Consider the following 55161-nt stretch of genomic DNA (forward strand, 5'->3'; position numbering starts at 1 on the left):
TTTCGCTTCCCTTCACTCACCACCTGCCGCTCTTGCGAGCCGCTGTGATCAGCGAAGCCCACGACTGTAGCACAAGAAATTCGGGCTGCAAACAAGAAGGCGCGGATTTTTTCCGCGCGCCCCGTTTTGTCGGGTCGACTTACTGGCCGACGTATTCCGACACCACCTTCCAGCGCCCATCCTGGATCTGCGACAGCCGCGAGGCATTGCTGCCCAGGCGTTTGGTAGCGCTATAGCTGGCCTCCGCGCTGCCGAAGATATCCGGCGGGAAGTTCATGCCGTCCATGGCCTTGATGAAGCTGTCGGTCGTCAGGTTCGGGCCGACCTTCTGCGCCACACGGATGAAGCCGTCGATGATGGCGTAGCCATAGGCGGAGAACACGGTTGGGTCCTCATTGAACTTGGTCTTGTACTTGGTGGCCCAGAAGCGGATCGGCTGCGAGGCCTCGTCCAGGTAGGGATGCTGGGTGGCCATCGCCGCATAGAAGCCATCCATCGGCTTGCCGCCCAGCTTGTGGATCAGGTCGGTATAGGCCGCGCTGGAGCCCAGAAAAACCGGATTGAAGCCGGTCTTGCGCGCCTCACCGATACTGCCGATGGTTTCGCGGATGATGGTGCCCAGCACAACCAGGTCGCAGTTCGCGGCCTTCAACCGCGCCACCTGCGAGGAAAACTCGGTGGCGCCGCGCTTGAAGCTGGTCTTCTCGGCCAGTTCCATATTGATGCCCTTGAGCCCGGCCTCGGCGCCCTTCAGCACCTCCAGGCCGAAGTCGTCGTCCTGGTAATGGGCGCAGACCTTCTTGGCGCCCTTCTCCTTCACCAGCCGCGGCAGCATCACGCGGATCTGCTCGTAATAGGGCACGGCGAACGAATACTTGAGCTTGTGGAAGGGCTCGTACATCTCGCGCGCCGCGGTCAGCGGCCAGAAGTTGATCACGTTCTTCTCGAACTGCACCGGCATCGCCGCCAGGTTCTGCGCCGTGCCGATATGGCCGGCCATGATGAAGATCTTGTCCTGGTTGACGAGCTTCTGCGCCGCCAGCACCGCGCGCTTGGGGTCGTAGCCGGAATCCTCGAACTTCAGCGCGATGCGCCGCCCCTGCACGCCGCCCTGCTCGTTGAGCTCGTCGACGCGCAATTGCATGCCGAAGCGCACCTGCTTGCCATAGCCCGCCAGCGGCCCGGAGAAATCCTGGATCGAGCCGACGACGATCTCGGTCTTCGTCACCCCCTGGGCGGACTGGGCCTGGGCGCCCAGGCCCGTCAACAAGGCCAATGCAATGAGGCTGTGCTTCATGGTTGTCTCCTTGGTTTGCCGGTGTCAGCCGCCGGTGCGGTACATGGATTCGATCAGTTCGGCATATTTCTTCTGCACAAAGGAACGCTTGAGCTTCATGGTCGGCGTCAGCTCCTCGTCCTCGGCGCCCAGCTGGGTTTCGAGCAGGCGGAACTGCTTGATCTGCTCGACCCGGGCGAATTTCTTGTTGACCCGCTCGACCTCGCCGCCGATCAGCTCCTGCACCGCGCGCGCCCGGGTCAGGCTGGCGTAGTTGGAGAAGGGCACGTCATTGTCCTGCGCGAATTTCTCGACGTTCTCCTGGTCGATCATCACCAGCGCGGTCAGGTAGGGCCGGCGGTCGCCGATCACCACCGCATCGGTGATGTAGGGCGAGAACTTCAGCTCGTTCTCCAGTTCGCTGGGCGTGACGTTCTTGCCACCGGCCGTGATGATGATGTCCTTCATTCGGTCGGTGATGCGGAAATAGCCGTCGGCATCCACCGAGCCCACGTCGCCGGTGCGCAGCCAGCCCTCGCTCGTGATGGTCTCGGCCGTCTTCTCCGGCTGGTTCAGATAGCCCATGAAGACATTGCGCCCGCGCAGCAGCAGCTCGCCGGTGCCGGGATCGACCTTGACCTCGACGCCATCGGCCGCCACGCCAATCGTGCCCGGCCGCATCGCGTCGGCCCGCGTAATCGTGCCCAGCGCGCAGCTCTCGGTCTGTGCCCAGCCCTCCAGCATCGGCACGCCCAGCGACAAATACCAGCGGATCAGCTCCGGCGAGATCGGCGCCGCGCCGGTCAGCAGCGCCCGGCAGCGGTGGATGCCGATCAGCTTGCGCACATTGTCCAGCGCCAGCCGGCGCGCCAGCGCGAAGCGCAGCTTCAGGCCCGCGTCCACCGGCTCGCGCGCCAGCACCCTGTCCACCACCCGGCCGCCGACGCCCAGGGCCCAGCGGTAGACGAACTGCTGCAGCGGCGAGGCCTCCTTGATCGCGATCGCCACCGCCGAATAGAACTTCTCCCAGACGCGCGGCACCGCGAAGAAGATGGTCGGCGCGATCTCGCGCACGTTCTCGGCCACCGTGTCGGGGTTTTCGACGAAATTCAGCACCGCCCCCGCATACAGCGAGGCATAGGCGCCCACCATGCGCTCGGCGATATGGCACAGCGGCAGAAAGCACATGCGTTCGTCGCGCTCGTCCTGCGGCAGCCCGGCCACCGCCTGGCGCATGCTGTAGACCAGCCCGGCATGGCTGTGCATCGCGCCCTTCGGCTTGCCGGTCGTGCCCGAGGTATAGACCAGGATGGCCAGATCGCCCGGCTGGCGGCTGCAGACGCGCTGCTCGAACAGGCCCGCATGCGCCGCGTCATGCGCCCGCCCCCGCTCGCGCAGCGCGTCCAGGCTCAGCACCATCGGATCGTCGAAACGCTGCAGCCCGGCCATGTCGAACACGACGATATGGCGCAGCAGCGGCAGCGCGGCGCGCACCTCCAGCGCCTTGTCGAGCTGCTCCTCGTCCTCGACGAACAGCAGCCGCGTCGACGAATCGGCGCTCAGGTACTGCAGCTGCTCGGCCGAATCGGTCGGGTAGACGCCATTGGTCACGCCGCCGGCGCTCAGGATCGCCAGATCGGCCAGCACCCATTCCAGCCGCGTGTTGGACAGGATGGCCGCGCAGTCGCCCGGCGCCAGCCCCAGGGCCGCCAGCCCCATCGCGATCTCGCGCACCGCCGCGCCGGTCTCGCTCCAGCTCCAGCTGCGCCACAGGCCCAGCTTCTTCTCGCGCAGAAAGACCTTGTCGCCGCGCCGCTCGCAGGCGTTCCAGAACACCGCCGGCAGGGTCTCGCCCGGGATGTCCGTCGGATTCGGCGGCACCGCGGTCTGGGCATCCCACAGATTGCTCATCGCCAGGTCTTCTTTTTCTTCCAGCGCCGCTCGCCGCGCGCGCCCGAGGCCTGCATGCCCAGGTAGAACTCCTTGATGTCCTCCTTCTCGCGCAGGCGCTCGCAAGCATCCTCCATCACGACGCGGCCGTTCTCCAGCACATAGCCGTAGTCGGCGGCGTTCAGCGCCATGTTCGCGTTCTGCTCCACCAGCAGGATGGTGGTGCCGCGCTCGCGGTTGATGCGCACGACGATCTCGAAGATCTCCTTGGTCAGCTTCGGCGAGAGGCCCAGGCTGGGCTCGTCCAGCAGGATCAGCGCCGGCGCCGCCATCAGCGCGCGGGAAATCGCCAGCATCTGCTGCTGCCCGCCCGACAGCAGCCCCGCCGGCTGCAGCGCGCGCTCGCGCAGGATCGGGAAATAGCCGAACACCCCCTCGACATCGCGCGCCACGCCGTCGCGGTCGTGCCGCGTGTAGGCGCCCATCAGCAGGTTGTCGCGCACCGACAGCAGCGGGAACACCTCGCGCCCCTCGGGCACATGGCTCAGCCCGCGCTGCACGATCAGCGCCGGGTCCAGGGCCGTGATGTCCTCGCCCCGGAACTCCACCGCGCCGCGGCGCGGGTCCAGGATGCCCGAGATGGTCTTCAGGATCGTCGTCTTGCCCGCGCCGTTGGAGCCCAGCACGGTGGCGATCTCGCCCTGTCGCACCGTCAGGCTGATGCCGCGTATGGCCTTGATCGGGCCATAGGCGCTCTCGACATTGCTGAGCTTCAGCACCGCCTCGGCGCTCATGCCCGCGCCCTCCGCAGCGAGGAGGCGTCGTCGGCGCTGCCAAGATAGGCCTCGATCACGCCCGGATGCGCCTGCACCTCGGCCGGCGTGCCCAGGGCAAGCACCTCGCCCTGGTTCATCGCCAGCACCCGGTCCGACACCTTGCTGACCAGGCTCATGTCGTGCTCCACCATCAGCACCGTGATGCCCAGATCGTTCTTGATGTCCTGGATCCAGAAGGCCATGTCGCCGGTCTCCTCGACGTTCAGCCCCGACGAGGGCTCGTCCAGCAGCAAGAGCCGGGGCTCCATCGCCAGCGCCCGCGCCAGCTCGACGACCTTGCGCACGCCATAGGGCAGGCCCGCCACCATGGTGTCGCGGTAATGCTGCAGGTCCAGGAAGTCGATCACCTCCTCCACCTTGTGCCGCGTGCGGCGCTCGGCCTCGCGCACCGCGGGCAGGAACATCAGCTCGGACCAGAGCCGGCGCGGATGGCGGATATGGCGGCCGATCAGGAGGTTCTGCAGCACCGTCGCATGCTCGAACAGCTCGATGTTCTGGAAGGTGCGCGCGATCCCCAGGCCGGCGACGCGGTGCGGCGCCACGCTGCTCAGCGGCTGGCCCAGATAGGCGATGTGGCCGCTGGTCGGCGTATAGATGCGGCTGATCAGGTTGAACACCGTGGTCTTGCCGGCGCCGTTCGGGCCGATCAGCGTGAACACCTCGCCGCGGCGCACGTCGAACGACACCTCGTTGACCGCCAGCACGCCGCCGAAGCGCACGCTCAGGTTCCGGGCCGACAGCAGGATCTCGCCGCTCATTTCAGCCGGTCCGACTTCTGGAAGGCCTTCTGCCGCTTGAACAGGCCGCGGCGGTAGAAGGGAAACAGCTGCAGCCAGGTGCGCGCCTTCAGCCAGCGGCCGTACAGGCCCAGCGGTTCGAACAGCACGAAGGCGATCAGGACCAGGCCGTAGACCGCGCCCTGCAGCCCCGGCGCCTGGCCGATCGCCGGCGGCAGGCCGTCCTTCACCAGCGCGATCAGCTGCGGCATCGTGATCAGGAAGATCGCGCCCAGGAAGGCACCGTGCACCGAACCCAGGCCGCCGATCACCACCATCAGCAGCAGGTCGATGCTCTGCAGGATGCCGAACTGGTCCGGCGACAGGAAGCGGATCTTGTGCGCATACAGGGCCCCGCCGATGCCGGCCAGCGCGGCCGACAGCGCGAAGCTCAGCGTCTTGTAATAGGCCAGGTGGATGCCCATGCTCTGCGCCGAGATCTCCGAATCGCGGATCGCGACAAAGGCCCGCCCGGTCGGCGCGCGCAGCAGGTTCAGCACCGCCAAGGTGCAGCCCACGGTGATCACCAGGCAGACGAAATAGAAGCCCTCGGCGCTCTCGATCGTCCAGTCGAAGGCCTGCAGCTGAGCGACCATCTTGCCGGCATTGCCGCCGGTCACGCTCTCCCAGCGCGCCAGCCCCTCCTCGACGATGAAGCCGAAGGACAGCGTCGCGATGCCCAGATAGATGCCCTTGACCCGCAGCGCCGGCAGCCCCACCACCGCACCGACCAGGGCCGACAGCAGCGCCGCCGCCGCGATCGACAGCGGAAACGGCCAGCCATGGCCCGCCAGCACCGCCTGCGTGTAGGCGCCGACGCCCAGGAAGGCCGCATGGCCGATCGAGAACAGGCCGGTGAAGCCGGCCAGCAGCATCAGCCCCAGGCCGACCACGCCGTAGATCAGCACGAAGGTCAGCTGGGCCAGCCAGTACTCGTCCAGCAGCCGGGGCGCCGCGGCCAGCGCCAGCAGCAGCAGGCCATACCAGAAGCGCTGCCCGCCATGCTTGGCGAGATCGATGTCCTGGTCGTAGCTGGTCTTGAAGATGAAGCGCATCGCGGCCGGCCCGTCAGACTTTCTTGCGCAGCTGCTCGCCGAACAGCCCGTTGGGCCTGAGCATCAGCATCAGCAGCACCGCCACATAGGGCGTCACGTCCTTGACGCCCTCGGGCAGGTAGAAGCCCGCCAGCGCCTCGACCACGCCGATCAGCACCCCGCCGACGATCGCGCCGGGCAGGCTGCCGAAGCCGCCCACCACCGCGGCCGGAAAGGCCTTCAGGCCGATCAGGCCCATGTTCGCGTGCACGAAGGTGATCGGCGCCAGCAAGAAGCCGGCGATCGCTGCCACCGCCGCGGCCAGGCCCCACACCAGGCCGTTGAGCCGCTTGACCGGAATGCCCATGTAATAGGCCGCCAGCTGGTTCTGCGAGCTGGCCTGCATCGCGATGCCCACCTTGCTGTAGCGGAACAGCAGGTAGAGCAGCCCGCACAAGAGCCCCGTCACCGCGATCACCACCAGTTGCTCCACCGCCAGCACCACGCCGCCTAGCTGCAGCAGCGCGCCGCGATACGGCAGCTCCAGCGCATGGGTCTCGGTGCCGATGCCGGGGATCATCGTGATCGCGCCGCGCGCCACATAGCCGATGCCGATCGTGAGCATCACGATCGCGAAGGCCGGCTGGCCCAGGATCGGGCCGATCACGACGCGCTCCAGCCCCATGCCGAAGGCCGCCATCGCCAGGATCACGCAGGGAATCGTCAGCCAGAACGGCAGGCCCGCGGCACTCAGGAGCGCCAGGCCCAGGAAGGCGCCCAGCATCATCAGATCACCCTGGGCGAAGCTGACCGTCTCGGTGGCCTTGTAGATCAGCACGAAGCCCAGCGCGATCAGGCCATAGATACAGCCTTGGGCCACCCCGCCAATCAGGACCTGCAGTACCTGCATCGCGCGCTTGTCTCCGCCAGACGCTTGGATGCGCCGTGTTGTCGGTGAGGCTTGTGCGATCTACGGACGCGACACCCCCTGCCCGCTTTGTACACAAAGCATCCGACACCGCAGGCCCGAGGAAACCCCAGCGCGAGGCCGCGAAACAGCAAGAAAAAACCCGCAGACCTTGCGGGCTGCGGGCTGGTTCGGCGAGGCCACGGGAAGGACTAGTCTTCCTCTTTGAACGCCTCTGCGCGTTTGCTCTTGATCGAGGGCAGCATCACGATCACCACCATCAGCGCGGCGGCGATCAGCAGACCGGCCGACAGCGGGCGCGTCATGAAGGTGGTCCAGTCGCCGCGCGACAGCAGCAGCGCGCGGCGCAGGTTCTCCTCCATCATCGGGCCCAGGATGAAGCCCAGCAGCAGCGGCGCCGGTTCGCAGCTCAGCTTGTAGAACAGATAGCCGATCACCGCGAACACGGCCGTCATGTAGACGTCGAAGCTGTTGTTGTTCAGCGTGTAGCTGCCGATGCAGCAGAAGGTCACGATGGCCGGGAACAGGAAGCGGTAGGGCACGGTCAGCAGCTTGATCCAGATGCCGATCAGCGGCAGGTTCAGGATCACCAGCATCAGGTTGCCGATCCACATCGACGCGATCAGGCCCCAGAACAGCTCGGGGTTGCTGGTCATCACCTGCGGGCCGGGCTGGATGCCCTTGATCGTCATCGCGCCGACCATCAGCGCCATCACCGCGTTCGGCGGGATGCCCAGGGTCAGCATCGGGATGAAGCTGGTCTGCGCGCCGGCGTTGTTGGCCGACTCGGGACCGGCCACGCCCTGGATCGCGCCCTTGCCGAACTGGCTGGGGTCCTTTGCGACCTTCTTCTCCAGCGTGTAGGCCGCGAACGAGGCCAGCAGCGCGCCGCCGCCAGGCAGCACGCCCAGGATCGAACCCAGCGAGGTGCCGCGCAGCACGGCCGGCCAGGCGTCATGGAAGTCCTGCTTGGTGGGCCACAGGCCCTTGACGTCCTTGGTGAAGACCTCGCGGTGCTCGGCCGGCTTGCCCAGGTTGGCGATGATCTCGCCGAAGCCGAACACGCCCATCGCGATCACGACGAAGCCCAGGCCGTCGGTCAGCTCCGGGATCTCGAACGAGAAGCGCGGCGTGCCCGAGATCACGTCGGTGTTGATCTGGCCGATCAGCAGGCCCAGCACGATCATCCCGATCGCCTTCAAGAGCGAACCCGAGGCCAGCACCACGGCGCCGATCAGGCCCAGCACCATCAGCGAGAAATACTCGGCCGGGCCAAACTTGAAGGCCAGCTCGGTCAGCGGCGGCGCGAAGGCCGCGATGATCACGGTGCCGACGCAGCCGGCGAAGAAGGAGCCCAGACCGGCGGCCGCGAGCGCGGCGCCGGCACGGCCCTTGCGCGCCATCTGGTAGCCGTCGATCGCGGTCACGACCGAGCTCGACTCGCCCGGCACATTGATCAGGATGGCCGTGGTCGAGCCGCCGTACTGCGCGCCGTAGTAGATGCCGGCCAGCATGATCAGCGCCGGCGTCGCGTCCAGCGCATAGATCGAGGGCAGCAGCATCGCGATCGTCGCGACCGGGCCCAGGCCCGGCAGCACGCCGATCAAGGTGCCCAGCATCGCGCCGCCGAAGGCGTACAGCAGGTTGGTCAGGGTCAGCGCGGTCTGGAAACCGAGCGCCAGGTTGTTCAGCAGATCCATCGATGACTCCTCAGGCAGCGCCCATGAACGCAGGCCAGACCGGAATCACCAGCTTCAGACCCCAGATAAAAATCACCCAGCTGAACACCGTCAGCAGCACGGCGTTGAGCAGGGCCTCGTGCCACTTGAACTCGTCGCCGGCCAGCGCCGCGACGATCACCAGCAGCGGCAGCGTGATCGCCATGCCCAAGCGCGGCAGCGCCAGGCCGAACAGCACCACGGCGACCACGATGATGATCAGCGGCCGCCAGGCGATCGCGCCCACCGGATCGCCGCCCTCGGATTCGATGCTCAGCGCCTTGAACAGCACCGCACCGCCCAGGATGGCCAGCAGGACGCCCAGGCCGAAGGGGAAGTAGCCGGGACCGGGCCGGGCGGACGAGCCGAAGCTGTATTCGGTGGCACCCCAGGCAAAGCCCAGGCCGACCACCAAGAACATCAGCCCCGACCAGAAGTCTCGTTGACTCTTGATCTTCATGTGAGGAACCCTTAAAGCTCTAATGAACCGGCTGCATTCTAGGCAGCACCCTGCGGGCTAAGCTGTGTGGTTTCCACGTAAGTTCGGGCCTATGTCGCTGCCGCGACAGGCCGGCCGGGAGCTGCCGGTTCGGCGCCGCTCAGGCCTCCCACTGCGGGGTGCTGCGCAACACCTCTTCCAGCGTCGTCAGCCCTTCGGCCACCTTCATCGCGCCGGCCAGGCGCAGCGGCCGCAGCCCTTCCTGCATGGCCTGGCGGCGCAGCGCCGAGATGTCGGGCGTCGGGTGGATCGCGGCCTTGACCGCCTCGCTGACGGTCAGCAGCTCGAACAGGCCGGCGCGGCCGCGGTAGCCGGTGTTGCGGCAGTCCAGACAGCCGACCGGCTTGCAGGGCTTGACCCCGCCGTTCATGCGCCAATGCTTGAGCATGTCGTTGAGCGAATCACGCGTGACCGCGGGGTCGGGCTGCTTGCAGGCCGGGCACAAGGTGCGCACCAGGCGCTGGGCCAGCACGCCGATCACGGTGGCCGTGATCAGGTAGGGCGGCACGCCCAGATCGGTCAGGCGCGTGATCGCCGAGGCCGCGTCGTTGGTGTGCAGCGTGGAGAACACCAGGTGGCCGGTCAGCGCCGCCTGGATCGCCATCTCGGCGGTCTCCAGGTCGCGGATCTCACCCACCATGATGATGTCCGGGTCCTGGCGCATCAGCGCGCGCAGGCCCTCGGCGAAACCGAGGTCGAGCGCCGCCTGCACCTGGGTCTGGTTGAAGGCCGGCTCGATCATCTCGATCGGGTCCTCGATCGTCGTGACGTTGACCTCGTCGGTGGCCAGGCGCTTCAGGGTCGAATACAGCGTCGAGGTCTTGCCGCTGCCGGTCGGGCCGGTCACCAGGATGATGCCGTGCGGCTGCGCGGTCAGCCGGGTCCAGCGCTCGGCGTCATGGCCGGAGAAGCCCAGCTGGTCGAGATTCTTGACCGCGGTGTCGGGGTCGAAGATGCGCATCACCATCTTCTCGCCGAAGGCGGTGGGCAGGGTCGACAGGCGCATTTCCACCTCGTCGCCGGCCGGGTTGCGCGTCTTGATGCGGCCGTCCAGCGGCCGGCGCCGCTCCACCACGTCCATGCGCCCGAGCAGCTTGATGCGCGAGGTCATCGCGCTCATCACCGGAGGAGGCAGTTGGTAGACGGTGTGCAGCACGCCGTCGATGCGGAAACGGATCACGCCCATGTCGCGGCGCGGCTCGAGGTGGATGTCCGAGGCGCGCTGGTCGAAGGCGTATTGCCATAGCCAGTCCACCACCTGCACCACGCCCTGATCGTTCGCGTCCAGCTGCTTGTTGTTCTTGCCCAGTTCGACCAGCTGCTCGAAGCTGGCCACCTGGGTCACCTCGCCGGCCTTGGCGGCGGCGCGCACCGAGCGCGCCAGGGTGAAGAACTCGGTGGTGTAGCGCGCGATCTCCAACGGATTGGCCACCACCAGCTTGATCGGCTTGCGGGTGTGCGACTCGATCTGCGCCACCCAGCTGCGGTCGAAGGGCTCGGAGGTGGCGATCGTCACGTCGGTCAGCCCCACCTGCACCGGCAGGCAGCGCTTGGCCTCGGCATAGCCCACCGACATGATGTCCGACACCCGACCCACATCGACCTTCAGCGGATCGATGCGCAGATAGGGCAGCTTGGCGCGCGCGGCCAGCCATTCGGTCAGCTGGTCCAGGTCCAGCGGCTTGTTGCTGCCGGCGCGGGTCAGGCCCGCATGGCCCAGGCGCACCAGCGGATGCAGGGCCGAATCGCCGGCGGCGAAGCGCGTCTCCATGCGCTGCACCTGCTCGGCATCGAGCAGCCCGTCCTCCTGCATCCAGCGCAGCAGGCGGCGCCATTCGAGCCGGCCCTCGGGCTGCCGGCCCGCGCCGGCCGCCTCGCCGGGGACGGGACTCTTGGTCTTGCTGCTGGCGCTCATCGGGCACCCTCCATGCTGCGCAATGCGGAATTCGCCTCGGGAACGGCCCGACGGCTCATGGCTGGGACTCGCCGAGAAGCTGGTTGATCACGCTCATCGGCAGCGGCCGCACCAGGCGCAGCCATTTGCGCGCCGGCAGACCGTGGCCCAGGTACTGCGACTCGATATTAGCCGCCCGGCGCTCCAACTCCTCGCGCTCCGGCACCTGCACGCCGCGCGCCGCGACGACGATGGTGTTGCCCTCCTTGGTCGGCGCCAGGCTCCAGACCTGATCGCTGCCGAACACCCGGGCAATGCGGGCGGCGCTGCGTGCGAAGCTCGCGGCGCGGCCGAACAGGTTGACGGTCATCAGCCCGCCCTCCTCCAGCACGCCGCGGCAGGCCGCGTAGAAGGCCTCATCGTCCAGCACCGGCGAGGCCGCGTCATGGTCGTAGAGGTCGACATTCAGCACCGCGACGCTCTGCAGCCTGGCCGGATCGGCCACCCAGGCGCCGGCATCGGCATTCACGACGCTCAGCCGCGCATCGTCCTGCGGCAGGTGGAACCAGCTGTGGCAGGCCGCGATCACGGTCGGGTTGATCTCGACCGCCGTGGTGCGCATCTTCAGCACCTTGTGGCAGAAGCGCGTCAGCGAAGCCGCGCCCAGGCCCAGTTGCACCGCCTGGCCTTCGCGCAGCGCGGCGCTCTCGCGCCACAGCATCCAGGCCATCATGCGCTGCACATATTCCAGCTCCAGCTGCTGGGGCTTCCTGATGCGCATCGCGCCCTGCACCCAGATCGAGTCCAGGTGCAGGAAACGCACGCCGTCGTATTCGCTCAGGGTGGCCGGGATCCAGTCGGGCTTCCTGGACTGTTCTTTTCTCTTGCTCATGGATCAAGTAGACCATGGCGCGCGAACACCTCGCGCCAGGCCGCCAGCTTGCGCTCGAAGGACCAGGCCGCGTTGGCCGGGCTGCTGGACGGCAGGCGGTAGACCGGCAGCCCGAGCCGCTGCGTCACCTTGATGTGGCGCGCCGATTCGCCGCCGTTATGCGCCACCGCTTGCAGCGCCGGCAGCTGCGCCGCCAGGCCCAGCAGGTCGTTCGGTTCGGCCGCGCGGATCGCACTGTCCAGGCTGCCTTCGCGCTCGCAGGCGGCGTAGACATCCCAGATCGCCAGTCCGCGCGAGCGTGCGAAGTCCAGCCGGTCCTCGTAGGCCAGGGCCCGCAAGTCCTGACCCCAGAGTCTAGACAGCAGCGGCCAGAACTGGTTGCGCGGGTGGCCGTAGTACTGCTGCGCGGCCAGCGAGGCCGCGCTCGGGAAGCTGCCCAGCAGCAGCAGCCGGGCAGCGGGCGAGCACACCGGGGCCAGGCCTTGCCATTTGGGGGGATGGGCAAGCGGCACCGGCTTTGCGATGATCGCCGCGGTTTTGGGATTGAAACGATCGGGCACAGGAGGACTGTCAATGAACACCGAAGCAATCTGGCTTTTCTTGAGCACCCAGGGCATGGATTTCGGCCTCAAGGTGCTGGCCGCGCTGGCGGCCTGGATCATCGGCCGCTGGATTATCAATCTGGCCGTCGGCCTGTTCACGCGCGCGCTGGAGGCCGGCAAGAAGGTCGATTCGACCCTCTCCAACTACCTGCGCTCCATCCTCACGGTGCTGCTGAACATCGTGCTGGTGCTGGCGATCCTGGACATCTTCGGCATCAAGACCACCTCCTTCGCCGCGCTGCTGGCCGGCGCCGGCCTGGCGATCGGCACCGCCTGGGGCGGCCTGCTGACGCATTTCGCGGCCGGTGTATTCATGCAGGTGCTGCGGCCCTTCAAGGTGGGCGACTTCGTGCAGGTCGGCGGCGTCACCGGCACGGTGCACGAGATCGGCCTGTTCGGCACCACGCTGATCACGCCGGACAATGTGCAGACCATCATCGGCAACAACAAGATCTTCTCGGACACGATCCAGAACTACTCGACCCTGCCGCACCGCCGCGTCGACTGCGTCGCCAAGGTGGCCAACACGGTGGACCCGCTGGACGCGATCGCGCGGCTGAAGCCGGTGGTCGCCGCGATCCCGAACGTCGTGGCCGCGCCGGCACCGGACATCGAGATCATGAGTTTCACGCCGGAAGGCCCGATGCTGTGCGTGCGGCCCTACTGCCACACCGACCATTACTGGCAGGTCTATTTCGACACCCACAAGGCCATCGTCGCGACCTTCGGCGCGGCCGGCTACCCGGTGCCGGAGACGCCGCTCGCGCCGCGCAATCGCTGAGCGACGCGGGCACGGGCGGCCCCCCCGTGCAAGTCCCCCCAAGTTCCTGGGGGTGGCGGATCGGCACTTTCAGGCGCAGGCTACCGGCTGCTCAGCGGCCGTGGCGATCCTTCCCCGCGCCACGGGTTGGTCAACAACCGACAAGGGCTTGAGTGCCCGCGAAAGGAGCGCCATGAAGCTTTCCGTCCTGAAGCGCGGCGCGCCGCGCTCGACCGGCCTGTCGGCGTTGGCGCTTGGCGCCGCGTTCTTCCTCGCCTCGTGCGGCGGCGGCGACGACGCCGGCGATGCGCGCACGGACCCGCTCGACGCCAGCGTGCGTGCGCTCGGCGCCGACAACGCAGCTTGCGACAACCGCGTCAACGACACCCACGCGAAGCTGCTGCAATGCGTCACGCTCGAAGGCGTGCGCCGTCACCAGGCAGCGCTGCAGGCCTTCGCCGATGCGAACAACGGCACCCGCGTCTCCGGCTCGCCCGGCTACGACGCATCGGCGGCGTACGCCGCTCAGGTGTTGCGCGATGCCGGCTACGTCGTCACGATCCAGGAGTTCCAGTTCCAGACCTTCATCTCGCTCGCGCCCAGCTTGCTCGAGCAGCTCTCGCCGCCGCCGGCCGGGCCGATCGAGAACCGCATCATGTCCTACTCGGGCAGCGGCGACGTCAGCGCGGCGGTGAGCACGGTGAACGATGTCCGCGGCTGCAATGCTGCCGACTTCGCCGGCTTCCCGGCCGGCCATATCGCGCTGATCTCGCGCGGCTCCTGCAGCTTCGCCATCAAGGCGACCAATGCCTACAACGCCGGTGCCAGTGCGGTCGTCATCTACAACAACGAGCCGGGCGGGCTCAACGGCACCCTGGGCGCCGGCTTCGCGCTGAACATTCCGGTCACCTCGGTGACGCAGGCGACGGGCCAGCAGCTGGCGACGACGCCGGGCCTGGTGATGCGGCTCAGGACCTCGACCTTCCGCGGCCTCGCGACCACCAGCAACGTGATCGCCGAGTCGATCGCAGGCGACGCGAACAACGTCGTGATGGTCGGCGCCCACCTCGACTCGGTGAACGCCGGGCCGGGCATCAACGACAACGGCTCGGGCAGCGCCGCTGTCCTGGAAACCGCGCGCATGATGGCCAAGGTGAAGCCGCGCAACAAGCTGCGCTTCGCACTCTGGGGCGCCGAGGAGTCAGGACTGATCGGCTCGACCTACTATGTCAACAACCTGACGCAAGCGCAGAGGGAGCAGATCGCGCTGTACCTCAACTTCGACATGATCGGCTCGCCGAACCATGTGTTCTTCATCTACGACGGCGACGACTCCGACGGCGTCGGCGCAGGCGCCGGCCCCGGCGGCTCGGCAGAGATCGAGAAGATCTTCGAGCTGTACTTCAATGAGCGCGGCATCCCGTTCAAGGGCGCCGACTTCACCGGCCGCTCGGACTACGGCCCCTTCATCAATGCCGGCATCCCGGCGGGCGGTCTGTTCACCGGCGCCGAAGGCATCAAGACGGCCGCCGAGGCGGCCCTGTGGGGCGGCACCGCCGGCCAGCCCTACGACCCCTGCTACCACCAGGCCTGCGATGGCTACGCCAACAACAACGCTCAGGCGCTCGACCTGAACAGCGATGCGGTCGCCTACGCGACGCTGCAGTTCGCCATGAGCACCGAGGCCGTGAACGGGCAGCGCGGCAAGGGCAACTTCAAGCTCCGCGACCTGAGCCAGATCGATCCGGACCACAAGCCGGTGAGCGAGTAAGCGGCGCCCCGATCCCGGCTGCCAAACGCACGGGGCGGTCAGCCGCCCTGTGCAGATGCCCCCGGGGCGACAAGTCCCGCCAGCCGCGGCAGCGCCGCCCGCACATTCGCGCCGGTGACTGCCGCGGTCTCGTCAAGGCTCCAGCCGCGCAGCGCGGCCAGGCTCGCGGCAATGCGCGGCAGTTCCGCCGGCTCGTTGCGCCCCTGCGCCCTTCCGGCCACGCGCTCGTCCGCCGTCGCATAGAGCCAATGCGGCGGGATGTCCGGCGCATCGGTCTCCAGCACCAAGCTCTCGGCCGGCAGCTCGGCCGCCAGGCGACGGATCTGCAGCGAGCGCTCGTAGGTCAAGGTGCCGCCAAAGCCCAGCTTGAAACCCATGCCGACGAAGGTATCCGCCTGCTGCCGGCTGCCATTGAACGCATGCGCGATGCCGCCCGCCACCTCGACACGGCGCAGCCCGCGCAGCAGCTGGTCGGCGCTCTTGCGCACATGCAGGATCACCGGCAGGCCGAAGCGCTTGGCCAGCTTCAGTTGCTCCAGGTAGAAGAACTCCTGCCGCGCCACGTCCAGACCGGAGACGAAGAAATCCAGCCCGATCTCGCCGATCGCCACCAGCCGCGGGTCCTCGCGATGCCGCGCCAGCAGGCCGGCCAGGATCTCCAGGTCCGTTTCCTGCGCCCGCATCACATAGAGCGGATGGATGCCCAGCGCGTAGGCAAAGCCATGCTCATGCGCTAGCGCGCGCACCGCCTCGAAGTCGAAGGCGCCGACCGCCGGAATCACGATCTGCGTCACGCCCGCCGCGCGGGCCCGCGCCACCACCGCGTCCCGGTCCGCGTCGAACTCCGGCGCGTCCAGGTGGCAGTGGCTGTCAACCCACATGATCGGCTAGCGGAACACCACCGTCCGGTGCCCGTTCAGCAGCACGCGGTGCTCGGCATGCCACTGGATCGCGCGCGCCAGGGTCACGCATTCGACATCGCGGCCGATCGCCACCAGTTGCTCGGGCGGCAGGCTGTGATCGATGCGCGCCACCTCCTGCTCGATGATCGGGCCCTCGTCCAGGTCCGAGGTCACGTAATGGGCCGTCGCGCCGATCAGCTTGACGCCGCGCTCATAGGCCTGGTGGTAGGGCTTGGCGCCCTTGAAGCTGGGCAGGAAGCTGTGGTGGATGTTGATCGCGCGGCCCGACAGATAGGCGCAGAACTCGGGGCTGAGGATCTGCATATAGCGCGCCAGCACCACCAGGTCGATCCGGTTCTCCTCCACCACTTCGCGGATCTTGCGCTCCTGCGCGGCCTTCTGCTCGGCCGAGCTGTTCAGCAGCGGGAAATGGTGGAAGGGAATGTTGTGCGAGGCGGCCAGCTGGTAGAAGTCGCGGTGGTTCGAGACGATGGCCGGGATCTCGATCGGCAGATGCCCGGTCTGCACGCGGAACAGCAGGTCGTTCAGGCAATGGCCCAGCTTCGAGACCAGCAGCAGCACGCGGGTCTTGGCCGCCCCGGCCACCAGCTCCCAGTCCATCTGCAGCCGCGCGGCCAGCGGCGCAAAGGCCGCGCGCAGCGCGGCGGCCTCGGCACCGGCCGCGCACTCGAACTCCAGGCGCATGAAGAAGCGCTGGTGGTCGGCATCGCCATGCTGGGCCGAGGTCAGGATGTTGCCGCCCTGCTCCAGCAGAAATCCGGTCACGGCATGGACGATGCCCGCGCGGTCGGGGCAGCTGAGCTTGAGGATGAATCGGGAGGAGAGGTGGCTCATACAAGAATCTTTCGGGGCCCGCGATCCTACTGCAGCACGCTACTGCAGCGCCCCGCCCACCAGCCGCAGCTGTGCCTCGCAGCGCGCCGCCAGGCCCTGGTCGTGGGTCACCAGCACGAAGGCCGTGCCCTGCTCGCGCGCGGTGTCCAGCATCAGCGCGAACACGGCGTCGGCGGTGTCGCGGTCCAGATTGCCGGTCGGCTCGTCGGCCAGCACGCAGGCCGGACGCGTCACCAGCGCGCGCGCGATCGCCACCCGCTGGCGCTCGCCGCCGGACAACTCGGACGGCCGATGCGCCAGGCGCTGGCCAAGACCCAGCTTGCTCAGCATCGCGGCCGCCTGCGCACGCGCCTCGGGCTTGGGGCTGCGCCGCACGCGCAGCGGCATCGCCACATTGTCCAGCGCGCTGAACTCCGGCAACAGGTGGTGGAACTGGTAGACGAAGCCCAGATGCTGGTTGCGCCATTGGCCCAGCGCCGGCTCGCCCAGGGCCGCCAGATCCTGCCCCATCAGCGCGACCTTGCCGGCCGAGGGCTTGTCCAGCCCGCCCAGCAGATGCAGCAAGGTGGACTTGCCCGAGCCCGAGGCGCCCAGCACGGCCAGGGTCTGGCCGCGGCCGACGCGGATGTCCACGCCCTTCAGCACCTGCACGTCCAGCCCGCCCTCGCGGAAGCGCCGCGACAGCGCCATGCCCTCCAACACGACATCACTCATAGCGCAGGGCCTCGGCCGGTTGCACGCGGCTGGCGCGCCAGCTCGGATACAGGGTGGCCACGAAGGCCAGGATCAGCGAGGTCACCGCGATCGGCAGGACGTCGGTGCTCTGCGGGTCGCTGGGCATGCGGCTGATCAGGTAGATGCTGCCGGGCAGGAAGCTGACGTTCAGCAGCCGCTCGATGGCCGGCACGATCACGTCGATGTTGTAGGCCACCAGCAGCCCGAGACCCACGCCCGAGAGCGTGCCGATCACCCCCGAAGCCGCGCCCTGCACCATGAAGATGCCCATGATGGAGCGCGGGCTGGCGCCGAAGGTGCGCAGGATCGCGATGTCGGACTGCTTGTCGGTCACCGTCATCACCAGGGTCGAGACCAGGTTGAAGGCCGCCACCGCGACGATCAGGGTCAGGATGATGCTCATCAGCCGCTTCTCGACCTGCACCGCGTCGTACCAGTTGGCATTGGTGCGGGTCCAGTCGCGCACCCGGATCTCGGGACCCAGGCTCCGCGCCAGCTGCTCGCCGATGCGACGCGCCTCGTGCACATCGGCCAGCTTCAGCTGCACGCCGGTGGGCCCGGCGACGCGGAACAGCTTGGCCGCATCGTCCACATGGATCAGGGCCAGGCCGCTATCGTATTCGTAGTGGCCGGCATTGAAGACCCCCACCACCGTGAAGCTTTTCAGGCGCGGCTGGGTGCCGGCCGGCGTCACCTGGCCACCGGGCGTCACCAGGGTCAGCTTGTCGCCCTCGCGCACGCCCAGTTGGCGCGCCAGTTCGCCGCCCAGCACCATGCCCCATTCGCCGGCCTTCAGCCGGGCCAGCGGCCCGTCCTTCAGCTGCGCGGCCAGCGGCGTGACCAGCGGCTCCAGCTGCGGGTCGATGCCGCGCACGATGGTGCCGCGCATGTCCTCGCCGCGCGCGATCAGGGCCTGGGCCGCGACGAAGGGGGCGGCGCCCTGCACCGCCGGGTTCTGCTTGGCGCGGGCCACCGTCGCCTGCCAGTCGGGCAGCGCCTGGCCATCGTAGGACATCAGCTCCACATGGGCGATCACGCTGAGCATGCGGTCGCGCACCTCCTTCTGGAAGCCGTTCATCACCGACAGCACGATGATCAGCGCGGCCACGCCCAGGGCGATGCCCAGCACCGAGACGCCGGAGATGAAGGAAATGAAGCGGTTGCGCCGCCCGCCGCGGCCGGCGCGGGTGTAGCGCCAGCCGATCTGCAACTCATAGGGCCAATTCATGGGCGGGGATGCTAACCGAGAGCCAGGCGGCAGCGCCCGCACCGCAGTCCCGAGCGGGCAGCGCCGACCCGGCTTTGCCGGTCGGCCGGTGGCCAAGGCCTCCGGCCGTGGCGCGCGCAGCGCATAGGGGGTGGGCCGTCAATGCGCCTCGTCCCAGTTCGCGCCGACGCCCACCTCGGCCAGCAGCGGCACCTTCAGATCGGCCACGCCGGCCATCAGCCGCGGCACCTCGGCCTTGATCCAGTCCAGCTCGGCCGCGGGCACCTCGAACACCAGTTCGTCGTGCACCTGCATGATGATCTTGGTGGCCTTGGCGCTTTCGTCCAAGGCCCGCTGCACCGCCACCATCGCCAGCTTGATCAGGTCGGCGGCCGTGCCCTGCATCGGCGCATTGATCGCCTGGCGCTCGGCGCCGCTCTTGCGCGGGCCGTTGCCGCCGTTGATCTCGGGCAGGTAGATGCGCCGGCCGAAGAAGGTCTCGACATAGCCCTTGGCCTTGGCCGATTCGCGCGTCTCGTCCATATAGCGCTTCACGCCGGCGAAGCGGGTGAAATAGCGGTCGATGTAGTCCTTGGCCGCTTTCGTCTCGATGCTCAAGGACTGCGCCAGGCCGAAGGCGCCCATGCCGTAGATCAGGCCGAAGTTGATGGTCTTGGCATAGCGGCGCTGCTCGCTCGTCACCTCGTCGACCGCGACGCCGAACACCTCGCTGGCGGTCGCACGGTGCACGTCGATGCCCTCGCCAAAGGCGCGCAGCAGGCCCGGGTCCTCGCTGATATGCGCCATGATGCGCAGCTCGATCTGCGAGTAGTCGGCGCTGACGATCACATGCCCCGGCGGCGCGACAAAGGCCTCGCGCACCTTGCGCCCTTCCGCGGTGCGGATCGGGATGTTCTGCAGGTTCGGGTCGTTGCTGGCCAGGCGGCCGGTCACGGCCACCGCCTGCGCATAGGTGGTGTGCACGCGGCCGGTCCGCGCGTTCACCATCTGCGGCAGCTTGTCGGTGTAAGTGCTCTTGAGCTTGGCCAGGCCGCGGTACTCGAGGATCTTGGCCGGCAGCGGGTAGTCCTGGGCCAGCTTGTCCAGCACCTCCTCGTCGGTCGAGGGCGCGCCGGTGGCGGTCTTCTTGACGACCGGCAGGCCGAGCTTGTTGAACAGGATCTCGCCGATCTGCTTGGGGCTGCCCATATTGAAGGGCTGGCCGGCGATCGCATAGGCCTCCTGCTCGATCACGACCAGGCGCTGCGCCAGCTCGTGGCTCTGCGCCTGCAGCCGCGCCGCGTCGATCAGCACGCCGTTGCGCTCGATGCGCGCCAAGGTGTGCGAGGCCGGCAGCTCGATCTGCTGGTAGACGAACTTCAGGCCGGCCTCCGCCTCGATGCGCGGCAGCAGCAGCTCGTGCACCTGCACGCACATCTCCGAATCCTCGCCCGAGTATTCGGTGGCGCGCGCCACGTCCACCTGGGCAAAGGGAATCTGGTGCACGCCCTTGCCGCACAGGTCCTCGTAGGAAATGCCCGCCCGGCCCAGATAGCGCTCGCCCAGCGCCCCCAGGCCATGGGTCTTGTGCGCCTCCAGCACATAGCTTTGCAGCATGGTGTCGTGCGCATAGCCGGCGACCTGAATGCCATGGTTGGCGAACACATGGGTGTCGTACTTGATGTTCTGGCCCAGCTTCTGCTTGGTCGGGTCCTCCAGCCAGGGCCTGAGCCGGGCCAGCACCTCGTCCAGCGGCAGTTGCTCGGGCGCGTCCGGCCCGGCATGGCGCAGCGGGATATAGGCCGCCTTGCCCGGCTCCACCGCGAAGGAGATGCCGACGATGCGGGCCTGCATGCCGTCCAGCGAATCGGTCTCGGTGTCCAGCGCGGTCAGCGGCGCGGCCGCCAGCTTGGCCAGCCAGGCCTCGAACCGGTCCCAGCTCAGCAGCGCTTCGTAGTGACGCTCGATCGCCGCGGCCGGCGCCGCCGGCTCGGCGAACAGCTCGCCATTGCCGGACGCCCGAGCGGCCGCGGCCTTGGGCTTGCCGGCCGGCGCCGCCGGGACCGCCTCGCCGCTCAGCTCCTTCAGCCAGGTCTTGAAGCCGTTGCGGCCGTAGAAGTCGATCAGGCCGGCCTGGTCCACCGCTTTCAGCTGCAGCGACGCCAGCGCCGGCCAGCCGGGCATCTGCTCGGCCAGGTCGCAGTCGCTCTTGATCGTCACCAGCCTGCGGCCCAGCGGCAGCCAGTCCAGGGCCTTGCGCAGGTTTTCGCCGGCGACGCCCTTGATCTGGTCGGCATTGGCGATCACGCCGTCCAGCGAGCCATGCTCGGCGATCCACTTGGCCGCGGTCTTCGGGCCGACCTTCTCGACGCCGGGCACGTTGTCAACCGCGTCGCCCATCAGGGTCAGGTAATCGACGATGCGCTCGGGCGGCACGCCGAACTTGGCCAGCACGCCGGCGCCGTCCAGGGTCTCGTTGCTCATCGTGTTGATCAGGGTCACCTCTTGCGTGACCAGCTGGGCCATGTCCTTGTCACCGGTGGAGATCACCACCTGGTAGCCGGCGCGCTCGCCGACGCAGGCCAGCGTGCCGATCGCGTCGTCGGCCTCGATGCCGGGCACCTCCAGGATCGGCCAGCCGAGCAGGCGCACCACCTCGTGGATCGGCGCGATCTGCTCGCGCAGCGCATCGGGCATCGGCGCGCGCTGCGCCTTGTACTCGGGGTACCAGTCGTCGCGGAAGGTCGGCCCCTTGGCATCGAAGACGCAGGCCGCATGCTCGGCGCCGATCTGCTCGCGCAGCTTTTTCAGCATCGCGACCATGCCGTGCAGGGCCCCGGTCGGCTGGCCCTCGGGCCCGCGCAGATCGGGCAGGGCATGGTAGGCGCGGTAGAGGTAGCTGGAGCCGTCGACCAGCAGCAGAATCGGTTTGCTCATGGGGGGCGATTGTCGTCCAAGCGCCGCGGCCGGCCCCGCTTAGAATGGCAACATCATGCTGATGCGCCCCTCCCTCCCCCTGCTGCTGCTCGCCATGCTGGCCTGTGCCGCGTCCGCGGCCCGCGCCCTGGACGTGCCCGAGCCGCAGGTCAAGCAGATCGTGCTGGAGGACGACCATACCCGCGTCGAGGAACTGCGCGTGCGCGGCCAGACCCAGAAGGTCACGGTCCAGCCCAAGAACAGCAGGGCACCCGCCTACGAGATCATCGTCGGCGACGCCAGCCGCGACCTGTCCGCCGGTCCCGGCTCCTCCCGCGGCGCCGCCGGCCAGCGGGTCTGGCGCCTGCTGGATTTCTGAAGCGCAAGGGGCCCAGGTGCCCTGGCACCCCTGCTTTCCGCCCCGGCACGACCTTCCTCCGCAATGGCCGTCTTCACCGAAATTTCCCAGGCCCAGGCCCAAGCCCTGGCCGAGCGACTGAATCTGGGCCGGGTCACCGGCCTGCGCGGCATCAAGGCCGGCATCGAGAACACCAACTACTTCCTCAGCAGCACGCGGGGCGAGTATGTGCTGACGGTGTTCGAGCGACTGACGTTCGAGCAGCTGCCCTTCTACCTGCGCCTGATGCAGCACCTGGCGCGGCGCGGCGTGGCGGTGCCCGAGCCGCATGCCGACGCCGACGGCGAGCTGCTGTTCGAGCTGGCGGGCAAGCCCGCCGCCGTGGTGGACAAGCTGGCCGGCGGCCATCAGCTGGCGCCCGCCCTGTTCCACTGCCAGCAGGTGGGCGCCCAGCTGGCGCAGATGCATCTGGCCGGCCAGGACTTCCCGCTGCACCAGCCGAATCTGCGCGGCCTGGCCTGGTGGAGCGAGACCGTGCCGGTCGTGCTGCCCCATCTGACGCCGGCCCAAGCCCAGCTGATCGGCGCCGAGCTGGCCTTCCAGCAGCAGCTGGCCGTCTCCCACACCTATGCCGAGCTGCCGCGCGGGCCCATCCATGCCGACCTGTTCCGCGACAATGTGATGTTCGCGCCCGTCGAGGGCCAGCCCGGTCGCGAACGGCTGTCCGGCTTCTTCGACTTCTATTTCGCCGGCGTCGACACCTGGCTGTTCGATCTGGCCGTATGCCTGAACGACTGGTGCATCGATCTCGACGGCGGCCGGCTGGATGCGCCGCGCGCCCAGGCCTTCGTCGACGCCTACGAGAGCGTGCGGCCGCTCAGCGGCGCCGAACACCGCCTGCTGCCGGCGCTGATGCGTGCCGCGGCGCTGCGCTTCTGGATCTCGCGGCTGTGGGACTTCCACCTGCCGCGCGACGCCGCCCTGCTCAAGCCCCATGACCCCGGCCATTTCGAGCGCGTGCTGCGCGAGCGCGTGGCCGAGCCCTGGCATGCCCTGAAAGACTGATGTGACAATGCAACTGCATTTGCAGACCGTGCCCGCGCGCAACGGCGTGCTGTGGGTACGCCATGGCTTCAAGGTATTCCAGCGCCGGCCGCTGGCGATCACCGGCCTGTTCGCGCTGTTCCTGTTCGCCGGCCTGCTGCTGCTGCTGTTGCCGGTGCTGGGCTCGGTGCTGCTGCTGATGTCCCTGCCGCTGCTGAGCCTCGGCTTCATGCTGGCCACCCATCTGGTGCTGCAGAACCAGACGCCCACCGCCGCCGTGTTTCTGGCGCCGCTGAAGCTCACGCCGCAGCGCCGCAACACCCAGCTGGCGCTGTGCGGCGCCTATGCGCTGGCGACGGTGCTGGTGATGGTGTTGAGCAACTGGGTCGACGGCGGCAGCTTCGAGGCCTTCCAGAACCTGCTGGCCAAGCCCGAGTCCGACAGCCCGGCCTACGAGGCCGCGGTGCAGGCCGCGCTGGCCGACCCGCGTCTGCTCTGGGGCATGATCTGCCGGGTGTCGCTGGCGGCCCTGCTCTCGGTGCCCTTCTGGCATGCGCCGGCCCTGGTGCATTGGGGCGGCCAGGGCGCGCTGCAGGCGCTGTTCTCCAGCACCCTGGGCGTCTGGCGCAACCGCGGCGCCTTCCTGCTCAACGCGCTGTGCTGGCTGGCGCTGCTGCTGGGCCTGTCGCTGCTGCTGAGCCTGCTGATGAGCCTGCTGGGCCTGGTCCAGTTGCTGCCGATGCTGGCGCTGCCGCTGGGCCTGCTGCTGTCCAGCGTGTTCTACGCCTCGCTGTACTTCACCTTCGTCGACTGCTTCATGTTCGGCGCGCCGCGCGAGCTGCCCGGCGAGCATGCCCCGCGGGCCTGAGCGCGGGATCGCCCGGGGCCTGCTACCGAGCCGCCAGGTACTGGTGGAGCATCGCCACCACCGCCGCGCCCTCGCCGATCGCGGCGCCGACGCGCTTGACCGATCCGGCACGCACATCGCCGACCGCGAACACCCCCGGCACATTGGTTTCCAGGGCCCGCGGCGGCGGCTCGCCGGGCGTGGCGGCATCCGACCCGGTCAGCACGAAGCCGTGCCGGTCGACCCCCACGCCGCAGCCCTCCAGCCACCCGGTTTCCGGATCCGCACCGATGAACAGGAACAGGTTGCGGATGTCGCAGTCCCGCAGCTGGCCGTCGCGCCCGTCGCGCCAGCTGACGCCGGTCAGGCCGTTGGCCCGGTCGCCGCGCAGCGCGCACAGCTCCGTCTGCGTCAGCAGCTTGATATTGGGCGTGTTGGCGATGCGGTCGATCAGGTATTGCGACATGCTGGCCGACAGGTCCGGCCCGCGCACCAGCATATAGACCCGCTGCGCATGCTGGGCCAGATAGACCGCCGCCTGGCCCGCCGAATTGCCCCCGCCGACCAGCGCCACCTCGGATTGCGCGCATAGCGCGGCCTCGGAGGCCGAGGCCCAGTACCAGACGCCGCGCCCCTCCAGCTCGGCCAGGCGCGGCACCGCCGGCCGCCGGTAGCGGGCCCCGCTGGCGATGACGATGGCGCGGCCGCGCAGCCAGCGGCCGTCGCCGAGCTGCACGCGCAGCGGGCGATCGGGTTCGGCACGGCTGCAATCGAGGGTGCAGGCCTCGATCGGAATCATGACATCGGCGCCGAACTTCTGCGCCTGCACAAAGGCGCGGCCGGTCAGGGCCGTGCCGGAGATGCCGGTGGGAAAGCCGAGATAGTTCTCGATCCGGGCGCTGGCGCCCGCCTGCCCGCCGAAATGGCGGCCATCCACCACCGCCACCTGCAGGCCCTCCGACGCGGCATACACCGCCACCGCCAGGCCTGCCGGCCCCGCACCGACGACGAGGACGTCGTAGCACTCGGTGCGCTCGCGCGCATCCAGCATGCCCAGGCAGCGCGCCAGCTGGGCCTCGCTGGGATTGACCAGCACCACGCCGTTCGGGCAGACGGCCATCACGTCGTCGGCGGTGGCGCCGTACTGCTCCAGCATGGCCGAGGTGGCATCGCGCTCGCTGGGCGTCAGCTGCTGGTAGGGCTGGGCATTGCGGCGCAGAAAGCCCTGCAGCCGCAGCACCTGCGGCGACTGGGGACGTCCGATCAGCACCGGCCCGCTGGACTCGGCCTCGATCAGCAGCATCCGGCGCAGGATCAGCGCGCGCACGATGCGTTCGCCCAGATCGGCCTCGCCGATCAGCAGCGCATGCAGGCGAGAGGTCGGCACCAGCAGCACCTCGACCTCGTCCAGCGCCTCGGCGTCCGTCAGCGAAGCCGCACCGCCCAGCTGGCCGATCTCGCCCATGAACTCGCCGGGGCCATGTTCGACGATCGGTATCACCTGGCCCAGCCCGCTGCGCTGCTTGACCAGCACATGCCCCGAGAGCAGCACGAACAGACCCGGGGCCCGCTGCCCCGCGGTCTTCAGCAGCTCGCCGGGGCGGAAGCTGCGGCGTTCCCCGAAATGGGCCATCCGCTCGATCTCCTCCGGCCGCAACGGCGGAAACATCTGATGGCGGCGCTCGGCCGCCATCTGCTGCGCGGACTCGTGACTCATGTCGCCGATTGTTAGCCCAATCGGCCCGTCGCGGAAGCCGTCGAAGGCATCGCGGCCGGGCGCCGCGCAAGGACACGCCCGCTGCAGCGCGGACGCCCGGGAAACCGGGCTCGCCGCGGGCGCTGCCGACGCAGCCTCCGGACCGGCGAGCCCCGGGCAGGGCCTCAGCTGCCGATCACGCCGCCATCGTTCTTGGTGATCACGATGGTGGCCGAGCGCGGCCGGGCCGTGGCGCCGCCGGCGCCGTAGCCGGCATTGCCGGGCCAGTGGCTCAGGTATTTGCTCGGGTCGGTCACCGTGGCCGAGCTGATGGTCTCGCCCGGATGCTGGATGTTGATGAACAGGGTCTTGCCATCGGGCGTCTCGGCGCAGCCGGTGATCTCGCAGTCCGCCGGGCCGACCAGGAAGCGCTTCAGCGTGTCGGCCGTCGGCGCCTTGCCGACATAGGTGTCCACGCTCTTGCCGGTGTAGGCCAGGGTTTTCTTGGCGCCGTCGCCCACCGTGCCGGGGATACCGGCCAGCATCATGCAGTTCGTCTTGTCGGTGAAGGCACCGTCGTCGGTCTGGATCCAGCACAGGCCGGTGGCGCGGCTGAACCACAGGCCGTCGGGGCTGGACATGTCCTGGTCCTCGGTCAGCGAGGACAGGTTGACCAGGCCCTTGTCGGCGCCGGCCTCGGCGCCGAACAGGTAGACGTCCCACTTGAAGCCGCTGGCCGCGGCCTCGCCGGCAAGCTCGGCCACGCGGATGATGTGGCCGTTGACATTGCCGCTCTGCACCGTGGACGCGCCCTTGGTGTCCTGGTAGTAGCGCGGGTTGGCGGCGTCCACCGTGGCCAGCGTGCGGTTGGAGTTGTTGGTCAGCGTGAAGTAGACCTCGCCGGTGACCGGATGGCTGGCGCACCACTCGGGGCGGTCCATCTTGGTGGCGCCCACCGCGTCGGCGGCCAGGCGGGCGTTGACCAGCACATCGGCCTGGTCGGCGAACGCGTAGTTGGTCGCGGCCTTGATCGTGGCGTTGTTGATCGACAGCTCGATCCATTCGCCCGTGCCGTCGGCATTGAACTTGGCGGCGAACAGCTTGCCGGCATCCAGGTACTTGTCGCCGGTGGCGATGCGGTCGCTCGGGTTGGCATCGGCGGCGGCCCACAGGGCGGTGGACACCCACTTGTAGATGTATTCGCCGCGCGAATCGTCGCCCATATAGACGGCCAGGGGCTTGCCCTCGACCAGCTTGCTGAAGGCGGCGCTTTCATGCGCGAAGCGGCCCAGGCTGGTGCGCTTCTTGATGGCGCTGGTCTTGCTATAGGGATCGATCTCGACCAGGTAGCCGAAGGTGTTCAGCTCGTTGCGGTAGTCGTCCAGGCCGTCGGCCGAGGCGCCCTTCTTGGAGATGTCCCAGCGCGCGTACTTGTCGTCGCTGCCGCCGGTCTCCCAGCCATGGCGGCTGGCAGCGCCCTGGGCGCGGCCGTAGCGGTTCAGCGAGGTGACGCTCTTGTCGTTGCCGCGCGCCGTGTTGTCGGCCGCGCCGCGGGTGAAGTAGCCGGCCCAGTTCTCTTCGCCGGTCAGCGTGGTGCCCCAGGGCGTCGAGCCGGTGCCGCAGTTGTTCAGGGTGCCGCGGCCGGTCTTGCCGTCGGCCGAGAACTTGGTCTTCATCAGGGCCGAGCCGGCGGCGGCGCCCGACAGGGTCACGGCGCTCAGCGGCGTGATGCGGCGGTTGAAGGCCGAGTCCTTCACATAGGCGAAGGCCGCGCCGTTCTTCTTGACCTCGACCACCGAGACGCCATGCAGCGGCACCTCGCGGTCCACCTCGGCGGCCGGGCGCGGCAGGGTGTTGGTGCCGCCGGTGGCATGCACGAAGGCGGAGGCGCGCTCGCTGCCGTTGTGGCTGGTGGCCTCATGGTTCATCACCAGCAGGCCGCGCTCCGAACCCTTGGCGTCGGGCTTGCCGTCGGCCGCCAGGCCGAAATATTCCATGCCGTCGTGGTGGTCTCCGGCGCGGTTCTCGAAGTCACCGTCCGTGCCGTCGTTCTTGTAGGCGCTGGTGGCGGCGCTCAGCGGATCGCCCAGCGCGTAGATCACGCTGGCGGTGTAGCCGGCCGGCACGACCACGGCGTCGGCCAGGCTCTTGGCCACGGCCGCGAAACCCAGCTTGTCCAGGGGCTTGACGGGGGTGCTCGTGTCGTCGTCATCGCCGCCACCGCAGGCCGACAGGCCGATGCCGCCGAACACGGCCGCAGCGGCGCTGCCGATGGCGCCGCGCAGGATCGAGCGGCGCGCCAGGCGGGCCTGCAGCACGCTCTGGAAGGTCTCGTTGGCGCTGTTGTTGTGGTCGATCTCGTCGGGGTCGATGTAGGGATTCTGTTGCGACATGGACTGCTTCCTCTGGCTGTTGCTGGAAGCAGCGCAGTCTGCGCATGGGCCATGAAACATCCATGACCGCCCCGTGACGGCGGCATGACAGCCGCACACCACTCAACAATCCCGCGGCCCCTGCAGCAGTTCGCACAAGCGCGGCAGGTCCACATTTCCGCCGCTCAGCAGCACGCCGACGCGCTGGCCGCGCAGTGCCTCCTTCATCGTCGCGGCGCCGGCGAAGCCCAGGCAGCCGGTCGGCTCCACCACCAGCTTCATGCGCGAGGCGAAGAAGCGCATGGCCTCGACCAGCTGGGCGTCGGACGCGGTCAGGAGCTCGTCGACCTCGCGCCGGATGATCGCGAAGTTGCGTTCGCCCAGATGCTGGGTCTGCGCGCCGTCGGCAATCGTCTGCGGCGTGTCGATGTGCACGATCCGCCCGGCCCGCAGCGACCGCTGGCCGTCGTTGCCGGCCTCGGGCTCGACGCCATAGAGCTTGCAGCCCGGCGCCAGCGCGCGGGTGGCCAGCGCCGTGCCGGCCAGCAGGCCGCCGCCGCCCAGCGGCACGAAGAGCGCGTCGAGCGCGCCCAGCTCCTCGAACAGCTCCAGCGCCGCCGTGCCCTGGCCGGCGATCACGTCGGCATGGTCGAAGGGCGGCACCAGGGTCAGGCCTTGCTCCTCGGCCAGCCGGCGGCCGATCTGCTCGCGGTCCTCCTTGAAGCGGTCATAGATCACCACCCGGCCGCCATAGCCGCGCGTGGCCTCGATCTTGGCGGCGGGCGCGTCCTGCGGCATCACGATGGTGGCCGGCATGCCCAGCAGCCGCGCCGACAGCGCGATCGCCTGCGCATGGTTGCCCGAGGAAAAAGCCACCACGCCGGCACGCCGCTGGGCGGCATCGAAGCGTGACAGCGCATTGAAGGCGCCGCGGAACTTGAAGGCGCCGATGCGCTGCAGGTTCTCGCATTTGAAGAACAGCTGGGCGCCGAAGGCCTCGTCGGCCTGGCGCGAGCGCAGCACTGGCGTGTGGTGGGCATGGCCGCGGATGCGTTCGGCGGCGGCCCGGACGTCCTGGAAGCTGGGGAGATCCGTCATGAACATCGCCCGAAGTTGAGCAGCGGCCATCCTAGCGCCGCACCCTGCCTCAGTCGATCGGCGTCAGCTTGGCCACGCTCAGCGCCAGCCACTTCATGCCATGGCGGCCGAAGTTCACCTGGGCGCGCGCATCCGCCCCGCTGCCCTCCAAGGTGACCAGCACGCCCTCGCCGAACTTGGTGTGGAACACGCCCTTGCCGACCCTCAGGCCGCCATGCTCCTCGTCGACCTTCTTGGTCATCGAGGGCGGCACCGGGGCGCTGACCCAGGCGGCCTTCTCGTTGCTCTGCGCGCGATGGCCCGCTCCCACCATGGACTTCAGCCCCGAGCCGCGCGACCAGGCGTCCTGGTACTCCTTCGCGAAGCCCGAGCCGAAGCCCTGGTTGCGCGGCGTCAGCCATTTCAGCGCGGCCTCGGGCAGCTCGTCGAAGAAGCGGCTCTTGACGTTGTAGCGGGTCTGGCCATGCAGCATGCGGGTCTGGCAGAAGCTGATGTACAGGCGCTGGCGCGCCCGCGTGATCGCCACATACATCAGGCGCCGCTCCTCCTCCAGCCCGTCGGTGTCGGAGAGCGAGTTCTCGTGCGGGAACAGGCCCTCCTCCAGGCCGGTGATGAAGACCGCGTCGAACTCCAGGCCCTTGGCCGAGTGCACGGTCATCAGCTGCACCGCGTCCTGGCCGGCCTGGGCCTGGTTGTCGCCGGCCTCCAGCGAGGCATGGGTCAGGAAGGCGGCCAGCGGCGACATGATCTCGCCGGTCTCGGCGTCGGGCGTCACGGCGGCCGCCGCGATCGCGTTGGGCAGACCTTGCGCGATCTCACCGGGCGAATGTTCGTCCACCGGCAGCGCGATCGCGTCCTTGCCGAAGCCCTCCTGGGTGACGAAGGCCTCGGCGGCGTTCACCAGTTCGGCCAGGTTCTCAAGCCGCTCGGCGCCTTCCTTCTCGGTGCGGTAGAAGTCCGCCAGGCCCGAGCTCTCGACCACCTGCTCGATGATCTCGCGCAGGGTCAGGCCCTGCGTCAGATTGCGCATCGAGTCGACCAGGTTCAGGAAGGCGGCCAGCTTGGCGCCCGCCGCGCCCGTCACCGCACCGACGCTCTGGTAAAGGCTGCGGCCCGAGCTGCGCGCCGCGTCCTGCAGCTGCTCGATGGTGCGCGCGCCGATGCCGCGGGTCGGGAAGTTGACGACGCGCAGGAAGCTGGTGTCGTCGTTGGCGTTCTCGATCAGGCGCAGGTATGCCAGCGCATGCTTGACCTCGGCGCGCTCGAAGAAGCGCAGGCCGCCGTAGACGCGATACGGGATGCCGGCATTGAACAGCGCCGATTCGATCACGCGCGACTGCGCATTGCTGCGGTAAAGCACCGCGATCTCCTGGCGCGCCATGCCGGCCCGGTGCAGGGCCTGGGCCTCCTCGATCAGCCATTGCGCCTCGTTGAAGTCGCTGGCCGCCTCCTGCACGCGGATCGGCTCACCCGGGCCGGCCTCGGTGCGCAGGTTCTTGCCCAGGCGCCGGCTGTTGTTGCTGATCAGCGCATTCGCGGCGTCGAGGATATTGCCGAAGCTGCGATAGTTCTGCTCCAGCTTGATCACGCGCTTGACCTTGTACTCGCGCTCGAAGTCGGCCATATTGCCGACCCGCGCGCCGCGGAAGGCGTAGATGCTCTGGTCGTCGTCGCCCACCGCGAACACGGCCTGGCCGCGGCCCGCATGGGACGGCGGCGCGAACATCTTCAGCCAGGCGTATTGCAGCTTGTTGGTGTCCTGGAACTCGTCCACCAGCAGGTGCTGGAAGCGGTGCTGGTAATGCTCGCGCACCGCCTGGTTGTCGCGCATCAGCTCATAGGAGCGCAGCATCAGCTCGGCGAAATCCACCACGCCCTCGCGCGCGCATTGGTCCTCGTAGGCCTGGTAGATCTGCACCAGGGTCTTGGTCTGCTCGTCGCGCTGCTCGATGTCCTTGGGGCGCAGCCCGTCCTCCTTGGCGCCGGCGATGAACCAGCCCACCTGCTTGGGCACGAAGCGCTCCTCGTCGAGCTTCATCGCCTTGATGACGCGCTTGATGGCCGAGACCGTGTCGCCCGAGTCGAGGATCTGGAAGCCCTGCGGCAGGCCTGCCAGCTTCCAGTGCGCGCGCAGGAAGCGGTTGCACAGGCCGTGGAAGGTGCCGATCCACATGCCGCGCACGTTCACCGGCAGCAGGGTCGAGAGGCGCGTCACCATCTCCTTGGCGGCCTTGTTGGTGAAGGTCACGGCCATCACGCCGCCGGGCGAGACCTGGCCGGTCTGCATCAGCCAGGCGATGCGGGTCGTCAGCACCCGGGTCTTGCCCGAGCCGGCGCCGGCCAGGATCAGGCTCGGTTCGGCCGGCGCGGTGACGGCCGCGTACTGCTCGGGGTTCAGGTTCTTCAGCAGGCCGCCGGAGGCCGGGGTCGCCGCCGGCGCGGCCGGCTCGGCGAACATGTCTTCTTGGGGGGGCAGACTCATGCCCGCATTCTAAAGTCCGGCCCTCGGTCAATTACTTGCCAAAAGCAAGCATCTGCTCGATGATGGACGCATGGATGCACATGCCGAACCCGTCGCCGCCGTCCGGGCCTTCAACCGCTTCTACACCCGCCGCATCGGCGTGCTGGACGAGGGCCTGTCCCGGACCGAATTCAGCCTGGCCGAGGCGCGCCTGCTGTGGGAACTGGCGCATGCGAGCGCCCCCGTCGGCGCCAGCCAGCTGGCGCGCGAGCTGCGGCTGGACCTGGGCTATCTGAGCCGGCTGCTGAAGGGCCTGCGCGAGCGCGGCCTGATCAAGGCGCGCGCCAACCCGGCCGATGCGCGGCAAAGCCTCTTGAGCCTGACGGCCGCCGGCAAGCGCGCCTTCGCGCCGCTGGACCAGGGCAGCCAGGCCCAGACGGCCGAGATGCTCGCGCGGCTCAGCACACCACAGCAGGACAAGCTGCTGCGCTCGCTGTCTCGCGTGCGGCGCCTGCTGGGCGAGGAGCCGGCCGGCGAGCCGCGGCTGCGCCCGCTGCAAAGCGGCGATCTCGGCTGGGTGATCGGCCGCCACGGCGCACTCTATGCGCAGGAGTTCGGCTGGGACCTGCGCTTCGAGGCCTTGGTGGCACAGATCGCCGCGCAGTTCGTCGAGCGCTTCGACCCGGCGCGCGAGGCGGGCTGGATCGCCGAACGCCAATGGGAGGGAGACAGCGAACGCCTGGGCTGCGTCTTCCTGGTCCAGGCCCGCGACGAGGCCACGGGCCGGCCCGAAACCGGCGTGGCCCAGCTGCGCATGCTGTTGCTGGAGCCCGAGGCACGCGGCCTGGGCCTGGGCAAGCGCCTGGTGGCGAGCTGCACGGCCTTCGCGCGCCAGGCCGGCTACGCGCGTATCCGGCTCTGGACCAACAGCCTGCTCACGGCCGCCCGCGGCATCTACCAGGCCGAGGGCTACCGTCTGGTCGCCAGCGAGGCCCACCACAGCTTCGGGCATGATCTGGTCGGAGAGACCTGGGAACTGAAGCTGGATGAGGACAAGAACACCTGAGCCCTGCCCCTGCGGCCGGCCCGCGAGCTACGCGCAATGCTGCGGCCGCTGGCACCAGGCCTTCGCCGCCGGTCAGGGCCTGCTGGCCCCCGATGCCGAGGCGTTGATGCGTTCGCGCTACAGCGCCTTCGTACTGGGCCTGGGCGACTATCTGCTGGCCAGCTGGCATGCCAGCACGCGGCCGGCGAGCCTGGCACCCGACGAGCCGGGGCTGAAATGGCTGGGCCTGGAGGTCAAGCGGCACGAGCGCCAGGACGAGACGCATGCGACGGTCGCCTTCGTCACCCGCAGCAAGCTGGGCGGGCGCGCGCATCGGCTGGCGGAGACCAGCCGCTTCGTGCGCGAGGATGGGGGCTGGTATTACGTGGACGGGGATCTGGGCTGAGACGGAACCGAGGTCGGTCCCGAGGAGCGACCGACGCCCGTCGAAGGACCGGCCATGTCTTGCATGGCCGGGCTGGGTAGGCTCAGCCGAGCCGCTGGCGCGGCGGCCAAGCCGGCGTCTCGCGGCCCAGCAGCTTCAGCATCCAGGCCTGCACCGCGGCGAGAAGCGGTCGATGTCCGACGGTATAGGTCTTGGGCATGGTGTACTCCTGGGAGCCTGCGGCTGGAAGCAATGATGAGGCTTGGCGATGACAGAATTCTTTCGGGGCCTCATCCCCCTGTCACTCCCCCCTTATGGGGCTAACCCTGTAATGCGACCGCTTTTCGCCCGAATCCGGGCCTCGAGCCCCTGAAGCCGGGGACCGGCGCCAATTCCGTCACGCGATCGATGTTGCTAAAAATCCTCCACGCCGACGCGCACCTCGTCGCGATCGACAAGCCCGCCGGCCTGCTGGTGCACCGCACGGCGCTGGACGCGCACGAAGAGGTCTTCGCGCTGCAGTTGCTGCGCGACCAGCTGGGCCGGCCGGTCTGGCCGGCGCACCGGCTGGACAAGGGCACCTCGGGCCTGCTGCTGTTCGCCCTGTCGGCCGAGGTGGCCTCGCTGCTGGGACAGGCCTTCGAGAGCGGTGCCATGGCCAAGCGCTACCTGGCCCTGGTGCGCGGCTGGCCGGCCGCCAGCGAGGGGCTGATCGACCATGGGCTGGCGCGCGACCCCGAGCGTGCCTCGGCCGGCCAGGAGCTGCTGCCGGCACGCACCGCCTGGACGCGGCTCGCCCGCGTCGAATGGCCGCTGGCCAGCGATGCGCGTTTTCCCACCACCCGCGGTGCCTTGCTGGAATGCCGGCCCGAAAGCGGCCGGCGCCACCAGATCCGCCGTCACCTGAAGCACATCGCCCATCCGATCATCGGCGACGCCACCCATGGCAAGGGCCCGCTGAACCGCGCGCTGGCCGGCCATCTGGGCCAGCAGCGCCTGTGGCTGCATGGGCTGGAGCTGGCGCTGACCCATCCGGTCAGCGGCGCGCCCCTGCTGCTGCGCGCGCCGCCCGGGCCGGAATGGCAGATGCTCAGGAGCCAGGGGGACTGGAGCGACGGCTGACTCGTCAAGGCCTCGACGGCCTGTGCCGACTGCCGCCGAGCAGGGCTGCAACAGCGGTTATTGTTCTGCCATCGATCACTACAAGCCCTCGCCCGTATGTCTCAGCGCCTCGCATCCTGCAGTTGCGGTCAGCTCACGGCCCAGGTCGTCGGCAAGCCGGTACGCGTCTCCATCTGCCACTGCCTGGCTTGCCAGCGCCGGACGGGCAGCGTTTTCGGCCAGCAGGCCAGGTTCCGTCGCGAGAACGTGTCGCTTTCGGGCATGTCATCCGAGTACGTACGGATTGGCGACGAAGGCTCCCGCGTCAGATTCCATTTCTGCCCCCGTTGCGGATCGACCGTCTACTACGAGCCCGAGGGCTTGGAGGAGTACCTCGCCATCCCCGTCGGGGCGTTCGCCGATCCGAGCTTCCCGGCGCCGAGCATCTCCGTCTACGAGGAGCGGATGCACGGCTGGGTCGTTCCGCCGGCAGACGCGGAGCACATTCCCTGAGGGCTACCGCCAGACCGGGCTTAGGCCGAAGCCACCGTCGGCTTCGCAGCGTGAGCGCCTCCCTTGCGGGCCGGGGGGGGCGAGCCACGACCGTCGCTTGGTCGACTCTTCGGCGCGGGCCGTCAACGGCTGCCTTCGTCCGCACCGAGCCCAACTAGCCGCGCCACGGGGTCGGATCGTGCGGGTGATCGCGCGCCAGCAGCGCATGCATTTCCAGATCCTCATGCCGGCCGCCCCAGAAGGCCACCTCGCGCAGCAGGCCCTCGCGGCGAAAACCCAGGCCCTCGACCAGGTGCAGCGAGGACAGGTTGTTCGGCCAGCCGGCTAACACCTCGACCATGCGCTCGGCCTCGGCCAGGCTGCGCAGCGGGTCGCTGCCGAACCAGCGCATCGCTTCGGCGTCGCCATGGATCTCGAACAGGGCCGGCGCGTCGGCCGGCGTCAGCTCGCGCAGCAGCAGCCGCTCGGTCTGCAGGGTCGGGAAGTCATCGCTCATGCGCCGAAGCGTAAGGCATAGATCGGCGGCAGCCCGCGCGAGACCTCGGTCCAGCTGTCGCCCGCGTCATCGCTGGACCAGAGGCCGCCGGTGGTGCTGCCCATCAAGAGGCGCTGGCCGCTGCCGTCCACCGCCAGGCCATGGCGGTAGATCAGCTCGTAGCAATGCTCTTGCGGCAACCCGCTGCGCAGCACCTCGAAGCTCCTGCCGCCGTCGCGCGTGCGGGTCACGCACAGCGCCGCATCGACCGGCACGCGCTTCTCGTCCTTGACGGCCGGCACGAACCAGGCGGTGTCCGGGTCCGTCGGATGGGCCGCCACCGCGAAGCCGAAGCTGGAAGGTCGGGCCTGCAGCTCCTGCCAGGAGGCGCCGTTGTCGGCCGAGCGCCAGATGCCGCAATGGTGCTGGCACCACAGCACCTCGGGCGCGCCCTCGCAGCGCTGGATGCGGTGCGGGTCCTGGATGTTCTGGTCTTCCTGCTGGCCGGGCGGCATGAAGTCGGCGCGCATGCCGGCGGCGCGCAGCGCCCAGTTCGCGGCCCCATCGGTCGTGCGCCAGGCGCCGCCGCAGGAGATGCCCAGCAGCATCTCGTCGGGCCGGCCCGGATAGGGGCAGATCGAGTGGATGCCCGGCGCGTCATAGCCGCCGCCGAACCAGCCGAGCCGCTCGGGCCGCTGCCACAGCGATTCGACCAGCTGCCAGCTCACGCCCTCGTCGACGCTCTTGAACAGGCCGCCGGGAATCGTGCCCGCCCACAGCGCGCCTGCGCCGTCGCGCTCCAGCGACCAGACCTGCTGCAGCTTCCAGGCCGGCCCCTCGGCGCCCTCGGGCTGCTCCGGGTAGCAGGGCACGGCCAGTTCGGTCCAGGTCCTGCCGCCATCGTCCGAGCCCTGCAGCTTGCTGCCGAAATGGCCCAGGTTCAGCGCCGCGAGCATGCGCCCCCCGGCCTTCGCTGCCGGCAGCAGCATGCTGACCGGCTCGGCCAGGAAGCTGACGTTGGCGATGTCCCAGCCGCCACCGGCGCGGTGGCGCAGCTCGAACAGGCCCTTGCGGGTCGCGACCCAGGCGGTATCACTCATGGCATCAACCTCCGGACAAGGCTTGCAGGACATGGACCCGGCTCGCGGGCTCCAGCGGATCGCTCAAGGCCCGCGGATCGCGCAGGCGGCGGCCGTCGATGAAGATCGCCACATTGGCGCGCAGATGGCCCTGGTCGTCCAGCACATAGCCGCGCAGCCGCGGATTGGCGGCGAAGGCGGCCTCCAGCCCCTCGCGCACGGTGGCGGCCGGGGTTTCGACCTCGGGGGTTTCGACGAAACGGCGCAACTGGGGCGTGAACACGATGCGGGCCATGGGCAGATGGTGCCCCCGCGGGACGCGCCGCGATAGAGGGAAGATCGGGAGCAGAAAGATGCCGGCCGATGTCGAAAACCGGGCGGCACAAACGTCGCACGGCCCATGACCCGCCTGCGCCCAGGGTCGCACCGGAACGGCAGAATCGCGGGCCAGGCTCGGCAGCATGCCGGGCCGCAAAGGGAGTAGTTCTTTTCATGAATCCCGGCATCGCCTATGCCGCCCTCGCCTATCTGTGCTGGGGCCTGTTTCCGCTCTATTTCAAGCGGCTGGCCGATGTGCCGGCGCTGGAGGTGGTGGCACACCGCACCCTGTGGTCGCTGTGCTTTGTCGCCCTGCTGCTGACCCTGCTGCGGCGCTGGCACTGGGCCCCCGCCGTGCTGCGCCAGCCGCGGGTGCTGGGCCTGTTCCTGCTGTCGGCCGGCCTGCTGGTGCTCAACTCGCTGACCTATGTCTGGGCGGTCCAGCATGACCATGTGCTGGAGGGCAGCCTGGGCTACTTCATCAACCCGCTGATCAATGTGGCGCTGGGCTTCCTGTTCCTGCGCGAGCGGCCGCGGCCGGTGCAGTGGCTGGCGCTGGGACTGGCGGCCTTCGGCGTGCTGTGGCTGACCGTGCAGACCGGGCGGGCGCCCTGGATCGCGCTGGTGATTGCCTTCAGCTTCGGCTTCTACGGCCTGGTGCGCAAGACCGCCCCGCTGGGCGCCCTGGAGGGCCTGACCCTGGAGACCCTGCTGATCGCGCCGGTGGCCGCCGCCGCGCTGGCGCTGTGGACCCTGCAGGGCCACAGCGCCTTCGCCAGCGGCGAACCGCTGCGCATCGGCTGGCTGCTGCTGGCCGGGCCGCTGACGGCCGTGCCCCTGCTGCTGTTTGCCGCCGGGGCCAGGCGCCTGCCGCTGAGCACCCTGGGCCTGATCCAGTACATCTCGCCCACCATGCAGTTCCTGCTGGGCGTCTGGCTGTTCCACGAGCCGCTGGCGCCGGCGCGCCTGGTGGCTTTTGCCTGCATCTGGGCAGCGCTGGCGATCTACAGCCTGGAGGGGCTGTGGAGCAGCCGGCGCGCCACCCCGGCCCCGGCTTAGTTACGGATCAGGTGGTCGAAGGCGGCGAGCGCGGCCTTCGCGCCATCGCCGGCGGCGATGATGATCTGCTTGAAGGGCACGGTCGTCGCGTCGCCGGCGGCGAACACGCCCGGCACCGAAGTCTGGCCCTTGGCGTCGACGATGATCTCGCCATGCTTGGAGAGCTCCACCACGCCGCGCAGCCACTCGGTGTTGGGCACCAGGCCGATCTGCACGAACACGCCTTCCAGCTCGATGCGCTTGGCCGCGCCGGTGGCCCGGTCGGTGTAGTTCAGGCCGTCGAGCTTGCCGGCCGCGCCGGTGAACTCGGTGGTCTGGGCCTGCTTGATGACGGTGACATTGGCCAGGCTTTCCAGCTTGCTCACCAGCACCGCGTCGGCGCGCAGCGCATCGCCGTATTCCAGCAGGGTGACATGGGCGACCAGGCCGGCCAGGTCGATCGCGGCCTCGACGCCGGAATTGCCGCCGCCGATCACCGCGACGCGCTTGCCCTTGAACAGCGGGCCGTCGCAATGCGGGCAGTAGGCCACGCCCTTGTTCTTGTATTCCTGCTCGCCGGGCACGTTGACGTTTCTCCAGCGCGCGCCGGTGCTCAGGATCACGGTCTTGGCCTTCAACGAGCCGCCGTTGGCCAGCTGCACCTCGACCAGGCCGCCCGGCGCCGCGGCCGGGATCAGCTTGTCGCCGCGCTGCAGATTCATCACGTCGACGCCATAGGCCTTCACATGGGCTTCCAGGCCCATCGCGAACTTGGGGCCGTCGGTCTCCAGCACCGAGATGTAGTTCTCGATCGCCAGCGTGTCGTTGACCTGGCCGCCGAAGCGCTCGGCGGCGATGCCGGTGCGGATGCCCTTGCGGGCCGCATAGACGGCCGCCGCGGCACCGGCCGGGCCACCGCCGACGACCAGCACGTCGAAGGCTTCCTTGGCCGAGAGCTTGGCGGCGTCCTTGTCCGCCGCGCCGCTGTCCAGCTTGGCGACGATCTCTTCCACCGTCATGCGGCCCGAGCCGAAGGGCGCGCCGTTCAGCCAGGTGGCGGGCACGGCCATGATCTCGCGGCCGTTGACCTCGTCCTGGAACAGGCCGCCGTCGATCACGACGGTCTTGACCCTGGGATTCAGCACCGACATCAGCGACAGCGCCTGCACCACGTCCGGGCAGTTGTGGCAGGTCAGGGACATATAGACCTCGAAGGCGTAGTCGCCATCCAGGGCCTTGATCTGCTCGATCACGTCCGGCTCGACCTTGGGCGGATGGCCGCCGGTCCACAGCAGGGCCAGCACCAGCGAGGTGAACTCGTGGCCCAGCGGAATCGCGGCAAACCGAAGATTCGGCAGGCTTTGCTCGGTGCCGGTGCGCTTCAGGCTGAAGGACGGGCGACGGGCGTCCTGGCCGTCGGTCCGCAGCGTGATCTTGTCGGACATCGCGGCGATGTCCTGCAGCAGCTGCTGCATGTCGCGGGAGCTCTCAGAGTCGCTCAGGGAAGCCTCGATCTCGAACGGCAGGGTGACGCGCTCCAGGTAGGCCTTGAGCTGGGCCTTCAGGGTGTCGTCCAACATGGTGTGCTTCCTTTTCTGAATTCAAGCGACTTTGAGAACCGGCCCCCCTTGCGAAAAAAGTGGCGGCCAGGGGCCTCCCCGGCGAGCCGCCTGGGCTCGCGGGGATGGCTTCAAGAGGGTGGTGAGGACGGGCCTCAACACGGGTCGGGGCCGAGACTTAGATCTTGCCGACCAGGTCCAGCGACGGGGCGATGGTCTTGGCGCCTTCGTTCCACTTGGCCGGGCAGACCTGGCCGGGGTTCTTGGCGGTGTACTGGGCAGCCTTCAGCTTGCGCAGGGTTTCCTTGACGTCGCGGGCAATCTCGTTGGAGTGGATCTCGGCGGTCTTGATCACGCCGTCCGGATTGATCACGAAGGTGCCGCGCAGCGCCAGGCCTTCTTCCGGGATGTGCACGCCGAAGGCGTTGGTCAGCGTGTGGGTCGGGTCGCCGACCAGGGGGAACTTGGCCTTGCCGACGGCCGGCGAGGTCTCGTGCCAGACCTTGTGCGAGAAATGCGTGTCGGTCGTGACGATGTAGACCTCGGTCTCGGCCTTCTGGAACTCGGCGTAATGCTCGGCGGCGTCTTCCACTTCGGTCGGGCAGTTGAAGGTGAAGGCGGCGGGCATGAAGATCAGCACGGACCATTGACCCTTCAGCGAGGCTTCGGTCACTTCCACGAACTTGCCGTTGTGGAAGGCTTGGGTCTTGAAGGGCTGGACTTGGGTGTTGATCAGGGACATTGAGTAACTCCGCTAGGGGTTGATGGAATGGGATGAATCATATCGATCCCTATCGGCCCTTAGGTTTGGTTAATCAAATCGCCCTCATTGCCTGCGCCTATTGAAGCAAGCTATTGCTCGAAAATTGTGCGATAGCAATAACTTCAGGCTTCCAGGGCCAGCAATTCCTCCACCGTCTGGCGGCGCCGGATCAGCCTCGCCGAGGCCGGGTCCTGGCCCTCCAGCAGCAGCTCGGCGATCAGCGGCCGGCTGTTGTAGTTGCTGGACATCGAGGCGCCGTAGGCCCCGGTGTCGTGGATCACCAGCAGATCGCCGACGCGCGCCTCGGCCAGTTCGCGCGGTACCACCACGCCGCCATCCTCCTGGGTAAAGACGTCGCCGGACTCGCACAGCGGGCCGGCCACCACGGTCGGACGTGGGGCGCGCGTGGCGTCGCCGTCCCCGGCCAGCAGCTCCATCGCATGGAAGCTGCCGTACATGGCCGGGCGCATCAGCTCGTTGAAGCCGGCGTCGACCAGCACGAAGTGGTTCATTCCGGCATTCTTGGTGGCGCGCACCTCGGCCAGCAGCAGGCCCGATTCGGCCACCAGGAAGCGGCCGGGCTCGATCTCCAGATGCAGGGCATGGCCGACGATGCCCTCGGCCTGCTTGCGCGCGGCGTCCCAGAGCCCGAAGTAATGGGCGGTGTCGATCACCGCGCCGCCCTCGCGGTAGGGGATCGACAGGCCGCCGCCGGCCGAGATGGCCATCAGATCATGGCCCGCGGCGCGGGCCTGGCGCACCAGCTCCACCATCGCACCGCAGACCTGGGCCAGATGCCCGTAGTCGACGCCGGAGCCGATATGCATGTGCAGGCCCACCAGCCTCAGCCCCTGCGCCCGGATCACCTCCAGCGCCGCGCCCAGCTCGCTGTGCCAGATGCCATGCTTGCTGTGCTCGCCACCGGTATTGGTCTTGTTGCTGTGGCCATGGCCGAAGCCGGGGTTGATGCGCAGCCAGACCGGATGGCCGGGCGACACGGCGGCCAGCTGACCCAGCATGTCGATCGAGCCGGCGTTGACCGGCACGCGATGCTCGACCACCGTGGCCAGGGTCTCGCGGTCCAGCAGGTCGGCGGTGAAGACGATTTCGCCGTCGTGGCCGGCGCGGTAGCCGGCGGCCAGCGCGCGCAGGATCTCGCCGCGCGACACCGCGTCGACCTTGACGCCCTGCTCGCGCATCAGGCGCAGGATATGGATGTTGGAACAGGCCTTCTGGGCAAAGCGCACGGTGTCGAAGGCCTGCAGGGCCGCGATGCGCGCCTTGATCACGGCCGCGTCATAGACCCACAGCGGCGTGCCGAAGCGCTCGGCCAGGTTCCGGAGCAAGGGGGCGGAGATCGGACGGGGCATGGCGATATCGGGATGAGGAAGATTGCGGCGAGCATGCCAGCCTCTATCCATTCATTCAAATGCTTTAATTTTCACGACTAATCCAATTTTGATATGGTCTAGTCATGATCAGCCATCGCCATATCGAGGTCTTCCGCGCCGTGATGACGGCCGGCAGCGTGACCGGCGCCGCCGCCCTGCTGCACAGCAGCCAACCCACGGTCAGCCGCGAGCTGGCCCGGCTGGAGCAGCTGCTGGGCTACGCGCTGTTCGAGCGCCAGCAGGGCCGGCTGCGCGCCAATGCGCGGGCGCTGGCCCTGTTCGAGGAGGTGGAGCGCAGCTTCCAGGGTCTGGCCCGGGTGGTGGAGCGCGCCGCGCGGCTGGGCCGCGCCGAGGAGGCGCGGCTGTCGGTGCTGTGCCTGCCGGCGCTGAGCCATGCGCTGCTGCCGGCCGCCTGCGCCCGCTTCCTCGATCGGCATCCGGGGGCCGAGCTGGCGATCACCCCGCAGGAATCGCCGCTGCTGGAGGAATGGATGGGGGCGCAGCGCTTCGACCTGGGCCTGTCCGAGTCGGGCCAGCCGGTGCCGGGCACGCGGCTCACGCCGCTGCTGCAATTGGACGAGGTTTGCGTGCTGCCCGCCGGCCATCCGCTGCTGGCCAGACCGGTGCTGGAGCCGGCGGACTTTGCCGGCGAGGCCTTCGTCAGCCTCTCGCCCGAAGACCCCTACCGGCGTCAGCTCGACGCGCTGTTCGCCGAGGCGGGCGTCGCGCGGCGGCTGCGCGTCGAGACGCACAGCGCGGTGGCCGTCTGCGCGCTGGTGCAGGAGGGCTTGGGCCTGGCCATCATCAATCCGCTGAGCGCGCTGGCCTGCGCCGGGCCGGGGCTGGCACTGCGGCGCTTCGCGCGCTCGGTGCCGTTCCGGGTCAATGCCCTGCTGCCCGAATTCAGGCCGGCGCAGCCGCTGGCGCTGGACCTGCTCGACAGCCTGCGCGAAACGGCCGCGGCCCTGCCGGACCGGCTGGCCGCGGCCGTTCTCTGCTGACCCTTACTGATTGGCGGCCCGGGCCAGGGTCGGGCGGGCGCCGAAGCGTTTCAGGATGCTCTGCTCGATGCCGGCGGCATCCAGGCCGCACAGGGACATCAGCTTGGCCGGGTCGCCATGCTCGACGAACTCGTCGGGCAGGCCCAGCTGCAGCACCGGCAGGTTCAGCCCGGCGGCCTGCAGCGCCTCCAGCACCGCGGAACCGGCGCCGCCCATCACGCAACCGTCCTCCAGCGTGACGATGGCCTCATGCGTGCGCGCCAGCTCGGCCACCAGCTCGGTGTCCAGGGGCTTGACGAAGCGCATGTTCGCCACCGTCGCATCCAGGCTCTCGGCCGCCTTCAGGGCCGGGTACAGCAGGGTGCCAAAGGCCAGGATCGCGATACGCGAACCGCGGCGGCGCACCTCGCCCTTGCCCCAGGGCAGGGCCTGCATCTCCTTCTGCACCGCCACGCCGACCCCGCTGCCACGCGGATAGCGCACGGTCGCCGGCCCCTGATGCTGGAAGCCGGTGAACAGGGCCTGGCGGCACTCGTTCTCGTCCGCCGGGGTCAGCACGGCCATATTGGGAATGCAGCGGGTGAAGGCGATGTCGTAGTTGCCGGCATGGGTCGCGCCATCGGCGCCGACCAGGCCGGCACGGTCCAGCGCGAACACGACCGGCAGATTCTGGATCGCCACGTCGTGCACCAGTTGGTCGTAGGCGCGCTGCAGGAAGGTGGAATAGATCGCCACCACCGGCTTCAGCCCCTCGCAGGCCAGGCCGGCGGCAAAGGTGATCGAATGCTGCTCGGCAATGCCGACATCGTGATAGCGGGTCGGGAAGCGCTTGTGGAACTCCACCATGCCCGAGCCCTCGCGCATCGCCGGCGTGATGCCGACCAGGCGCTTGTCCTGCTCGGCCATATCGCACAGCCAGTCGCCGAACACCTGGGTGAAGGTGGGCTTGGGCGGCGTGACCGGCTTGACGAAACCGACCGCCGGGTCGAACTTGCCCGAGGCGGCGTGATACTTGACCGGGTCGGCCTCGGCCAGCTTGTAGCCCTGCCCCTTCTTGGTCACCACATGCAGGAACTGCGGGCCCTTCTTGCCGCGCAGGTTCTCCAGCGTGGGAATCAGCGAATCGAGGTCATGGCCGTCGATCGGGCCGACATAGTTGAAGCCGAACTCCTCGAAGATCGTGCCGGGCACGACCATGCCCTTGGTGTGCTCCTCGAAGCGGCGCGCGAACTCGTACAGCGGCGTGTTCTTCAGCACCGACTTGGCGCCCTCGCGCGCGGTGGCGTAGAACTTGCCGCTCATCAGGCGCGCCAGATACTTGTTCAGCGCGCCGACCGGCGGGCTGATCGACATGTCGTTGTCGTTCAGGATCACCAGCACGTCGCCCAGCAGGCCGCCATGCGAGACGCCGGCATTGTTCAGCGCCTCGAAGGCCATGCCGGCCGTCATCGAGCCGTCGCCGATGATGGCCACGGCCTTGCGATCCTCGCCCTTGAGCTTGGCGGCCATCGCCATGCCATGCGCGGCCGAGATCGAGGTGCTCGAATGGCCGGTGCCGAAGGTGTCGTACTCGCTCTCGTCGCGGCGCGGGAAGCCGCTGATGCCGCCCAACTGGCGCAGCGTGCCCATGCTGTCGCGCCGGCCGGTCAGCACCTTGTGCGGATAGGTCTGGTGGCCCACGTCCCAGACCAGGCGGTCATGGGGCGTGTTGAACACGTAGTGCAGCGCGATGGTCAATTCCACCGTGCCCAGGTTGGAGCCCAGATGGCCGCCGGTCTTGGAGACCGACTCCAGCACATAGGCGCGCAGCTCGTCGGCCAGCCGGCCCAGATCCGCGCGCGGCAGGCGGCGCAGATCGGAGGGGCTGTTGACGGTCTTCAGCAAGGCGTAGTTCATGGCCATTCCCGCCTTTCTTCCTCAGTTGTAGCGCAACCGACCACCGGTCAGTTGTCCCGCTCGACGACCTTGTCGGCCAGCAGGCTCAGCCAGGCCGTGTTGGGCAGGCCGCTGCGCGCCAGCGCCCGATGCGCTTCGTCGCGCAGCAGGTCGGCATAGCGCCGCGCCGCATCCAGACCCAGCACCGATACATAGGTCGGCTTGTTGGCATCCTGATCCTTGCCGGCGGTCTTGCCCAGCATTTCGGAATCCTGCGTCACGTCGAGGATGTCGTCCACCACCTGAAAGGCCAGACCGATGGCCGCGCCATAGTCGGACAGGGCCTCCCAGGCCTGGGCATCGATCGCTCCACAGGCCGCACCCATCAGCACGCTGGCCTGCAGCAGCACGCCGGTCTTGCGGCGGTGCATGTCGCGCAGCGACCGCTCGTCCAGCGTCTTGCCGATGCTCGCCAGATCGATGGCCTGGCCGCCGGCCATGCCGGCATGGCCCGAGGCACGGGCGAGCAACGCACAGAGCTTGGCCTGCAGCGCCGGCTCCACGCCCTGCTCCGGGGTCAGCACCTCGAAGGCCAGGGCCTGCATCGCATCGCCGGCCAGCATCGCCTGGGCTTCGCCGAAGGCCACATGCACCGTCGGCTTGCCGCGGCGCATCACATCGTTGTCCATGCAGGGCATGTCGTCATGCACCAGCGAATAGGCATGGATCAGTTCGACCGCGCAGGCCGCGCGCAGCGCCGCCTCGTTCGCACCCTGGACCGCGTCGCAAGCGGCCAGCACCAGCAAGGGGCGCAGACGCTTGCCACCGCCCAGCACCGCATAGCGCATCGCCTCGCCCAGACCGGCCGGGGCCGCGGCGGGCACCCAGGCGTCCAGCGCCTCTTCGTACACACGCAGCGAACGCTGCACCCATTGTTCAAACACTCCAGCATCCACGCTTAAGAGTCCTCCCATGACTTCATTTCCCCGCCCTCCAGCACCTTGACTTGTTGTTCTACGGCCTGCAAACGGGCGCGGCAGAAGCCCAGCAACTCCGCCCCGCGCTTATAGCTGTCCAGCAACTGCTCCAGCGGCAGCTGGCCGGCCTCCATGGACGCTACCAAACGCTCCAGCTCCTCGAGCGCATGCTCGTAACTGAGCGCAACCGCGTCCTTGGACGCGTTCTTGGCGGCGGCTGAGGCTTTGGTCATTTCGGAACGTGAAACCGGCAATTGTAGTGGGGCCTATCCGGAACCAGGATTCGCCCACAAGTAGGGCTGTCAGGCTTGCGCCACAGCAAAGGGGCCTGAACTTGCTTATTCCGGCCGGGCGGGGCAGCCCATGGTGCCGCGCCGACATGGGTACAATCCCGCCCTCGCCCAAGCCGCAGCCGCGGTCAGGCAGTTTCACCACCCGCCCGGCGCCGCCGGGCATTGACACAAACCCGGTGCCTCGCCTTCAGCCATGGCCACCGGGGGGTTGACATTGGTTTCTTGGAGACCCTCTTGGATCATGTCCGACCTGAGCATCACTCTCTCGGCGCTTGAACGCAGCAAGACCCAGCTGCCCGTTACCTCCTACTTCGATGAGGATCTGTTCCGCAGGGAACAGGAACTGATCTTTCAGCATGGTCCCCGCTACCTCGGACACGCCCTGGCCGTGCCCGAGGTCGGCGACCACTATGCCCTGCCCCAGGAGGGCGAGGGGCGCGCCATCGTGCGCACCGCCGAAGGGCTGGAGCTGATCTCCAACGTCTGCCGCCACCGCCAGGCGGTCATGCTCAAGGGCCGCGGCAACACCGGCCGCAACGTCGTCTGCCCGCTGCACCGCTGGACCTACGACCTCAAGGGCCAGCTGATCGGCGCGCCGCATTTCGAGCAGGACCCCTGCCTGAACCTGAACCGCTACCAGATCAGCGCGTGGAACGGCCTGCTGTTCGAGGCCAATGGCCATGACGTGGCCGCCCATCTGGCCAAGCTGGGCCCGGCGGCGGAGCTGGATTTCAGCGGCTATGTGCTGGACAAGGTCCATGTGCACGAGTGCGACTACAACTGGAAGACCTTCATCGAGGTCTATCTGGAGGACTACCACGTCGGCCCCTTTCACCCGGGCCTGGGCCAGTTCGTCACCTGCGAAGACCTGGCCTGGGAGTTCGGCCGCCACCATTCGGTGCAGACCGTCGGCATCAACAAGGCCCTGACCAAGCCCGGCTCGGCCACCTATGCCAAATGGCACGAGCAGGTGCTGCAGTTCAGCGGCGGTGTGCCGCCCAAGCAGGGCGCGATCTGGCTGACCTACTATCCGCACATCATGGTGGAGTGGTATCCGCAGGTGCTGGTGGTCTCCACCCTGCACCCCAAGGGCCCGCAGAAGACCACCAATATCGTCGAGTTCTACTACCCCGAGGAGATCGCCGCCTTCGAGCGCGAGTTCGTCGAGGCCAATCAGGCCGCCTATATGGAGACCTGCATCGAGGACGACGAGATCGCCTTGCGCATGGATCAGGGCCGGCGCGCCCTGATGGAGCGCGGCGACAACGAGGTCGGCCCCTACCAGAGCCCGATGGAAGACGGCATGCAGCATTTCCACGAGTGGTACCGCCGCGAGATGAAGTTCGGCGGCTGAAAAAGGCCCACCCCCTACGCGCTGCGCGCGCCCCCTCAAGGGGGCGAGTCCGGCGGACCGGCAAAGCCGGATCCGCGGACTCCGCTGGGTAATACAGCAGCATCGCCAAACGCCCCGCGCAGCCCGCTGCCGGGGCGTTTTTGCTGGCGCGGCGCCACAATGCGGCCCCATGCCCGCCTCGCTGATGATGATCGCCGCCACCCTGCTGTTCGCCACCATGGGGGTATGCGTCAAGCTGGCGTCCGAGTTCTACGACGCCAGCGAGATCGTGATGTACCGCAGCCTGATCGGCGTCGCGCTGATGTCCGGGCTGGCGCGCGTGCAGGGCCAGACCCTGCGCACCGCGGTGCCGGCCATGCATTTCTGGCGCAGCCTCTCCGGCGTGCTGGCCCTGTCGCTGTGGTTCTATTCGATCGGCAAGCTGCCGCTGGCCACCGCGATGACCCTGAACTACATGTCCTCGGTCTGGATGGCGCTGTTCCTGATCGGCGGTGCGGTGATGCTGGGCAGCGCGCGGGTCGACGGTCGCCTGGTCGGCGCCGTGCTGCTGGGCTTCGTCGGCGTGGCCCTGATCCTGCGGCCGACGATCGACCAGCAGCAGCTCTGGCATGGCCTGGCCGGCCTGCTGTCCGGCATGCTGTCGGCGCTGGCCTATCTGCAGGTCACCTCGCTGGGTCGCGCCGGCGAGCCCGAGATCCGCATCGTGTTCTATTTCTCGGCGGGCGGCGTGATCGCCGGCGCCCTCAGCACCCTGGCCGCCGGCGAATGGCATGCCCATGGCCTCAAGGGCGCCGCCCTGCTGCTGGCCGTCGGCCTGCTGGCCACCACGGCCCAGCTGCTGATGACGCGCGCCTATGGCACCGGCAAGACCCTGGTCAACGCCAGCCTGCAATACTTGGGCATCGTGTTCTCTTTCATCTATGGTGTGGCCCTGTTCAAGGATGCCATCACCTGGAGCGCGCTGGCCGGCATGGCGCTGATCGTCGGCGCCGGACTGGCCGCCACCCTGCTGCGCGCGCGCAGCACCCCCAAGGACAGCCAACATTCCGTCACCGAATCATGAGCGACGCTTACCAAACCCTGATCTCCGTCTCCCAGCTGCAGGCCCTGCGGGCTGGCGCCCGCCCGCTGCTGCTGCTGGACCTCGGCTTCGACCTGGCCGACACCGCCGCCGGCGAAACTGCCCATGCCCAGGGCCATCTGCCCGGCGCCCATTACCTGCACCTGGACCGCGACCTGAGCGCGCCCAAGACGGGCACCGATGGGAAGTTCCGGGGCCGCCACCCGCTGCCCGAGCGCATGGCCTTCGCCGCGCGCCTCGCCGGCCTGGGCCTGAATGCCGACACCCAGGTGGTCTGCTACGACGCCCAGGGCGGCGTCTACGCGGCGCGCGCCTGGTGGATGCTGCGCTGGCTGGGGCACGGCGCGGCGGCCGTGCTGGACGGGGGCCTGCAGGCCTGGACGGCCGCAGGGGGAGCCCTGGAAACCGCCGTGCCGACGGCCCATGCCGGAGACTTCCGGCCCGGCACTCCGCTGGTCGAGGCCCTGGACGCCGACACGCTGCAGGCCGGCCTGGGCCGCTTGCGCCTGATCGATGCGCGCGCGCCGGAGCGCTTTCGTGGCGAGGTCGAGCCGCTGGACCGCCAGGCCGGCCATATCCCCGGCGCCAGCAACCGCCTGTTCAAGCTGAACCTGGCCGAGAACGGCCTGTTCAAGCCCGCCGCGCAGCTGAAGCAAGAATTCGAGGCCCTGCTGCCCCCGCAGGACGCCGCGGGCGTGGTGCACCAGTGCGGCTCGGGCGTCACCGCCTGTCACAACCTGCTGGCCATGGAATATGCGGGGCTGCTAGGCTCAAAACTCTATCCGGGCTCCTGGAGTGAATGGTCGGCCGATCCGCGCCGCCCGATTGCAAAAGCCTGACGCAAGAACCTGACGGCCCATGCCCAAAGACCAAGGCTTGACGTAAAGCAAGACAAGCGCGCTCGCGCGAGGCAAGATAACTCCAGGGTCCGAGCCCGGGCCTGCAAGGAGGTTTGCCATGTTCAAGCGCATCGTCATTCCCACCGACGGCTCCGACATCACCGCCAAGGCGGTCGACACCGCCATTGCGATGGCCAAGGTCCACGGCGCCCGGCTCTATGCCGTCAGCGTCAAGGAGCCCTTCCCCTACAGCGCGGTCTCGGAGATGCAGCCCACCCCGCCGCAGGAGTTCTTCGACGCTCAGGAGCGCATCGCCGCCGCGCGGGTCCGCACCGTGGCGAGCGCGGCCGAGGCCGCCGGCGTGCCCTGCGAGGGCCACACGGTCGAGGCCCTGCACGCCTGGGAGGCCATCATCGAATATGCCGGGCGCAACGAGGCCGACCTCGTCGTGATGGCCTCGCATGGCCGGCGCGGCTTCCAGGCCCTGCTGCTGGGCAGCGAGACGCAGAAGCTATTGACCCACTGCACGATCCCGGTCCTGGTGGTGCGTTAGAAACCACTCCCTACGCGCTGCGCGCGCCCCCTCAAGGGGGCACGCCCGTAGGACCGGCAGAGCCGGATCCTCGGGCGTCGCTGGGTTTGGATAGCGCTGCTCAGTGGGAATGGGCGCCGCCCGAGACGGCGAGCACGAGCGACAGCCCGGCCGCCAGCCAGGCCAGCTGGGCCAGCGTCTCGCGCCAGGGCAGGCGGCGCTGCAGTTGCGGGATCAGGTCCGCCACCGCCACATAGATGAAGCTGCTCGAGGCCACCACCAGCAGGTAGGGAAACAAGGCCTCCCAGGCGCCGACCACGAAGTAGCCGAGGATGCCGCCCAGCACCGCGGCCAGACCGGAGATCGCGTTGTAGACCAGGGCGCGGACGCGCGTGAAACCGGCATTCAGCAGCACGATGTAGTCGCCCACCTCCTGCGGGATTTCGTGCGCGATGATGGCCAGCGAGGTGGCCACGCCCAGGCGCGTGTCGGCCAGGAAGGCGGCGGCGATGATGATGCCGTCGCAGAAGTTGTGGATCGAGTCGCCCACCAGCACCGACAGGCCGCCGCGGCCGGCCTGCTCGGAGTCGAAATGGTGGTGATGGTGGTGGCCGTCGCCCTCGTGATGGTGGGTATGGCGGTACAGCTCGGCCTTCTCCAGCAGGAAGAAGAACATCAGGCCGGCCAGCAGGGTCAGGAACAGCTCGTGCGGGCTGGCCTGGCCCTCGAAGGCCTCGGGCAGCACATGCAGCAGCGCCGTGCCCAGCAGCACGCCGGTCGACAGGCTGACCAGATGCTTGACCACCCGGCCCAGCAGGCTGACGGTCAGGCTGGCGGCGATCAGCACCGACAACAGCCCGCCGATCAGGGTCGCGAGCACGATGTAGAAAAGGGTCATGGGGTTCCCGTCAGACAAAAAACAAACCGCGCCCCGCTGAGCTCGGGCGCGGTTTGCTGGCGAACAAGGCCCGGCGTTCAGGCCACGCCGTTGGCCTTGAACCAGGCCAGGCAGCGCTTCCATCCGTCCTCGGCCGCCTCCTTGCGATAGCTGGGGCGATAGTCGGCATGGAAGGCGTGCGGCGCGTCCGCATAGACATGGAACTCGCTGCGCTTGGCGGCCGCCGAGCCTTGGGCCAGGGCGGTCTTCATTTTATCCACCGTGTCAAGCGGGATGCCGGGGTCCTGGCCGCCATAGAGGCCCAGCACCGCCCCGTGCAACTGGCCGGCCAGGTCCACGGGGTGCCTGGGTGTCAGCGGCGTGGCGTTGCCCACCAGGCGGCCGTACCAGGCCACGCCGGCCTTCAGCCCGGGGTTGTGCGCCGCGTAGAGCCAGGTGATGCGGCCACCCCAGCAGAAGCCGGTGATGCCCAGCTTGGCGATATCGCCCCCCTGCGCCTTGGCCCAGGCCACCGTAGCGTCCAGATCGCGCATCACCTGCTCGTCCGGCACCTTGTTGATCACCTCGGCCACCAGCTTGGCGATCTCGCCGTAGCTGCCGGCATCGCCCTGGCGCACGAACAGCTCGGGCGCGATCGCCAGATAGCCCTGCCTGGCGAAGCGCCGCGCCACGTCCGCGATGTGCTCGTGCACGCCGAAGATCTCGCTGACCACCAGCACCACCGGCGGGTTCTTGGCACCGGCCGGCTGGGCGCGGTAGGCCGGCATCTTGAACTCGCCCACCGGGATCATGACCTCGCCGACCTCGAGGCCCTGCGCATCGGTCTTGAGGGTCTGGGCCGTCACCGGCAGCACGGCGGCCGCGAAACCGCTGCCGACCGTGGTGCGCACGAAATCGCGGCGGTTGAAGTCACGGCCGGGGGCCAAGCTGTCCACATCGTTCTTCAGCATCGTCATTGCTCCTGTCGGGGGGCCGGGGAAAGCTGACGCATTCTAGGCAGGCACGCCGAACTCTGCAGGAGTTCGTCATGGGTTTGCCGCGACAATCGCGGCCATGATTTTGCCCACGAGCACTTCCCCCGCCGCCCTTGCCGCCATCGACATGGGCTCCAACAGCTTCCGGCTGGAGATCGCCCAGCTGCAGCGCGGCCGCTACAAGCGCCTCACCTACCTGAAGGAAACCGTCAGACTGGGGGCAGGTCTTGACGCCGAGGGCATGCTGACCGAGGCCGCCATGCAGCGCGGTCTGGACTGCCTGGCGCGTTTTGCAACCCAGTTGCAGGGGTTTGCGCCGGAACGGGTGCGCGCCGTCGCCACCCAGACCCTGCGCGAGGCGAAAAACCGCGACGCCTTCCTGCAGCGCGCCGAGGAAGCGGTGGGGCATCGCATCGAGGTGATCTCGGGCCGCGAAGAGGCGCGCCTGATCTATGCCGGCGTGGCGCGGCTGCAGACCTCCAGCGCGCCGCGCCTGGTGATCGATATCGGCGGCCGCTCCACCGAGATGATCCTTGGCCAGGGCACGGCGCCGATCACGGCCGAGAGTTTCCAGGTCGGCAGCGTCAGCCTGTCGCTGCGCTTCTTCCCCGAAGGCCGCTTCACGCCCGAGGCCTTCCGCGCCGCCCAGGTCGCGGCCGGCGCCGAGCTGGAGGAGGCCTTGACCCTGTTCGACCGCCGGTATTGGAAGGAGGCGCTGGGCTCCTCCGGCACGGTGGGCGCGGTGTCCCAGCTGCTGGCCGGCAGCGGCATCACCGACGGCCGCATCACGCCGGACGCGCTGCGCTGGTGCATCGCCCGCTGCCTGGAGGCCGGCCATATGGATCAGCTCAAGCTGCCCGGCCTGAAGGACGACCGGCGTGCGGTGGTGGGTGGCGGGCTGTGCATCCTCTACACCCTGCTGACCCAGTTCGGCATCGACGCCCTGCAGCCCACCAAGGGCGCGCTGCGCCAGGGCGTGATCTTCGACCTGGCCGAGCGCCTGGAGGCGCAACGCCACAGCGGCGCCCACGATATGCGCGACCAGTCGGTCGCCCTGCTGCAGCAGCGCTTCGGCGTCGACATCCAGCAGGCCGAGCGCGTCGCCAGGCTGGGGCTGGCGCTGTACAAGCAGCTGCAGCCCGAGGCACCGCGCGAGCTGCAGCGCGAACTGGCCTGGGCCGCGGCCGTGCACGAGATCGGCATGATGGTCTCGCACCACGACCACCACCGCCACAGCGCCTACCTGCTGGCCCATGTGGACGCGGCCGGCTTCTCGCAAAACCAGCTGCGGCGCCTGGGCGATCTGGCGCTGGGCCAGCGCGGCGGCCTGCGCAAGCTGGAGACGCCGTTCGCGGCCGATCCGGCCCTGGTCTGGCAGGTGCTGGCGCTGCGCCTGGCCGTGCTGGCCTGCCATGGACGCGCACCGGTCAGCCCGCAGGTCCTGACGCTCAAGCGCGAGCGCCAGCTCTTGCGCATCGCGCCGACCAGGCGCTGGGCCACGGCCCAGCCGCGCGCGCTCTACCTGCTGCGCGAGGAGGCCGAGGCCTGGTCGCGCAGCGGCCTGCTGAAGATCGCCGTCGAGTCGGACTGACGAGGAGGCCCGATCTCGGGCCCGTCAATCGGATGCGAAGCGCCGCATCAGCGCCTGCTGGGCGCTGATGCCCTGCTCGGCGATGCGCTGCGAATGACCGTCCGGGCCCAGCTGCCAGGCATCCAGGCTGTCGTGCAGATAGGGCAGCAGGGCCTCGTCGATGACGCGCTGGCGCAGCTTGGCATCCAGCACCGGCCAGGCCACCTCGATGCGGCGCAGCATGTTGCGGCTCATCCAGTCGGCGCTGGACAGGTAGAGCGCCTCGTCCGCCTCGCCCTCGCCCCAGCGGAAGTAGCTGATGCGCGAATGCTCGAGGAAGCGCCCCACCACCGAGCGCACCAGGATGTTGTCGCTCACCCCCGGCAGGCCCGGCGGCAGCATGCAGGCACCGCGCACGATCAGGTCGATGCGCGCGCCGGCCTGGCCCGCGACGATCAGACCCTGGATCAGCTCGGCATCGGTCAATGCATTGATCTTCAGCACCACGCGCGCCGCATAACCCGCGCGCGCCGCCTCGGTGACGCGACCCAGCAGCTCCAGCATGCGGCTGTGCATATTGAAGGGCGCCAGCAGCAGGCGCTTCGGGGCCTTGAACTTGGACAGCGAGGCCAACTGGCGGAACACCGTGTCCGCATCGGCGGTCAAGTCGGTATCGGCGCTCAGATAGCCCAGGTCGGTGTAGAGCCGCGCGGTCTTGGGGTTGTAGTTGCCGGTGGAAAGATGCACATAGCGGCGCAGCACGGCCTTGCCGCCATGCTGCTCGCGGCGCGTCACCAGCAGCAGCTTGGCATGGGTCTTCAGGCCGACGATGCCGTAGACGACCTGGGCCCCGACGGCCTCCAGCCGCTCGGCCCAGTTGATGTTGGCCTCCTCGTCGAAGCGCGCCTTCAGCTCGACCACCACCATCACTTCCTTGCCGCGCCGCGCCGCCTCGATCAGCAGATCCATCAGCTCGGACTTGCTGCCGGTGCGGTAGACCGTCTGCTTGATCGCCAGCACCTCGGGGTCCTGTACCGCCTCGCGCAGCAGCTGCACCACCGGCTCGAAGCTCTCGAAGGGATGGTGCAGCAGCACGTCGTTCTTCTTCAGCTGCTCGAAGATGCTCTTGCCACGCGGCAGGCGGCGTTGCGGCCAGACCGGCTCGTAGGGCAGGAAGCGCAGCTCGTCGGCCTCGGTCTGGTCAATCAGCTCGTTCAGGCGCACCAGGTTGACCGGCCCGTTGACGCGATACAGGGCCGCCGCCGGCAGCTGGAACTGCTCCAGCAGGAAGCTGGCCAGTTCCTCCGGGCAGGTGTTCACCACCTCCAGCCGCACCGCGCGGCCGAAGTGGCGCGTCGTCAGGCCGGTGCGCAGCGCATGGCGCAGATTGGCGATCTCCTCCTCGTCGACCTCCAGATCGGAGTCGCGCGTGACGCGGAACTGCGAGAAGGCCTCCACCTGGCGCCCCGGGAACAACTCCTCCAGGTGGGCGCGGATCACGCTGGTCAGCAGCACGAAGGCCTGCTTGCCTTCGCTGATGGCGGCCGGCAGCTTGATCACGCGCGGCAGCACGCGCGGCACCTTGACGATGGCGATGCGCGTGTCGCGCCCCAGCGCGTCCTTGCCCGAGACGCGCGCGATGAAGTGCAGCGACTTGTTGGCCACCTGCGGGAAGGGATGCGCCGGGTCCAGACCCACCGGCACCAAGAGGGGCCGCACCTCGCGCTCGAAGAAACGGCCCACCCAGGCGCGCTGCGCCTCGTTGCGGTCGGCGTGGTTGAGCACGACGATGCTGTGCGCCTTCAGCACCGGCATCACCTGCTCGTTGAAGATGTCGTACTGCTCGTCGATCAGCTCATGGGCGGCGCGGCCGACGCGCTCGACGTCGCGGCTGTTGATGCCGCTGGCCGGGTCGCGCAGCGCGTCCAGCATGTCGGCGAAGCGCACCTCGAAGAACTCGTCCAGATTGGACGAGACGATGCAGATATAGCGCAGCCGCTCCAACAGCGGCACGTCCTCGCGCTGAGACTGGGCCAGCACGCGGCGGTTGAACTCCAGGATCGCTTGCTCGCGGTTGAGCAGGGTCAGCGTAGGCACACCCGGGGGGAGCTTGGTCATCGGACGATTCTATGAAGATTTGGTGACATGCCGGTGACGATCGGTGTCGCTGCCAGCGCCGTCTGCGGCACCCGCGCGCGTTCGCTCCAATCGAGGATCTCCAGGCGCCCGTCGGCATGCTCGATCAGCGCGGTCAGGCTCTCGACCCAGTCGCCGTCGTTGGCGTAGAGGATGCCGTCGATATCGCGCAGCTCGGCATGGTGGATATGGCCGCAGACCACGCCGTCGGCGCCGCGCTTCCTGGCCTCGCGCGCCAGCGCACTCTCGAAGTCCGAGACATAGCTGACCGCGCGCTTGACCTTGAGCTTCAGGTATTTCGACAGGCTCCAGTACGGCAGCCCCAGGCGCGCGCGCGCCGAATTCAGCCAGCGGTTCAGCTTGAGCGCGAACTCGTAGAGATGGTCGCCCAGCAGGGCCAGCCAGCGCGCGCATTGGATCACGCCGTCGAACAGGTCGCCATGCGTGACCCAGAGCTGCTTGCCGTCGGCCGTCTGGTGCATCCATTCCTTGGCCACCTCGACGCCACCGAAGCTGTGGTCCAGATACTTGCGCGCGAACTCGTCGTGATTGCCGGGAATGAAGATCACCTGGCAGCCCTTGCGCGCCTTGCGCAGG

The 55161-nt window shown here is 68.6% G+C and carries 49 protein-coding genes (1 of these 49 only partly in view); 16 read left to right on the top strand and 33 right to left on the bottom strand.

Annotated elements, in window-relative coordinates; genetic code table 11:
* Window positions 1-139: 139 nt before the first annotated feature.
* From AC07OQ_RS05960 to AC07OQ_RS06010, 11 genes are all read right to left on the bottom strand, one after another.
* Window positions 140-1297, bottom strand: coding sequence for an ABC transporter substrate-binding protein (locus AC07OQ_RS05960; protein ID WP_495052182.1), 1158 nt, complete (start codon window positions 1295-1297; stop codon window positions 140-142).
* 24 nt (window positions 1298-1321) lie between these two features.
* Entirely contained in the window at window positions 1322-3187 is a 1866-nt protein-coding gene (locus tag AC07OQ_RS05965) for an AMP-dependent synthetase/ligase (protein ID WP_495052183.1), read from the bottom strand.
* The gene (locus AC07OQ_RS05970) at window positions 3184-3960 is read right to left on the bottom strand and encodes an ABC transporter ATP-binding protein (protein WP_495052184.1); all 777 of its coding nucleotides are present in this window, start codon (window positions 3958-3960) and stop codon (window positions 3184-3186) included. Before AC07OQ_RS05970 ends, AC07OQ_RS05965 begins: the two co-directional genes overlap by 4 nt.
* Window positions 3957-4760 (bottom strand): ABC transporter ATP-binding protein, encoded by an 804-nt coding sequence (locus tag AC07OQ_RS05975; protein WP_495052185.1) that lies wholly within the window; start codon window positions 4758-4760, stop codon window positions 3957-3959. The genes AC07OQ_RS05970 and AC07OQ_RS05975 overlap by 4 nt, the downstream gene beginning before the upstream one ends.
* Window positions 4757-5833: a branched-chain amino acid ABC transporter permease gene (locus AC07OQ_RS05980; protein WP_495052186.1), complete on the bottom strand. Its 1077-nt coding sequence runs from the start codon at window positions 5831-5833 to the stop codon at window positions 4757-4759. The genes AC07OQ_RS05975 and AC07OQ_RS05980 overlap by 4 nt, the downstream gene beginning before the upstream one ends.
* Before the next feature lie 13 nt (window positions 5834-5846).
* On the bottom strand, window positions 5847-6722 hold the full coding sequence (locus AC07OQ_RS05985) for a branched-chain amino acid ABC transporter permease (protein ID WP_495052187.1): 876 nt from the start codon (window positions 6720-6722) through the stop codon (window positions 5847-5849).
* 209 nt (window positions 6723-6931) lie between these two features.
* Window positions 6932-8440 carry a tripartite tricarboxylate transporter permease gene (locus AC07OQ_RS05990; protein ID WP_495052188.1) on the bottom strand — a complete coding sequence of 503 codons (1509 nt, stop codon included), beginning with the start codon at window positions 8438-8440 and terminating at the stop codon, window positions 6932-6934.
* Window positions 8441-8450: 10 nt separating this feature from the next.
* Window positions 8451-8918: a tripartite tricarboxylate transporter TctB family protein gene (locus AC07OQ_RS05995; protein WP_495052189.1), complete on the bottom strand. Its 468-nt coding sequence runs from the start codon at window positions 8916-8918 to the stop codon at window positions 8451-8453.
* A gap of 139 nt (window positions 8919-9057) precedes the next feature.
* Window positions 9058-10872, bottom strand: coding sequence for a type IV pilus assembly ATPase TfpB (tfpB, locus tag AC07OQ_RS06000; protein ID WP_495052190.1), 1815 nt, complete (start codon window positions 10870-10872; stop codon window positions 9058-9060).
* 55 nt (window positions 10873-10927) lie between these two features.
* Entirely contained in the window at window positions 10928-11743 is an 816-nt protein-coding gene (locus AC07OQ_RS06005; protein ID WP_495052191.1) for a class I SAM-dependent methyltransferase, read from the bottom strand.
* On the bottom strand, window positions 11740-12255 hold the full coding sequence (locus AC07OQ_RS06010) for a DNA-deoxyinosine glycosylase (protein ID WP_495052192.1): 516 nt from the start codon (window positions 12253-12255) through the stop codon (window positions 11740-11742). The genes AC07OQ_RS06005 and AC07OQ_RS06010 overlap by 4 nt, the downstream gene beginning before the upstream one ends.
* A 61-nt stretch (window positions 12256-12316) precedes the next feature.
* Here AC07OQ_RS06010 and AC07OQ_RS06015 point away from each other — a divergent pair, with 61 nt between their 5' ends.
* The gene (locus AC07OQ_RS06015; protein WP_495052193.1) at window positions 12317-13126 is read left to right on the top strand and encodes a mechanosensitive ion channel family protein; all 810 of its coding nucleotides are present in this window, start codon (window positions 12317-12319) and stop codon (window positions 13124-13126) included.
* 172 nt (window positions 13127-13298) lie between these two features.
* On the top strand, window positions 13299-14876 hold the full coding sequence (locus tag AC07OQ_RS06020; RefSeq protein ID WP_495052194.1) for a M28 family metallopeptidase: 1578 nt from the start codon (window positions 13299-13301) through the stop codon (window positions 14874-14876).
* 38 nt (window positions 14877-14914) lie between these two features.
* On the opposite strand, the gene AC07OQ_RS06025 is transcribed toward AC07OQ_RS06020, so the two are convergent.
* The 5 genes from AC07OQ_RS06025 to polA all read right to left on the bottom strand — a co-directional run bounded on the left by AC07OQ_RS06025 (window position 14915) and on the right by polA (window position 21512).
* Window positions 14915-15757, bottom strand: a complete 843-nt coding sequence (locus AC07OQ_RS06025) for a TatD family hydrolase (protein WP_495052195.1) — start codon at window positions 15755-15757, stop codon at window positions 14915-14917.
* Window positions 15758-15763: 6 nt separating this feature from the next.
* Window positions 15764-16633, bottom strand: a complete 870-nt coding sequence (gene purU / locus AC07OQ_RS06030; protein WP_495052196.1) for a formyltetrahydrofolate deformylase — start codon at window positions 16631-16633, stop codon at window positions 15764-15766.
* A gap of 39 nt (window positions 16634-16672) precedes the next feature.
* Window positions 16673-17347 carry an ABC transporter ATP-binding protein gene (locus AC07OQ_RS06035; protein ID WP_495052197.1) on the bottom strand — a complete coding sequence of 225 codons (675 nt, stop codon included), beginning with the start codon at window positions 17345-17347 and terminating at the stop codon, window positions 16673-16675.
* Window positions 17340-18596: a lipoprotein-releasing ABC transporter permease subunit gene (locus AC07OQ_RS06040; RefSeq protein WP_495052198.1), complete on the bottom strand. Its 1257-nt coding sequence runs from the start codon at window positions 18594-18596 to the stop codon at window positions 17340-17342. The genes AC07OQ_RS06035 and AC07OQ_RS06040 overlap by 8 nt, the downstream gene beginning before the upstream one ends.
* Before the next feature lie 138 nt (window positions 18597-18734).
* A complete protein-coding gene (gene polA / locus AC07OQ_RS06045; protein WP_495052199.1) occupies window positions 18735-21512 on the bottom strand; it encodes a DNA polymerase I in 2778 nt (925 codons plus the stop codon).
* Window positions 21513-21567: 55 nt separating this feature from the next.
* Between polA and AC07OQ_RS06050 the strand changes: the two genes are divergently transcribed.
* From AC07OQ_RS06050 to AC07OQ_RS06060, 3 genes are all read left to right on the top strand, one after another.
* Complete coding sequence (locus AC07OQ_RS06050; RefSeq protein ID WP_495052200.1) at window positions 21568-21870, top strand: hypothetical protein; 303 nt, start codon at window positions 21568-21570, stop codon at window positions 21868-21870.
* 63 nt (window positions 21871-21933) lie between these two features.
* On the top strand, window positions 21934-22914 hold the full coding sequence (locus AC07OQ_RS06055; protein ID WP_495052201.1) for a homoserine kinase: 981 nt from the start codon (window positions 21934-21936) through the stop codon (window positions 22912-22914).
* Window positions 22915-22921: 7 nt separating this feature from the next.
* Window positions 22922-23761 carry a BPSS1780 family membrane protein gene (locus AC07OQ_RS06060; protein WP_495052202.1) on the top strand — a complete coding sequence of 280 codons (840 nt, stop codon included), beginning with the start codon at window positions 22922-22924 and terminating at the stop codon, window positions 23759-23761.
* A gap of 22 nt (window positions 23762-23783) precedes the next feature.
* On the opposite strand, the gene AC07OQ_RS06065 is transcribed toward AC07OQ_RS06060, so the two are convergent.
* The 4 genes from AC07OQ_RS06065 to AC07OQ_RS06080 form a co-directional block, all read right to left on the bottom strand.
* Window positions 23784-25457 (bottom strand): FAD-dependent oxidoreductase, encoded by a 1674-nt coding sequence (locus tag AC07OQ_RS06065; RefSeq protein WP_495052203.1) that lies wholly within the window; start codon window positions 25455-25457, stop codon window positions 23784-23786.
* A 164-nt stretch (window positions 25458-25621) separates the two neighbouring features.
* Window positions 25622-27829: a PhoX family protein gene (locus AC07OQ_RS06070; protein WP_495052204.1), complete on the bottom strand. Its 2208-nt coding sequence runs from the start codon at window positions 27827-27829 to the stop codon at window positions 25622-25624.
* A gap of 102 nt (window positions 27830-27931) precedes the next feature.
* On the bottom strand, window positions 27932-28906 hold the full coding sequence (locus AC07OQ_RS06075) for a threo-3-hydroxy-L-aspartate ammonia-lyase (protein WP_495052205.1): 975 nt from the start codon (window positions 28904-28906) through the stop codon (window positions 27932-27934).
* Between the two features lie 49 nt (window positions 28907-28955).
* Window positions 28956-31364, bottom strand: a complete 2409-nt coding sequence (locus AC07OQ_RS06080) for a UvrD-helicase domain-containing protein (protein ID WP_495052393.1) — start codon at window positions 31362-31364, stop codon at window positions 28956-28958.
* Between the two features lie 94 nt (window positions 31365-31458).
* Here AC07OQ_RS06080 and AC07OQ_RS06085 point away from each other — a divergent pair, with 94 nt between their 5' ends.
* The 4 genes from AC07OQ_RS06085 to AC07OQ_RS06100 all read left to right on the top strand — a co-directional run bounded on the left by AC07OQ_RS06085 (window position 31459) and on the right by AC07OQ_RS06100 (window position 34411).
* Window positions 31459-32433, top strand: a complete 975-nt coding sequence (locus AC07OQ_RS06085; RefSeq protein WP_495052206.1) for a bifunctional helix-turn-helix transcriptional regulator/GNAT family N-acetyltransferase — start codon at window positions 31459-31461, stop codon at window positions 32431-32433.
* Window positions 32414-32818, top strand: coding sequence for a YchJ family protein (locus AC07OQ_RS06090; RefSeq protein ID WP_495052207.1), 405 nt, complete (start codon window positions 32414-32416; stop codon window positions 32816-32818). Before AC07OQ_RS06085 ends, AC07OQ_RS06090 begins: the two co-directional genes overlap by 20 nt.
* Window positions 32819-33205: 387 nt before the next feature.
* On the top strand, window positions 33206-33919 hold the full coding sequence (locus AC07OQ_RS06095) for a pseudouridine synthase (RefSeq protein WP_495052208.1): 714 nt from the start codon (window positions 33206-33208) through the stop codon (window positions 33917-33919).
* A 96-nt stretch (window positions 33920-34015) separates the two neighbouring features.
* Window positions 34016-34411: a GFA family protein gene (locus AC07OQ_RS06100; RefSeq protein ID WP_495052209.1), complete on the top strand. Its 396-nt coding sequence runs from the start codon at window positions 34016-34018 to the stop codon at window positions 34409-34411.
* 154 nt (window positions 34412-34565) lie between these two features.
* Here AC07OQ_RS06100 and AC07OQ_RS06105 read toward each other — a convergent pair whose 3' ends face one another.
* Genes AC07OQ_RS06105 through AC07OQ_RS06115 form a run of 3 tightly spaced genes read right to left on the bottom strand, consistent with a single transcriptional unit; the run spans window position 34566 to window position 36260 of the window.
* Window positions 34566-34907 carry a GNAT family N-acetyltransferase gene (locus AC07OQ_RS06105; RefSeq protein ID WP_495052210.1) on the bottom strand — a complete coding sequence of 114 codons (342 nt, stop codon included), beginning with the start codon at window positions 34905-34907 and terminating at the stop codon, window positions 34566-34568.
* Entirely contained in the window at window positions 34904-35986 is a 1083-nt protein-coding gene (locus AC07OQ_RS06110) for a WD40/YVTN/BNR-like repeat-containing protein (protein WP_495052211.1), read from the bottom strand. The genes AC07OQ_RS06105 and AC07OQ_RS06110 overlap by 4 nt, the downstream gene beginning before the upstream one ends.
* Before the next feature lie 4 nt (window positions 35987-35990).
* A complete protein-coding gene (locus tag AC07OQ_RS06115) occupies window positions 35991-36260 on the bottom strand; it encodes a MoaD/ThiS family protein (protein ID WP_495052212.1) in 270 nt (89 codons plus the stop codon).
* A 197-nt stretch (window positions 36261-36457) separates the two neighbouring features.
* On the opposite strand from AC07OQ_RS06115, the gene rarD reads away from it, so the two are divergent.
* The gene (rarD, locus tag AC07OQ_RS06120; protein ID WP_495052213.1) at window positions 36458-37342 is read left to right on the top strand and encodes an EamA family transporter RarD; all 885 of its coding nucleotides are present in this window, start codon (window positions 36458-36460) and stop codon (window positions 37340-37342) included.
* Here rarD and ahpF read toward each other — a convergent pair.
* The 3 genes from ahpF to lysA form a co-directional block, all read right to left on the bottom strand.
* Window positions 37339-38901, bottom strand: a complete 1563-nt coding sequence (gene ahpF / locus AC07OQ_RS06125) for an alkyl hydroperoxide reductase subunit F (RefSeq protein WP_495052214.1) — start codon at window positions 38899-38901, stop codon at window positions 37339-37341. The genes rarD and ahpF overlap by 4 nt on opposite strands.
* 157 nt (window positions 38902-39058) lie before the next feature.
* Entirely contained in the window at window positions 39059-39622 is a 564-nt protein-coding gene (ahpC, locus tag AC07OQ_RS06130; RefSeq protein ID WP_495052215.1) for an alkyl hydroperoxide reductase subunit C, read from the bottom strand.
* A gap of 143 nt (window positions 39623-39765) precedes the next feature.
* Window positions 39766-41013, bottom strand: a complete 1248-nt coding sequence (gene lysA, locus AC07OQ_RS06135; protein ID WP_495052216.1) for a diaminopimelate decarboxylase — start codon at window positions 41011-41013, stop codon at window positions 39766-39768.
* A gap of 104 nt (window positions 41014-41117) precedes the next feature.
* On the opposite strand from lysA, the gene AC07OQ_RS06140 reads away from it, so the two are divergent.
* Window positions 41118-42035, top strand: coding sequence for a LysR family transcriptional regulator (locus AC07OQ_RS06140; RefSeq protein ID WP_495052217.1), 918 nt, complete (start codon window positions 41118-41120; stop codon window positions 42033-42035).
* 3 nt (window positions 42036-42038) lie between these two features.
* Here the strand turns inward: AC07OQ_RS06140 and dxs are convergent, their stop codons facing one another.
* From dxs to AC07OQ_RS06155, 3 genes are read right to left on the bottom strand one after another with little or no spacing between them, the layout of a single operon-like run.
* Window positions 42039-43931, bottom strand: a complete 1893-nt coding sequence (dxs, locus tag AC07OQ_RS06145; protein WP_495052218.1) for a 1-deoxy-D-xylulose-5-phosphate synthase — start codon at window positions 43929-43931, stop codon at window positions 42039-42041.
* 47 nt (window positions 43932-43978) lie between these two features.
* Window positions 43979-44884: a polyprenyl synthetase family protein gene (locus AC07OQ_RS06150; protein WP_495052219.1), complete on the bottom strand. Its 906-nt coding sequence runs from the start codon at window positions 44882-44884 to the stop codon at window positions 43979-43981.
* Window positions 44869-45120, bottom strand: a complete 252-nt coding sequence (locus AC07OQ_RS06155) for an exodeoxyribonuclease VII small subunit (RefSeq protein ID WP_495052220.1) — start codon at window positions 45118-45120, stop codon at window positions 44869-44871. Before AC07OQ_RS06155 ends, AC07OQ_RS06150 begins: the two co-directional genes overlap by 16 nt.
* A 301-nt stretch (window positions 45121-45421) precedes the next feature.
* Between AC07OQ_RS06155 and AC07OQ_RS06160 the strand changes: the two genes are divergently transcribed.
* The 4 genes from AC07OQ_RS06160 (at window position 45422) to AC07OQ_RS06175 (ending at window position 49007) form a co-directional block, all read left to right on the top strand.
* Window positions 45422-46534: an aromatic ring-hydroxylating oxygenase subunit alpha gene (locus AC07OQ_RS06160; RefSeq protein ID WP_495052221.1), complete on the top strand. Its 1113-nt coding sequence runs from the start codon at window positions 45422-45424 to the stop codon at window positions 46532-46534.
* Window positions 46535-46703: 169 nt separating this feature from the next.
* A complete protein-coding gene (locus AC07OQ_RS06165; RefSeq protein ID WP_495052222.1) occupies window positions 46704-47597 on the top strand; it encodes a DMT family transporter in 894 nt (297 codons plus the stop codon).
* On the top strand, window positions 47594-48454 hold the full coding sequence (locus AC07OQ_RS06170; protein WP_495052223.1) for a sulfurtransferase: 861 nt from the start codon (window positions 47594-47596) through the stop codon (window positions 48452-48454). The genes AC07OQ_RS06165 and AC07OQ_RS06170 overlap by 4 nt, the downstream gene beginning before the upstream one ends.
* A 118-nt stretch (window positions 48455-48572) precedes the next feature.
* Window positions 48573-49007: a universal stress protein gene (locus AC07OQ_RS06175; RefSeq protein WP_495052224.1), complete on the top strand. Its 435-nt coding sequence runs from the start codon at window positions 48573-48575 to the stop codon at window positions 49005-49007.
* Between the two features lie 100 nt (window positions 49008-49107).
* Here AC07OQ_RS06175 and AC07OQ_RS06180 read toward each other — a convergent pair whose 3' ends face one another.
* The gene (locus AC07OQ_RS06180) at window positions 49108-49884 is read right to left on the bottom strand and encodes a ZIP family metal transporter (RefSeq protein ID WP_495052225.1); all 777 of its coding nucleotides are present in this window, start codon (window positions 49882-49884) and stop codon (window positions 49108-49110) included.
* A 77-nt stretch (window positions 49885-49961) separates the two neighbouring features.
* Window positions 49962-50834 carry a dienelactone hydrolase family protein gene (locus tag AC07OQ_RS06185; RefSeq protein ID WP_495052226.1) on the bottom strand — a complete coding sequence of 291 codons (873 nt, stop codon included), beginning with the start codon at window positions 50832-50834 and terminating at the stop codon, window positions 49962-49964.
* Window positions 50835-50937: 103 nt separating this feature from the next.
* Between AC07OQ_RS06185 and AC07OQ_RS06190 the strand changes: the two genes are divergently transcribed.
* Window positions 50938-52449 (top strand): Ppx/GppA phosphatase family protein, encoded by a 1512-nt coding sequence (locus tag AC07OQ_RS06190; protein ID WP_495052227.1) that lies wholly within the window; start codon window positions 50938-50940, stop codon window positions 52447-52449.
* Window positions 52450-52473: 24 nt separating this feature from the next.
* Here the strand turns inward: AC07OQ_RS06190 and ppk1 are convergent, their stop codons facing one another.
* Window positions 52474-54546 carry a polyphosphate kinase 1 gene (gene ppk1, locus AC07OQ_RS06195; RefSeq protein ID WP_495052228.1) on the bottom strand — a complete coding sequence of 691 codons (2073 nt, stop codon included), beginning with the start codon at window positions 54544-54546 and terminating at the stop codon, window positions 52474-52476.
* A protein-coding gene (locus AC07OQ_RS06200) for a UDP-2,3-diacylglucosamine diphosphatase (RefSeq protein ID WP_495052394.1) crosses the window boundary here: on the bottom strand, window positions 54543-55161 show its 3' portion. Its footprint extends 242 nt past the window's final position; the window shows 619 of its 861 coding nt (coding positions 243-861); its start codon lies beyond the right edge, outside the window — the gene reads right to left on this strand; it ends in the stop codon at window positions 54543-54545. Before AC07OQ_RS06200 ends, ppk1 begins: the two co-directional genes overlap by 4 nt.

It is taken from the genome of Roseateles sp. GW821-FHT09B06 (assembly GCF_059418245.1).

What these genes read in the sequence shown, in the direction of transcription:
- AC07OQ_RS05960 (WP_495052182.1), bottom strand. Translation starts at nt 1,297, where the DNA reads ATGAAGCACAGCCTCATTGCATTGGCCTTGTTGACGGGCCTGGGCGCC.
- AC07OQ_RS05965 (WP_495052183.1), bottom strand. Translation starts at nt 3,187, where the DNA reads ATGAGCAATCTGTGGGATGCCCAGACCGCGGTGCCGCCGAATCCGACG.
- AC07OQ_RS05970 (WP_495052184.1), bottom strand. Translation starts at nt 3,960, where the DNA reads ATGAGCGCCGAGGCGGTGCTGAAGCTCAGCAATGTCGAGAGCGCCTAT.
- AC07OQ_RS05975 (WP_495052185.1), bottom strand. Translation starts at nt 4,760, where the DNA reads ATGAGCGGCGAGATCCTGCTGTCGGCCCGGAACCTGAGCGTGCGCTTC.
- AC07OQ_RS05980 (WP_495052186.1), bottom strand. Translation starts at nt 5,833, where the DNA reads ATGCGCTTCATCTTCAAGACCAGCTACGACCAGGACATCGATCTCGCC.
- AC07OQ_RS05985 (WP_495052187.1), bottom strand. Translation starts at nt 6,722, where the DNA reads ATGCAGGTACTGCAGGTCCTGATTGGCGGGGTGGCCCAAGGCTGTATC.
- AC07OQ_RS05990 (WP_495052188.1), bottom strand. Translation starts at nt 8,440, where the DNA reads ATGGATCTGCTGAACAACCTGGCGCTCGGTTTCCAGACCGCGCTGACC.
- AC07OQ_RS05995 (WP_495052189.1), bottom strand. Translation starts at nt 8,918, where the DNA reads ATGAAGATCAAGAGTCAACGAGACTTCTGGTCGGGGCTGATGTTCTTG.
- tfpB (WP_495052190.1), bottom strand. Translation starts at nt 10,872, where the DNA reads ATGAGCGCCAGCAGCAAGACCAAGAGTCCCGTCCCCGGCGAGGCGGCC.
- AC07OQ_RS06005 (WP_495052191.1), bottom strand. Translation starts at nt 11,743, where the DNA reads ATGAGCAAGAGAAAAGAACAGTCCAGGAAGCCCGACTGGATCCCGGCC.
- AC07OQ_RS06015 (WP_495052193.1), top strand. Translation starts at nt 12,317, where the DNA reads ATGAACACCGAAGCAATCTGGCTTTTCTTGAGCACCCAGGGCATGGAT.
- AC07OQ_RS06020 (WP_495052194.1), top strand. Translation starts at nt 13,299, where the DNA reads ATGAAGCTTTCCGTCCTGAAGCGCGGCGCGCCGCGCTCGACCGGCCTG.
- AC07OQ_RS06025 (WP_495052195.1), bottom strand. Translation starts at nt 15,757, where the DNA reads ATGTGGGTTGACAGCCACTGCCACCTGGACGCGCCGGAGTTCGACGCG.
- purU (WP_495052196.1), bottom strand. Translation starts at nt 16,633, where the DNA reads ATGAGCCACCTCTCCTCCCGATTCATCCTCAAGCTCAGCTGCCCCGAC.
- AC07OQ_RS06035 (WP_495052197.1), bottom strand. Translation starts at nt 17,347, where the DNA reads ATGAGTGATGTCGTGTTGGAGGGCATGGCGCTGTCGCGGCGCTTCCGC.
- AC07OQ_RS06040 (WP_495052198.1), bottom strand. Translation starts at nt 18,596, where the DNA reads ATGAATTGGCCCTATGAGTTGCAGATCGGCTGGCGCTACACCCGCGCC.
- polA (WP_495052199.1), bottom strand. Translation starts at nt 21,512, where the DNA reads ATGAGCAAACCGATTCTGCTGCTGGTCGACGGCTCCAGCTACCTCTAC.
- AC07OQ_RS06050 (WP_495052200.1), top strand. Translation starts at nt 21,568, where the DNA reads ATGCTGATGCGCCCCTCCCTCCCCCTGCTGCTGCTCGCCATGCTGGCC.
- AC07OQ_RS06055 (WP_495052201.1), top strand. Translation starts at nt 21,934, where the DNA reads ATGGCCGTCTTCACCGAAATTTCCCAGGCCCAGGCCCAAGCCCTGGCC.
- AC07OQ_RS06060 (WP_495052202.1), top strand. Translation starts at nt 22,922, where the DNA reads ATGCAACTGCATTTGCAGACCGTGCCCGCGCGCAACGGCGTGCTGTGG.
- AC07OQ_RS06065 (WP_495052203.1), bottom strand. Translation starts at nt 25,457, where the DNA reads ATGAGTCACGAGTCCGCGCAGCAGATGGCGGCCGAGCGCCGCCATCAG.
- AC07OQ_RS06070 (WP_495052204.1), bottom strand. Translation starts at nt 27,829, where the DNA reads ATGTCGCAACAGAATCCCTACATCGACCCCGACGAGATCGACCACAAC.
- AC07OQ_RS06075 (WP_495052205.1), bottom strand. Translation starts at nt 28,906, where the DNA reads ATGACGGATCTCCCCAGCTTCCAGGACGTCCGGGCCGCCGCCGAACGC.
- AC07OQ_RS06080 (WP_495052393.1), bottom strand. Translation starts at nt 31,364, where the DNA reads ATGTTCGCCGAGCCGGCCGCGCCGGCGGCGACCCCGGCCTCCGGCGGC.
- AC07OQ_RS06085 (WP_495052206.1), top strand. Translation starts at nt 31,459, where the DNA reads ATGGATGCACATGCCGAACCCGTCGCCGCCGTCCGGGCCTTCAACCGC.
- AC07OQ_RS06090 (WP_495052207.1), top strand. Translation starts at nt 32,414, where the DNA reads ATGAGGACAAGAACACCTGAGCCCTGCCCCTGCGGCCGGCCCGCGAGC.
- AC07OQ_RS06095 (WP_495052208.1), top strand. Translation starts at nt 33,206, where the DNA reads ATGTTGCTAAAAATCCTCCACGCCGACGCGCACCTCGTCGCGATCGAC.
- AC07OQ_RS06100 (WP_495052209.1), top strand. Translation starts at nt 34,016, where the DNA reads ATGTCTCAGCGCCTCGCATCCTGCAGTTGCGGTCAGCTCACGGCCCAG.
- AC07OQ_RS06105 (WP_495052210.1), bottom strand. Translation starts at nt 34,907, where the DNA reads ATGAGCGATGACTTCCCGACCCTGCAGACCGAGCGGCTGCTGCTGCGC.
- AC07OQ_RS06110 (WP_495052211.1), bottom strand. Translation starts at nt 35,986, where the DNA reads ATGAGTGATACCGCCTGGGTCGCGACCCGCAAGGGCCTGTTCGAGCTG.
- AC07OQ_RS06115 (WP_495052212.1), bottom strand. Translation starts at nt 36,260, where the DNA reads ATGGCCCGCATCGTGTTCACGCCCCAGTTGCGCCGTTTCGTCGAAACC.
- rarD (WP_495052213.1), top strand. Translation starts at nt 36,458, where the DNA reads ATGAATCCCGGCATCGCCTATGCCGCCCTCGCCTATCTGTGCTGGGGC.
- ahpF (WP_495052214.1), bottom strand. Translation starts at nt 38,901, where the DNA reads ATGTTGGACGACACCCTGAAGGCCCAGCTCAAGGCCTACCTGGAGCGC.
- ahpC (WP_495052215.1), bottom strand. Translation starts at nt 39,622, where the DNA reads ATGTCCCTGATCAACACCCAAGTCCAGCCCTTCAAGACCCAAGCCTTC.
- lysA (WP_495052216.1), bottom strand. Translation starts at nt 41,013, where the DNA reads ATGCCCCGTCCGATCTCCGCCCCCTTGCTCCGGAACCTGGCCGAGCGC.
- AC07OQ_RS06140 (WP_495052217.1), top strand. Translation starts at nt 41,118, where the DNA reads ATGATCAGCCATCGCCATATCGAGGTCTTCCGCGCCGTGATGACGGCC.
- dxs (WP_495052218.1), bottom strand. Translation starts at nt 43,931, where the DNA reads ATGAACTACGCCTTGCTGAAGACCGTCAACAGCCCCTCCGATCTGCGC.
- AC07OQ_RS06150 (WP_495052219.1), bottom strand. Translation starts at nt 44,884, where the DNA reads ATGGGAGGACTCTTAAGCGTGGATGCTGGAGTGTTTGAACAATGGGTG.
- AC07OQ_RS06155 (WP_495052220.1), bottom strand. Translation starts at nt 45,120, where the DNA reads ATGACCAAAGCCTCAGCCGCCGCCAAGAACGCGTCCAAGGACGCGGTT.
- AC07OQ_RS06160 (WP_495052221.1), top strand. Translation starts at nt 45,422, where the DNA reads ATGTCCGACCTGAGCATCACTCTCTCGGCGCTTGAACGCAGCAAGACC.
- AC07OQ_RS06165 (WP_495052222.1), top strand. Translation starts at nt 46,704, where the DNA reads ATGCCCGCCTCGCTGATGATGATCGCCGCCACCCTGCTGTTCGCCACC.
- AC07OQ_RS06170 (WP_495052223.1), top strand. Translation starts at nt 47,594, where the DNA reads ATGAGCGACGCTTACCAAACCCTGATCTCCGTCTCCCAGCTGCAGGCC.
- AC07OQ_RS06175 (WP_495052224.1), top strand. Translation starts at nt 48,573, where the DNA reads ATGTTCAAGCGCATCGTCATTCCCACCGACGGCTCCGACATCACCGCC.
- AC07OQ_RS06180 (WP_495052225.1), bottom strand. Translation starts at nt 49,884, where the DNA reads ATGACCCTTTTCTACATCGTGCTCGCGACCCTGATCGGCGGGCTGTTG.
- AC07OQ_RS06185 (WP_495052226.1), bottom strand. Translation starts at nt 50,834, where the DNA reads ATGCTGAAGAACGATGTGGACAGCTTGGCCCCCGGCCGTGACTTCAAC.
- AC07OQ_RS06190 (WP_495052227.1), top strand. Translation starts at nt 50,938, where the DNA reads ATGATTTTGCCCACGAGCACTTCCCCCGCCGCCCTTGCCGCCATCGAC.
- ppk1 (WP_495052228.1), bottom strand. Translation starts at nt 54,546, where the DNA reads ATGACCAAGCTCCCCCCGGGTGTGCCTACGCTGACCCTGCTCAACCGC.